This is a genomic window from Glycomyces sp. YM15 (assembly GCF_016918015.1).
GTDB lineage: Bacteria > Actinomycetota > Actinomycetes > Mycobacteriales > Micromonosporaceae > Glycomyces.
Genome location: NZ_JAERMK010000009.1, coordinates 56,952 through 114,622, shown reverse-complemented (window position 1 = coordinate 114,622; position 57,671 = coordinate 56,952). Strand labels below are relative to the sequence as shown.

Genomic DNA, 57,671 nt, shown 5'->3' with positions numbered 1-57,671 from the left:
CGGCGCCCCGATCGGGCGGTACCTGCCGGGCGTGGTCGACAACGCCGACTACGACGGGGACGCCATCTCGGTGCGCCAGATCCTCCGTCACACCAGTGGAATCGCGCGCGACGCCGTCGGCGCCACGGCCGAGCCGGACGGGAGCTACACCCTCCAGGAACTGGTCCGCGCGGGCCTGGCCCAGCCGCCCCAGTTCGCGCCCGGCACGGGCTGGGGTTACTCGAACGTCAACTACTTCCTGGCGGGCCTGCTGATCGAGGAGCTGACCGGGCAGACGGTCGGCGAGGCGATCACCGGCAGGATCATCGAACCGCTCGGGCTGACCGGGACCTCGTACCCCGTCCCCGACGACGGGACGCTCCCGAGCCCGTACCTCCCCGGCTACTCCGGCGGCCGCCTCGGCCCGTTCTTCCTCTGGATCGACGTGACCTCCAACCAGGACATGTCGGTCTACGGCCCGGCCGGTGCGATGACCTCGACCCTGCGCGACATCGTCGCGTTCGACCGGGCGCTCCTGGCCGGCGAGGTCGTGTCGCCGGCGTCGCTCGCCGAGATGCGGACGACCGTGCCGTCCACCGCGTACGGCGCGGACTACGGCCTCGGCTTCATGCGCTGGGAGCTCTCGTGCGGCGGCGAGGCGTGGGGCCACGCCGGGAACATCCCGACCGGCACCTCCTCGATCACGATGGTCACCGAGGACGGCCGCTTCGCCTCCATGGTGACCAACGCGTGGGCCTCGAGCGAGCCGACCCTGAGCCGCGTCGACCTGCTCGACGCCGCGCTCTGCGAGGAGGCCGCGTCATGATCCGCAGGGCGATGATCCTGGCCGTCGCGCTCGTGGGCGTGGCGGCGGCAGGGGGCGTCGCGGTCCCCGCGGCGAACGCGGCCCAGATGCCGCCGGAGTTCGCGGATGCCCACGGGCTGACCGTGATCGACCAGCCGGCGTGGGCCGACGGGTCCGAACGCACCTTCACCTTCACGGTGGGCACCGAGGAGGTCCCGGCGTACCCGGTGATGCCGGGCCAGGTCTCGGGCGAGCACGTCGTCATGGTGACCCTCCCCGAGAGGTACGACGGCGGCACCGAGTATCCCGTCCACTACACGCTCCACGGCGGCGGCGACTACCCGAACGCCGTGTGGCTCAGGGACGTCGTCGAGGACGCCACTGCCGGGGAGCCGGTGATCACCGTGGCCCCCAACGGCGGCGGCCGCGGCTGGTACACGGACTGGGTCTACCCAGGCGCCCTCGGCGTCCAGAACTGGGAGACGTTCCACCTGGAGCAGCTCATCCCGTTCATCGACGCGAACCTGGCGACGATCGACGCCAGGGAGGGCCGGGCGATCTCGGGCCACTCGATGGGCGGCCTCGGCGCCTTCGGGTACGCCGAGCGGCGGCCCGACCTGTTCAGCTACGTCGGCAGCTTCTCCGGAGGGCTCGACCTGCTCAACCAGGAGATGCGGGCCGCGGTGCTGGGTTCGACGCAACTGGCGGCCTACGGGACCCCGACGGTCGCGCTCGACGCGGTCTTCGGGACCCCGATCTGGCCGTTCGACGGCACCTGGAACCGCCTGAGCCCGGCACAGCACGTCGATTCCTTGCGCGGCATGGGCGTCGCGCTGTACGTCGGGAACGGCGGCGACCTCACGGTGAACCCGGTCCAAGCGGTCGTGGAGCACCGCGCCCGCGTGATGGCCCTGGTGACCTCCGACTACCTCGACGCCGCGGGCATACCGTACGACTTCCTCGACTACGGCGACGGCTCCTCGTGGGCCCCCGGATGCACCGGAAAGCATGCGCAACTGCCCTGTCTCAGGGCCGACATGCATCACTTCGTTTCGCTGATCATGGACGATCTCGAACACCCGTAAGCCCGGTGCGGCGCGGCGTCCGACATCGCCGTGCCGCACCGTCCCTCCCGCCGGTGGGGCGGGGAAGATTGCGAGACCCTCATGACCGACTCCTCGACTGACACGAAAACCTCCGGCGACCTCGGTTCGCGATTGTTCGACAAGGTGGGCGCGGCCGTCGTCATCGAAGTCCTGGCCGGGCTCGTCATGGCCGTCCTCGGCCTGATATTCCAGTTCGGCGGCCACGATCGGCCCCCGGACACGCCTTCATCCGACGGGCCGACGCCGTCGTACTCCTACGAACCGGCCAACGGCGACGGCCCGGCCTGGACGCCCAGTCCGGACCCGCCTTCCGAGGACCCCACGACCGACCCGGTCGACGTCGCCGAAGAGGGCGACTGCTTCTGGAACGCGGGCACCACCGACGAGTTCGACCTGGAGTCCTCCGGCTGCGACCCCGGCGCGTTCGAGGTCGTCGAGGTCTACGGCGGCGACGACCCCGACGACTGCGACGGCGTCCACCGCTCGTCCTTCGGGTACGCGCCCGGATCGGGCTCGGTGCTGTGCCTGAGCTACCTGCACCCATGGGGCGAGGCCTACTGGGCGGAGGCCGGCGAGTGCGTGGGCCGCGGCGGCGACGCGTACGTGATCGCCGACTGCTCCGCGGGCAAGTACCAAGTGCTCGAACGCCTCTGGGGTGGCGAGGACTCGAACTCCTGCGCCGAGTGGGAGTACTACAACGGGTCGCTCGACTTCCCCGGGTACATCGACGACCAGGACATGCTGCTGTGCATGCGGATGGTGTACTCCGACGACATCGGCTACGCGGAGGTCGACACCTGCCTTTACGCGAGCGGCCCCGACGACGACCTGACCTTCGAGTTCGCCGACTGCTCCCAGTCGAACGCCTACGTGGTCGGCCGCACCGGGGAGTACGACGCCACCGGCTTCTGCGACGGCTATGGCTGGGCAACCTGGCGGAGCGCCGACTTCCCCGAGCACGCCTACACGGTGTGCTGGGCCTGGCTCTGAGACGACGGGTAGCAGAACGGCCCTTGACCGGGAAATCCCTGGTCAGGGGCCGTCGAACACATTGGCGCAGGTCGTAGCCCTGCATGAGGCGTTGGAACGCCGATTGAGCGTGCCGATTCGGCCAAGTTGCGTCCAGCTCCGCCCCCGCTGAGGAGTCACACCGGCCGCGTTCGATGCACCAGCGCTTGACCCCAACTCAAATCGAGGCGCTGGTCGCGGCCTACCGGGCCGGAGTGCGCCAGCCGGCGCTGGCCGAGCAATACGGCATCGGATCGACCAGCGTCAAGAAGCTGATTCGCGAGACTCGGTGGCTGCTTTCGCGCAGCGCGGACGGGAAATGGGAAGGTCGAGCGCGAGTGCCCCGTGGCGACTGTGGAACGCGTACCGGCGGCTCGGGCCGCCCCGCACGGGTCGGCCGGCGGGTCACCGTGGATCGGCTCGCGCTGATCGTCCAAGCCGGGCCGCCGCGGCTTCCGATCGCCCCTGCTTCGGCACCGCTCGCAGAATGTCCACGCCAAAACGAGTATCCACTGCCACACCGGGCACTACGTTGAACGAATGGTGTCGCGCAACGCAATGGAACGCTCAGGACCGACTGCCACGGCCGCGATCACCTGCACCGGCCTCACCAAGGACTACGGCAATGGCCATGGCGTGTTCGACCTCGACTTGACCATCGCGCAAGGCGAGGTGTTCGGATTCATTGGCCCCAACGGCGCCGGCAAGACCACCGCCATCCGGCTCCTGATGGACTTGATCCGCCCGAGCAGCGGAACGGCGACGCTGCTCGGCCTGGATTCCCGCCGCGACAGCCTCGCCGTCAAACGCCGGGTCGGCTACCTGCCAGGCGAACTGGTGCAGTTCCCGGGGGTGTCCGCCGGCTACCTGATCGGTCTGCTCGCCGGTATCCGAGGCGGTGTCGACCCGGCCCGCATCACCTCCCTCGCCGAACAGCTCGACGTGGATCTCGGCCGCCGGTACGAAGGCCTCTCGCACGGGAACAAACAGAAAGTCGGACTGATCCAGGCGTTCATGCACCGCCCCGAGCTGATCATCCTGGACGAGCCGACGCTCGGACTGGACCCACTGATCCAACGCGAGTTCCGCCAGCTCATCGCCGAGTCGGTCGCCGACGGCGCCACGGTGTTCCTCTCTTCGCACGTGCTGTCCGAGGTGGAGCTGGTCTGCGACCGGATCGGACTGATCCGAGCGGGCCGGCTGGAACGTGTCGGCTCGCTCAACGAGCTGCGGCCGCTGCGCACCCACCGGATCGAGGCGGTGTTCGCCGGACGCCTGTCCGAAAGCGACCTCGCAAACGTTCCCGGCGTCACCGGCCCGACTATCGACGACCACCGCCTGACCTGCTCCGTGAGCGGCACGGTCGCCCCGTTGCTGCGCCTCCTCCAGGACGCCGACGTAGTCGAGCTGGACAGTCACGAGCTTTCTCTGGAAGAGGTGTTCCTTGGCGAGTTCGCCGCTCCGACCGGCCCGACCGCTGATCACTGACACGCTCCGCGCACACCGCTGGGGCGCGCTCGCCTGGATCGTCGGCGGCGCGGTCGCCATGCTCACCATCGGGCTCGGCTTCATCGAGGAGGTCGAGCGGTTCCCCGGCGGCGCAGTGGAGATGGCCGCCGGCATGCGACCCGGCGTCGAGGCGATGCGCCTGCTGCGCTGGCCCGCGGAGCGCATCGACACCCTGGGCGGCTACCTGGCCTACCACAATGTCACCCTGTTCAGCCTCGGATTGGCGGCGTACGGCGCGGTGCAGGGCGCTCACGCGATCCGTACGGCGGAGACCCGCGGCGTACAGGCGGAGATCCTGGCCGCCGGTCGGCCCCGCACGGCGGCCCTGGTCGATCGGGCGATCGGCTTCGCCGCCGTCCTCTCGGTGATCTGCCTGGGGCTCGGCGCGGGGATCGCCGCGGCCATGGCGCTCGGCGGGGAACCGGACACCAGCGGGTCGTTCACCACTGCGCTCGTGATGGGCCTGTGCGCGTACGCGGGTTACGGATTGGGCATGCTGCTAGGGCAACTGACGCCCGGGCTGCGGACGGGAACGGGACTCGCGGTCCTGTTGCTGACCACCCTTTACCTGTTGACCAACATCTGGTCGGAAATCGGTCCGGCAGGAGCCGTGCGGTTCCTGTCGCCGTTCCACTACGCGAACTACTCCCGTGCGCTCGTCCCGGGCCGAGGCCTCGACCTCGCTCCGAGCCTGATCCTGTTCGCCGTGAGCCTGGCGCTGTTGGCGGCCGCAGCCCTGGTCTACCGGCGTCGCGACTACGCATCGGGCCTGTTCGCGCACCGCGCCCGCCCGCACCGCCCGGTCCGGAACGTGCAGCGGCCGGCGCTGCGAGCCGTCTGGTCGGCCACGCTATTGCGCCACCGCACCGGGCTGCTCTCCTGGATGCTGGCCGCCGCGGCATACCTGGCGCTGCTCAGTCGGCTGGAGCCCGCCTTCGCAGACATGTTCGACGAGTTCTCCTACACCCAGGGCCTTCTCGGCCCCGACTCCGGTCACAGTCTCACCGACCGGTACCTGGCCTTCGCCGGCCAGCTCATCATGCCGATCGTCACCGCCTACATCATCACCCAGGCCGCGGGTTGGGTCGGCGAGCTGCGGCAGGGGCACGTCGAGCTGCTGCTTTCGTCACCGCTGTCCTGGCCCCGACTCGTCGCGCAGCGCCTCCTGGCCGCCCTGATCGGCGCTGCGCTCGTCGCCGGCGCCGGCATCGGCGGACTCGCTGTGGTGGCCGCCGCCAACGGCACCGGCCTCGACGGCGCCGGGCTGGCGCGCCTGGCTGCCGATACGCTCTTGCTGGCCGCCGCGCTCGCCGCAGTCGCCGCGCTCGCGGTGGCCTGGCTGCGCAGCACTGCCGCAGTCGGCGCCCTCGCAGTCTTCGTCGGCCTGTCCTATCTGGTGGTGTACCTGGTCCCGCTGTTCGCCTGGCCCGACTGGGTCAACCGGATCTCCCTCTTCGGTGCCTTCGGCAATCCCTATCTCGAGCTGCCGCCGGTCGCAGGAACGGTCGTCCTCTTGAGCGTCGCCGTGCTCGGCAGTCTCGGTGCCGCCACGGTTGCCCAGCGCACTCCGAAAGTCGCCGGATGACCCACGCACCGATATCGATCGTGCCCAGGCACCCGCGGACCATGCCCGCCAGCGGGAGCTGCAGCAATCAGTCCTTTCACCACCCCTGTCCCTGAGGCGCAGCTCCAGGATCGACGGGCCTGGATCCTACTGGTCGTCGGCCCGCGCGGTGAATGAAATATATTCAAGATCATGAATATGCTGTGCCCCCGGCAGGATTCGAACCTGCGACGCACGGTTTAGGAAACCGACGCTCTATCCCCTGAGCTACGGGGGCGGCAGTGCACGAGTTTAACGCATCGCATGGCCCCGATCTGGCGGGTGTTCTGCGATGTTCGACGGGCCGGGCCAGTACCTCGTCACGTGCAGTGTTTCCGTAGATTGGAGTGGTGACCCCTTTGCCCCCTGGGCGTCCCGACAAGCTCACCGTGTTCGCCCGTTTTCTCCAGTTCAAGTTGCGGCTGCCCGTCATCGTCGCCGTGTGCGCGTCGGTGCCCGCCGTCTTCCTCACGCTCTGGTCCGATGGCGAGATGGCCATGGCGGGCAAGGTGATCGGGTGGGCCGCCGGGATCGTGCTCTGGGTCGAGTCGATCATTCTGCTGCTGGCGGCCGAGCACAAGCGGGATTGGCTGTGGCGGCACAAGTGGATGCTCGTGGTCTGCCTGCTGACGCTCGTGAGCCTGGTGGTGGCGGCCGGAGGCGCGCAGGTGCTGCGTCTGGTGACCCTGGTCGGGTCGATTCGGGTGCTGCGCGCGAAACGGATCTTCAACGCCGCTCAGGTGCTCGGGCGGCGTTTCGGGATCGTCGGGGGCTGGCGGTCGTGGGCGGTCATGGCGGTCGGAGGGATCGCCGCCCTTTTCACCGCCCTTGTGCTCGTCGATCCCACCTCGCAGTACCTCGCGCTGCTCTCCTGGATCGAAGGGAACCTCCGCCTGGTGCCGATCCTCGTCGCGGGTGTCATCCTTGCTGTCGCGACCTGGTTGGTGGTGCGCGCCAGGGAGGTGGGCGGTGAGGCCGAGGCGACGGAGGGCGAGGCCGAATAGCCTGCGCATCGTCCTTCCTCTCGGCGGCCGCCCGTTCGAGTAGGCTCGGGCGGGTGGATACCGACCTGATCACCTTGACCGGCCTGCGGGTGCACGGTCGCCACGGCGTGTTCGACCATGAGCGGGAGGCCGGGCAGGACTTCATCATCGACGTCTCCCTGCGCACCTCGACCATTGAAGCGGCCGCCAGCGACGATCTCAAGCACACCGTCGACTACGGCGCGCTCGCCGACACGCTGGCCGACATCGTCGCCGGTGAACCCGTCAATCTCATCGAGACCCTGGCCGGGCGCCTCGCCGATGCGTGCCTGGCCCTGGACCGGGTCGAATCGGCGGTCGTCACCGTCCACAAGCCCCAGGCGCCCATCGCGCAGCATTTCACCGACGTATCCGTCACCATCGAAAGGCCAGAGCGATGACCCGCGTCGTCTTCAGCATGGGCTCCAACCTCGGCGATCGCGAAGCCGTGCTCACCGCCGCCATCGCCGCCGTGAACCCCGAAGCGGTCTCGGAGGTCTACGAGACCCTGCCGTGGGGCGGCGACGACGAGCAGCCGACCTTCTACAACATCGCGGTCATCGCCTCCGACCCGAATCGCTCCGCGGAGGACTGGCTGGCCCTCGGCCAGCGTCTCGAGACCGAAGCGGGTCGTGTCCGCGACCCTGAGCGGCCGTACGGTCCGCGGACCCTCGATGTCGATCTGATCGCGGTGACAGAAGACGACGGGACGCCGGTGCTCTCTGCGGAACCGCATCTGATGTTGCCGCATCCGCTCGCGCATGTGCGGGCGTTCGTGCTGGTCCCGTGGTTCGCGATCGACCGCGACGCGGAGGTGCCGGGTCGCGGTCGGGTGAGGGAGCTGCTACGCGACGAGTCCGTGGCGGCGGATGCGCGTGCACTCCGCAGGCTCCACCCGATATGGTCAGGTGCAGTATGAGAAGTGACGACGAACACGGTCCCCGACCGAGCCTGAAACCGACCTCCCCGTCCACCCTCGCGGTGGTCGGACTGGTCGGAGCCGCGCTGACACTGCTGCTCGTCGCCCGGTATTACCAGCACGCCCCCGAACTCTCCTGGTACAACGCCGCAGTCCTGCTCGCGTTGGCGGTGCTGCTGGCGTGGATGGCTTGGACCACTCGCAAGACCCTGCGCCCCAGCCGTAGTCGGACGCAGGGTGCGAGCGCGGGCGGCGTGCCGTCTCGCGTGTCCGGCGGGCTGGAGGGTCCGGAGCACGCGCTCCAGATCGCCCGGTTCGCGGTGCTGGCCAAGGCCGCCGCAATCGCCGGTGCCGCTTTCTTCGGCGCCTACCTGGGTTTCACCGTGTGGCTCGCGGTGCAGTCCGGGCGTCTGACCGCCGCCGCCGATGACCTGCCCCACGCGGTCCTCGGCACGATCGCGTGCGCCGCGCTCACGGCTGCCGCGCTCTGGCTCGAGCACTCCTGCCGCATCCCCCCGCAGGACGATGAGCAGCGCGAGCGGGACGCCGACGAGCCGACCCGTCCCTGACCGACCCCGATCGCTGAACCCATCCCCCATATCCCCAATATTTCGCGCGTTTAGAGGTGCGCCCCATGAAGTTTGACTCCCCAAGTCGAGACGATTCGACGACGCTCATCAAACCTGACGGAGGGAAGTCGGCGCCGTCGGGCGACGACGAGTCCCCGTCCGACCGCATGGCCGTCCATGTGGTCTGGGAGATCGGTCTCCTGCTCCTCGCGGGCGGTGTCCTGTTCGCCCTCACCCAGTCCGGTGGCGGGCCTTTCGCCGAAGGCTCGTGGACGGGTCTGTTCGCGGCGCTCGCTCCGGTGATCCTGCTGGCCAGTGCGATGGCCGTGTCCCTGCGTGTGGGTGCCGTCAACCTGGCGGTGGGTCCGATCGCCTTGATCGCCGCGTGGATGTTCGTGGACGCCTCCGGTTCCGGCTCGGCCATGGCGCTGGGCGTGGGGCTCGGTGTGGCCGCGTTCATCGGTATCGTGCTGGCGACGTTGACGGCCTGGCTGCGGGTGCCCGGTTGGGCCGCGAGCGGCGCGGTCGGCGGTGCGATCGGCCTGTGGGCCGGGCACACCGGTGACCCTTCGGCGTTCATGCTCGCCGAGCTGCCGGGCACCGGTGTGCTCGCGGCGCTCGGTGCGGCCGCCGGTGTGTCGCTGTTCCTGGGCCTGGTCGGTGGGTTCGGCGCGGTTCGCGGGCGGCTCGCGCCGATCCGGGAGACTCCGGTGGGCGAGCGGCACGGCAGGGGCGGGCTCGTCTTCTTCGGTGTGCTGCTGTCGTCGACGCTCGCCGGTGCGGCCGGTGTGGTCGCGGCGTGGACCGCGGTTCCCGAGGGCGGCGCGGCCGCGCTTCCGGATCCGATCCTGCTCACGGTGGTCGCGCTCGGTGCGGCACTGCTGGGCGGGACGAGCCTCATGGGCCGCCGCGGCGGCGTGTGCGGGACGGTGTTCGCGTCGGCGCTGGTGCTGGGCCTGATGTGGCTGGCGGAGGGCCGTGGCTGGACCTTCGATCCGAGCTGGATCGCGTTGGGCGCCATTGTGGCCGGGTTCCTGGTCACGCGTCTGGTCGAGGTCATGAACACCGCTGACGAGACGGAGGCGGCTTCCACGCGCCGTGCCGGTTCGATCGAGGACCTCCGTGAGGACGATCCGCCGCCGGCCGATCGCGACCGCACGGACTCCTTCGAGGAGTACGACGAGGACTTCGCGGGTCTCGGGGCGGGTGGCGACCCGTGGTCGAGCACGGGCGGTATCCGCACCACCGGCGGCATCCCGAAGCAGAGCGCGACGGCTGATCCGTTCGGTGCGTCGGGCGTCTTCGACGATCTGCGCGATGCTCCCCGCGACGGCTACGGTTCGCCGCGCCCCGGCCGCTGACACCCCCCATAAAGGACGGACGCATGACCTACATACCCCCTGACCGAGACGAACCCGCCCTCGACGAGACCCGCCAGCTCGAGTTCACGCCCCCGCCGCCCGTCACCGGCGGCGGCCCGATCGATCCGTTCGCGGGCCAAGGGCCCGCGGCCGTCGAGCACACCGAGCCGACGGTGCCGCGCGACCGGCTCGCCTTCCAGTTCATCTGGGAGGGAATCCTCCTGCTGCTGACGTTGAACGCGCTGTTCCTGGTCTACCGCCGCGAAGCCGATCTGTTCGGCGACGAGTTCGGGTCCCTGGTGGACGCGCTCGAACGGCACGCCCTGTATCTGGCGCCGGTCCTATTGGCGACCTTGGCGATCGGCTTGTCGCTGCGCCTCGGTGCGGTGAACCTGGCGGTCCCGGCGATCGCGATCACCGTGGGCTGGATCGCCCGGCCGGTGGACGCGAACCTATGGGTCTACGCCGGGTTCGTCGCGGGGGCAGCCGTCGTGGCCGCGCTCGTGTTCGTGCTGCTCGTGGCGGCCTTCCGGGTGCCGCCGTGGTTCGCGGGCCTCGCGCTGGCGGCCGCTTTCTTCGCGTCGGCGCAGGCCGTCGAGCGTCTCGCGGCGTCGCGCGGGATCGACTCGGTCGCGCTGTGGGACCCGCCGAACGGGCTGTACGTGTTCGCCGGGGCGGTCGTCTTCGCGGTCGTGGGCGGGCTGATCGGCCTCGCTCCCGGTGTGCGCGACGGCTTCAGCGGAGTGAAGCAGATGTCCGATGGCGGCGAGCGAAGCGCGGGAGCCGTGTTCCTGCTCTTGGGCGGCACGGTCCTGTCGATGCTGCTCGCCGCGGGTGCGGGCTTCCTGATGTTCGCGTATTCGCTCACGCCGAGCACGGAGCCGACCTCGCTCGGCTTCGGCCCGTACGGTATCGGCTCGGCCTCTGTCGATCTGCAGCTCCTCGCGTTCGCCGCGACGCTGCTGGGCGGAACGAGCCTGTGGGGCCGCCGCGGTGGCGTGCTCGGCACGGTGCTCGCGGTGCTCGCCGTGTGGGCCGGGATGGTGCTGTGGAATCACGCGATGATCGCGGCCGGGGATGCTTCCTGGCAGGACGACTTCGCGCCGCTGATCGATGTCGGCATCCTGCTGGTGGCTCTCTTCGTGTCCTTCGCGCTCGATCGCCTCGGGCGTCCGAAGGAGACGGTTGAATCCGACAGTGGCGTCTACACGCAGGAGATGCACCCCTTCGAGCCGGCCGACAGCCCTGACGGCTCCGGTCGGTTCGATCCGACTCTGCCCGACGAGGTGTCACCGCAACGTTAGTTGGCGAGCAGGAAGCGGCCGGCTGCCCTTTCGGGTGGCCGGCTGTTTGCTGTGGCAGGCGGCGCCGTCTCGGTTGAGGTTCAAGCGGGCGGCGACAAAAGGGTCTCGTGGTGGTGGGGTGTGCGGTGCGGCTGCCCCGCAGCGCGGGGGGAGGGGTGGCGGAGGCCCATTTGGCCCCTGGTTTGCTTTGCACCCCAAGTGGAGCGAGTGTGGGGCGTGAGTGTCCCTCATGGAATGTTCACCCGGTTGGGTGATGACACCGGCACAGCATTCTGTCATCATTGAAGCACGAACAAGGAACCGAAAACAGGCAGGACATTCGAGAACAGCGGAAGGGAGGCGAAGGAACCATGAGCCACTGCACCAGCTCCACCACCACCACCCCGAGCCCCCTCACCGGCTCCCGTCCCGACCGCCGCTCCCAGGCTGCGGCGATCCGCTCGACTCTCAATGAGGCCGCGTCCCTCATCAACGCCCAGCACGCGGCGGTCCTCGCCTCGGTCATCGCGATGAAGGAGGCGAACCTGCACCGCTCCGAGTTCGGCTTCTCCGCCCTCCGCGACCTGCTCCTGTCCCAGTTCGACTTCACCTTCAACACCGCCAGCGCCATCGCGGCGATCGCGCGGTTGTCGGGGAAGTTCTCGCTGCTGGCGCAGGCGGCGGTGTCGGGGCAGGCCCGGATCGACCAGGTCGCTTACGCCGTCCGCCAGCTTGACCAGACTCCGGCCATGCGCGTGTTCGCCCGCACTCCCTTCCAGGCCCCGGTCGTCTCTCCCTTCGACCCGGCGGTGGCGTGTGCGACGCCGGAGGCGATGGTGGTCGAGTACTGCGCTCATGCTTCCTTCAAGGACCTGCGTCGTCACCTTGAGGGGCTGTGGGCCGCGATCGCCGGAGAGACCGAGCTGCTTGATGGGCTCGGCGAGCAGTCGATGCAGCGCCTGGAGTTGATCGAGTGCGGCAATGGCATGTGGGCGCTGGAAGGGCACCTCTCGAATGCGACCGGGCGGATGCTCGACAAGTACCTGCAGACCGCCTGCCCGCCACCCCGCCAGGATGAGGGCGACCCTGAGGACGGCGGTCTGCTGCCGCCGCAGGCGAACCGGCATGCCGAGGCTCTCCATCAGCTCCTGGCCGGGTACGGGTCCTCCCCGCAGGCCGCGACCCGGCACGGGCACACCGCCACCCTCGACCTCACCGTCGACATCGAGACGTTGCAGGGCAAGGACACCGGGCGCCTCCCCCTCCTGGAAGGCCAACCGATCTCCCTAGCCCGTGCCCGGCTGCTGGCCTGTGAAGGCGTCATCATCCCCTCGGTGTTCAACTACGCCAAGGGTGAAGCGGTCGAGCTCGGTCGGGCGCTGCGCCTCCCGAACGCGGCCCTGCGGCGCAAACTCGAGCTCGAGCAGCCAGGGGGTTGCGCTTGGCACGGTTGTGACCGGCCCATCGCCTGGACTGAGGCGCACCACATCACCCACTGGGCCGACGGCGGCCCCACGGTCGCGGAGAATCTGATCCTGCTGTGCCGCTTCCACCACGGCCGCATCCACACCCCCGGGTGGAGTGTGGAGAAGACCGGGCCCGGTCAGGCGCTCATCACCCACCACGACGGCCATGACGGCGGCCAAGGCGGTCAAGGCCAGGGCGGGTCCGTCGGTGCCTCGGGCGGGTGCGGGTGCGCCGACTGGCGTACCGATGCCGACATGGATGCGGAGCATGCAGGCTCGGACTGGGATGTGTTCCCGACCGGGCTCTACCGCACCGAATGGTCCGAGACGTTGAAGCCCGACCTCGACGGGATCGCCGAGATGATCGACCGCGACCGGGCGATCAAAGCCATGCGAGACTCGAAAGCGCGATGCCGAGCCAAGTTCAGCATCAGCCAACCCCCGGGGGCCGAGGAAGCAGTCCAGGCACCCGCACCACCGACAGCGACTGCGGCAGCTGCAGGGTCGGCGACCGACGACTACGGCGACCCGCCGTTCTTAGGCTGCCCCAGCAGGCGACTGCTGGGGGAAGCGCCGCACACACCACGCAGCGCAGCCCGAACCCCAAGCGAGGGTTCGGCCCCTCAGCATGCCCACACCAGGAAACCCACCCCACCCCAGCCACACACCCCACCATCGCCGCCGGACTGAACCCCGACCCGACCAGGCCGGGAAGCCGGAAACGAACCCGCCCCTCTCTCACCTCTTCATCGCTGCCAGCCTGAACCTCGGCCCGATCAGGCCGGGAAGCCCGAGAGCGACCAGGGCCCTGCCGCCACCTCGTTGTCGCCGCCCGATTGAATCTCGGCCGGATCGAGCCGGGAAGCCAGGAATCGACCCACGCTCCTTCCCGCCTCTTCGTCGCCGATCGCCTGAATCAGGTCCCGATCGGGTCGGGAGTCCCAGGTGACTGCAGTCGTTCGTTCGCAGTCGCAGGACGGCGGCTTCGTACCGCTCAGAGGGGGTTCCTAGGGTGGCGGCATGAACATGGACGAGTATCAACAGGCGGCGCTGCGGACGGCCGCGCCGCGGGACAAGCTCAACGAGTTGTTCCACCTCCTGCTCGGGCTGGTGGGCGAGACCGGCGAGATCGCCGAGAAAGCGAAGAAGATCGTCCGCGACAAGGGCAGCGACTTCTCACAGTGGGACACCGAGGACGTCAAGAAGGAACTCGGCGACACGCTCTGGTACCTCGCCGTCATCGCCGACCACTTCGATCTGTCACTCGATGACGTCGCCGAGCACAACATCGCGAAGCTCGCCGACCGCCAGAGGAGGGGCGTGCTCGGCGGGAGCGGCGACGACCGCTAGCGCAAGCGTTTCGACGGGTTACCAGCGCCACCAGAGGAAGCGGCGTTCGTAGCGGACCGTGATCGGGGCGATGTGGGTGCTGCCGGTGAGGTGCAAGCGCAGGCCGTCGCCGCTGTCGCGGCTCTTGTTGACCACGCGGCCGCCATGCAGGTGCCCTCTTCGGTGGCGGCGTGGAGCCTGCCGATGACGGTTTCGCGTTCGGCGTTGGAGATGCGGATGTTCGGGTCGGGGGTTGCCATCGCTCGCCGCTTTGTTCTCACCGGTGGGCGCGTCGGGCCTGTCGGTTAGACGACGATGACGCGGATGCCCGCTTCTTCGAAGCCGCGCAGCTGCTCTTGCGGGGCGTTGCCGTCGGTGACGAGGGTGTGGACGCGGTCGGTCGGGCAGATGCGGGCGAAGGCGTGGCCGCCGATCTTGGAGCCGTCGGCGATGACCACGACTTTGCGGGCACGGGCGGCCATGAGCGCGTTGATGGCCGCTTCGCCTTCGTGGTGGCTGGTCGCGCCGAGCTTCATGTCGATGGCGTCGACGCCGAGGAAGGCGATGTCGAGGGTGATCTCGCGGAGGATCGGCGCGGCGAGCGGGCCGATGAGTTCGTAGGACTGCGGGCGGACGACGCCGCCGACGACGACCACTTTCAGGTGCGGGCGGACGATCAGTTCGTTGGCGATGTTGAGCGCGTTCGTGACGATGGTCAGACCGGTGGAGCCGGGGGTCGCGACGAGGTCGGTCCGGGTCGCGAGTGCGCGTGCCACTTCGGTGATGGTCGTGCCGCCGTTGAGGGCGATGACCTGGCCGGGGCTGACCAGGCCCGCGGCGGCGGTGCCGATGCGGTGTTTCTCTTCGACGTGGCGGGCGGTCTTGTAGCGGAGGGGGAGGTCGTACGAGATGCCGCCGGCGACGGCGCCGCCGCGGGTGCGGGTGATCATCTGCTGCTGGGAGAGCTGGTCGAAGTCGCGGCGGATGGTGGCCTGCGAGACGCCGAGCCGCTCGGCCGCTTCCTCCACTGTGATGCGTCCGGTCTCTGCGAGGATCTCCAGCAGGGTGTTCCACCGGGCATAGCGGTCCACGTCGCTCCTCGGGTCGGGATCGCGGCGGGCGGGCCGCGGTCTGCGCGATAGTGTTCGTTGTACGTCTTCTGGCGCTCGAGTGATGCTCAAGTCATGCTCGCGCGCTCACGATCATTGTGCCGCACCGGGGTGGGCCCATACACGCCGGATCGATTGGAAGGAGCGCCGTGGACGGCGTTTTGCTGCCGGCCGTGGGCCGAATCGTCACTCCCGACGGGATCGTCAACGGGACCCTGATCGTCGACGGCGACCGGTTCGAGGGGATTCTCGAGCGTGAGGGCGAGCCGACGGGCTGGGTCCTGCCCGGCTTCGTGGACGTGCACTGCCACGGCGGCGGGGGTTTCTCGCTGGCGAACGGCGACCCGGAGTCGGCGCGGGGGGCCGCGGCGTTCCACGCCGCGCGCGGGACGACGACGCTGGTCGCTTCGCTGGTGTCGTCCACGCACGGTTTCCTGCTGGATGCGACGCGGGCGCTCAAGCCGCTGGTCGCGGACGGGACGCTCGCGGGGGTCCACTACGAGGGGCCGTACATCTCCGCGGCGAAGTGCGGGGCGCACCGTGTGGAGGTGCTGCGGGACCCGGACTTGTCGGAGCTGACGGAGCTGATCGAGGCCGGCAACGGGGCGGTGAAGATGGTGACGATCGCGCCCGAGCTGAACGGCGCGCTGGAGGCCATCGAGTTCCTGGACCAGCGCGGGGTCGTGCCCGCGATCGGGCACACGAACGCGAGCTATGAGCAGACCGCGGCGGGGATCGACGCGGGCGCGCAGGCGGCCACGCACCTGTTCAATGCGATGCGCGCTTTCAACCACCGTGAGCCGGGGCCGATCCCGGCGCTCCTGGACGATGAGCGGATCTTCTCCGAGATCGTCGCCGACCCGGTCCACCTGCACCCGGGCACGATGCGGTTCGCGTTCGACACGTCGCTGCCGGCGTGGACGCTGCTGGTCTCCGACGCGATGGACGCGGCCGGGCTCGACGACGGCCGCTACATGCTGGGCCGTCACGAGGTCGAGGTGACCGACGGCGTCGCCACGGTCGCGGGGACCGACGTCATCGCGGGTTCGACGATCACGCTGCTGGACGCGTTCCGCAACGCCGTGCGCCTGGCCGGGCAGTCGGTGGCGTCCGCGTCGCAGATGGCCTCGGCGACGCCCGCGGAGCTGTTGGGCCTGAGCGAGGTCGGGGCGATCGAGACGGGGAAGTACGCCGACGCGGTGGTCCTCGACGACGACCTCAACCTGGTGTCGGTGATGCGGCGCGGGGCGTGGCTGCAGGTCTGAGCCATCGACGAGCGGGGGGCGGGGGCCCCCCCCCCCCCCCCCCCGCTCGCTTTCCTGCCGTCAGAGCATCGGTGCGGCGTCGTACTGCATGCCGCCGCTCGCGCCGATGAGGGCGTAGATCAGGCAGAACGTGAGGAACGAGGCGATGCCGAGTATCAGGCCGGCGATCGCGAACGGCTTGTTGGTGGCGATCCCCTTGTTCGCGCGGGCCCAGCCGACCGAGCCGAAGACGATCGCGAGGACGCCCAGCGGCCACGTGAAGGTGTTGATCAACGGGATGAACGAGAGGACGACCGCGATGATGCCGCAGACCAGGGCCGCGGTGCCGAGGCCGTTGCGCGGTTCCTGGCCGCGCAGCGGACCGTCGCCGTTGAAGGCCGGCGGCGGCGGTGGGGGCGGCGGGACCATCCCGCCCGCGTAGGGGCTGTACCCGCCGCCGGCGGGCGGCGGTGCGTCCGGGCTCGAGCCCGGATGCGGAAACGCGGAGGGCATCCCGCTCTGCGGCCGGTCGGATGGCGCTACGGGGGTCTCACCAGGCGTCGATCCAGGCGGTCGCTCGGGCGTTTCCCCCTCTCGTCGGTCGGGTCGTGCTTCACGGGGTTCCCTGTCGGGTCTGGATTCGTACGGTGGCGGGCCGGGTTCGTTGCCGGAGAACGGGGTCCCGCCGTCCTCGGTCTCGTCCTTCCGCTCCGGTTCGGGCGGTTCGGGTTCGGGTGGCCCCGGGGTCGGCGGGTATGTCGTCATGGCGGCCTCCTCGTCTGGTGCGGGCGTTCGGCCCCGATGTCCCGCAAGGTAGACCAGATACCGCTGGCCCGTGGGGATTCAGGGGAACCGGTGGTCCCGTCTCCCGGAGCCGGAGCGGACATTCGAGAAGTCCGTTCGGATTTTTTGCGGTTAGGGGTTTACTACCCGTCAGTAGACGAGTAGAAATGAGTTACGGATCCGGAAGGACTTCCCGGGGACACGGTCTCCGCAGACCGGAAGGATTCGTGCACCGCCGCCGAGCACCCACGTGCGACCTGAGCCGTCGGGAGGCACAGCGGGACCAGCACCTAGGGGCCAGTCACCGCTATAAAAGACTTCACGCTTGGTAACTCGGTCGGAAGTGCAGTTAGTTGCGAGCGGCCCAGTCGCGGCAGTAGCCGACTGGGCCGTGTCGTTGTCTTCAGACCGGTTCGGACGGCCGCGAGGGCACTGTGGCCGAACTGACTGGGAATGCGGGAACGAGGCTGCAAGAATGGCCTCGATGACCACGATCGAACCCGGCTGGTACCCGGACCCCGCCGACCCGGCCACCCAACGCTACTGGGACGGCGGCGCCTGGATCGGCAAGCCCGTCCCCGCCGACGCCGAGCCCCCCGCCGAACCCGAGCCGCTCGATCCCGAACCGGAACCGCTCCCCGCCCCGCGACGGGACGCCTCCACACCGGACCCCGCCTTCCAGGCGCTCCCGCCCGACCGCCGGTACGGCGACGGCCCGCCGCCCCGCGTCATCCAGCGCACCCCCGGCGCGATCCAACCGCCCGACACCGTCCCCATCCGCTCCCTCGGCGTGACCGTGGGGTGGATAACCCGCCACGACATCCACCGCATCCTCGGCGGCCGCGTCCTCGCCCACCCCGGCCAGCGCTTCGTCGCCCGGATCGTCGACCTGCTGTGCATGCTGGCGCTCAACGCGGTCGTCAACGGCTACTTCATCTACCAGATGCTGCAGACGTTCTGGCCGTACTTCCTCGAAGTCGTGGCCGCCCCGGACGCCGGCGACGTCGCCGTGCCCTCGCGCCTCTCCGACCAGCTGTGGGTGGTGCTGCTCATCGCGCTCGGGCTGTGGTTCGCCTACGAGGTCCCGGCGACGCTCAACACCGGGCAGACGATCGGCAAGCGGCTCATGGGGATCAAGGTGGTCTCGCTCGCTCCGGTGAAACTCGGCTGGGGGCGGCTGCTGCTGCGCTGGTCGTACTTCGCGCTGCCGCTCGTCTGCTTCCCCTTCGGCGCGGTGATCTGGATCCTCGACGGGATATGGTGCATCCGAGACCAACCCTTCCGCCAATGCCTCCACGACAAATCCCCTGGCACCGCCGTCGTCGATGTGAGCGGCGAGAAGGCCGACCTTGAGAAGGAGCCTCCACGATGAGCGATCCTCTGCGTGAAGACCTCGAGTCCATCCCCCGCTACGTTCCCGGCAAGGCGATCCCGAATGCCGTGAAACTCTCCAGCAACGAGGTGCCGTACGGCCCGCTTCCCGGTGTGGTGGAAGCGATCTCGGCTGCCGCCGAGAGCGTGCACCGCTACCCCGACCTCGGCGTCGTCGAGCTGCGGGGCGTCCTGTCCGAGCGGCTCGGGCTGCCCGTCGAGCGGATCGTGACCGGCACCGGCTCGGTCGCCCTCATCGGGCACCTCATGCAGGCGGTCGCGAAGCCCGGCAGCGAGGTCGTCTACTCGTGGCGGTCGTTCGAGGCCTACCCGATCGCCGCGACCGTGGCCGGACTCAAGAGCGTCCAGGTGCCGAACACGCCCGACCACCGCCACGACGTCGACGCGATGCTCGCCGCCGTCGGCCCCGACACCCGCGCGATCGTGATCTGCAGCCCCAACAACCCGACCGGGCCGGCCGTCACGAGTGACGAGCTCGACCGGGTCTTCGCCTCGGTCCCCGAGGACGTGCTCGTCGTGATCGACGAGGCCTACCGCGAGTTCGTGACCGACCCGGCCTGCCCGGACGCGATCGAACGCTATGCCGACAGGCCGAACGCGGTGATCTTCCGGACCTTCTCGAAGGCCTGGGGCCTGGCCGGACTCCGGGTGGGCTACATGGTGGCCCGGTCCGAGGTGGCCGACGCCGTGAGCCGGTGCGTGATCCCGTTCGCGGTCAACGCGGCCGCGCAGCGGGCGGCGCTCGCGGCGCTGGAGGCCGAGGGGGAGATGCGCCGCCGGGTCGCGCTGGTGACCTCCGAGCGCAAGCGCACCGTGATGGCCGCAAGGGAACTGGTGCCGGACGTGCCGGACTCGCAGGCGAACTTCTTCTGGCTGCCGCTGGGCGACAAGGCCGTCGAGTTCGCGGCGCACTGCGAGGGACGCGGGATCCTGGTGCGGCCCTTCGGAGGCGACGGCGTGCGCGTCACCATCGGACTGCCGGAGGAGAACGACGCCCTGCTCGAGGCGCTGCGGGCGTTCATCGACGCCGACGCGTAGGACAGCGACCGAACGCGGCACCGGGACCGGTGCCGCGTTCGGTCATGGTCGAGGGGGAGTCCGGGCGCCCCACCGGCGCCCGGCTCCGATCACTTCGCCGAGCCGCGCTCGTTCTCGCTGCAGAAGGCCTCGTACATCTCGGCGAGGGTCTGCTTCTGCTTCGAGGTGAGCTCGCGGTCGGTGGCGATGGCCAGCGGGGTGGCGGAGCCGTTCTCGGACGTGAGGTTCGCCCGCAGGTACATGATCGGGGTGGTCACCCGGAGCGCCAGCGCCAGCTGCCGCAGGACCGCGCCACTGGGGCGGCGCACGCCGCGTTCGCCCTGGAGGTAGGGGTTGGAGACCCCGGCGGAGTCGGAGAGCTCGCGGAACGAGACGTGGGCGCGTTTGCGCACGTCCCGGACGAATGAGCTGAAGTCGCGATCTGTCACCCGCGTCACCCTACGCGCCTTCGACCGGGATCGCCACCCGCCCCTGCCTGGCCTTGTCAGCATTCGGTACTACCAGCTGACAGCGACCTCACCCGATCAGACGATATGAATCGGACTCGGGGAAGGGTTGCGTCTCAACCGCTCGCCGTCGCCGGAACCCAGCCGATACCATCGGGAGACGACGCGGCTATTCAAGGGAGCGTCACGGACCGGATGGCGTCTGACGAGGAGGAGAACCGGTGAGCGTTCTGCAACGCTTGGAGAAACAACTGGAGGGCCTGTTCGAAGGCACCTTCAACAAGATGTTCAAGGGCGTTGTGCACCCGGTCGAGATCGCCAGCGCCATGCAGCGCGAGGCGGAGACCCACAAGGCGGTCCTCGCCGGCGGGCGCGTGCTGGTGCCGAACCGCTACGTCATCGACCTCTCCCCGCCCGACCACGACCGCCTCGCCCCCTATGCGGCGGCGCTGGCGCAGGAGCTGGCCCAGTCCCAGGCCGAGTTCATCGGCGAGAACGGCTGGACGGTGTACGGCGACGTCATCGTCGAGATCGAGCGCGGTGAAGGGCTCGACACCGGCATGTTCCGTGTGACCGCTGAGGTCGCGGCCCTCAACGAGGGTATGGACCAGCCGGTCTCCGGCGGCGGCTACGGCCCCGCCCAGCAGCAGGCCCCCACGGGGCCGGTGCTGGTGACCGCCGACGGCCGCCAGTTCACCGTCGCCCACGGCGCCACGATCATCGGCCGCGGCGAGCAGGCCCAGATCCGGCTTCCCGATGTCGGTATCTCGCGTCGCCATGTGCGCGTTGACTTCGACGGCCGCCAGGTCTCGGTCACCGACCTCGGCTCGACCAACGGCACGCTGGTCAACGGCCAGCGGATCGCCACGGTCTCCATGCAGCCCGGTGACGTGATCCAGATCGGCACCACCTCCCTGACGCTGCAAGCGGGTTAACGCCCGTGAGTACGTGACGCCCCGGTCCGGCAGACCGGGGCTTCGTGCTGCCGGGGGAAGTAAGGTTCCCCGGGCTGCGTGACGGCGCGGCACGCGCCAGGTCCGCATTCGGTCCGAAGGGTTCTCCTCCGGCCCGGGCCAGGGCGATCAGTGACAGCGAGTGGGCGGGCCTCGGGCTGTCGCGCGGACCTGGCGCCTCCGGCGCCGCGTCACGCGGCCCGGGAAACCTTGTGCCTCTGACCGTCTCAGCGGCTCGGGTCGGCGCGTCCCCGGCGGGCGGGCCCGGCGGCTCGCCTTTTCGCCCGTGCCGCGGTGGGCTACCGTGTCTGGGACCGATCGTTCATTGGCTGGGAGCGCCGAATGCCTGAGATAGTCCAGACCGTCGCCCGGTTCGGGTTCCTCGTGCTGCTGTGGCTGTTCGTGTTCGCCGCCGCCCGGACGATCACCCGCGACCTGCTCGCCCAGCGCCGCCCCGCGACCGCCGGCCCCGCCGCCGGCGCGGGCCCCGTCTCGGCCCCGCCCGCTCCGGGCGGACGCGGCGCCCGCCCGCAGGCCCCGCAGGCGGCGGCGCAGTGGCTGGTCGTCACCACCGGCGAACTCCAGGGCCGCCGGTTCGTGCTCTCCGGCCAGCCCATCTCGATCGGCCGCGCCGCCGACTCCACGATCGTCATCCGCGACGACTTCGCCTCCAACCGGCACGCCCGCGTGCGCCCGCAGGACGGCCAGTGGGTGGTCGAGGACCTGGGCTCCACGAACGGCACCTACCTGGGTCGCGCTAGAGTCACTGCACCCACGCCGGTCCCGCTCGGGGTGCCCATCCGGATCGGGCGTTCCTCCTTCGAGCTGCGTCCCTAGCAGCCCGCGGAACGAGAGACGGCGATGTCGACATCGAACAGCGGGCGTGCCCGCGCTACGGCGGTTGATTCATGAGTTTGCACCTGCGATACGCGGCCATCTCCGACCGCGGGGTGGTGAGGCAAGGCAACCAGGACTCGGTGTTCGCCGGTCCCCATTTCATCGCCGTGGCCGACGGCATGGGCGGCATGGCCGCCGGTGACCTCGCCTCGGCCATCGTCATCAACACCGTCGCCCGGCTGGACGTGCCCCCGCCCGCCGACTCGGTCGTGGACGAACTCGCCGACGCCGTCGCCGATGCCAACCGCGCCATCCGCCGCCAGGTCGCCGACGACCCGCAGAAGGAGGGCATGGGCACCACGCTCACCGCCCTGTGGTTCGACGGCGAGTGGTTCAACCTCGTGCACATCGGCGACTCGCGCGCCTACCGGCTGCGCGAGGGCGGCTTCGAGCAGATCACCGTCGACGACACGTACGTGCAGATGCTCGTCGACGAAGGCCGCATCACCGCCGAGGAGGCCGAGCGGCACCCGCAGCGCTCCCTGCTGCTGCGCGCGCTCGGCGCGGCCGAGGTCGAGCCCGCGTTCCAGACCATCAAGGGCGTCCCGGGCGACCGCCTGGTCCTGTGCTCGGACGGCCTCTCGGGGCCCGTCTCCGACGCCGACATCGCCCGCACCCTGCAAAACGCCGCGTCCCCGCAGGAGGCCGCCGAGACCCTGGTCCAGCAGGCGCTCGACGCCGGCGCGCCCGACAACGTGACGGTGCTCGTCGCCGACGTCGTCGCCGAGGACCCGGGCGAGCAGCGCCAGCTCATCGGCGGCGCGGCCGCCGACGCGCGACTGGCCGAGTCCGACACGGCCGTCCTGCGAGCGGTCAAGGAGGCCGAGGCGTCGGCCGACGCGGACGGCGAGTCCGAGACGACCGACCCGCAGCCGAAGGCCCGCAAGCAGGGCCGGGTGTGGCGCACGATCCTGGCCTGCCTCATCGTGCTCACGCTCATCGCGGGCGGCGGCGTGTGGTGGGCGCGCACGCAGTACTTCATCGGCGTCTCAGAGGCGGGCACCATCAGCCTCTTCCGAGGCCTCCCTTTTGAGGTGGCGGGATACCGGCTGGCGTGGCTCGACACGGACACCGGTCGGCCCGCCGAGGACGCCGTGGACTCGGTCGAGTCCGATCTCGAGAACGGGATCACCGTCGACGGCGGCGCCGCCGAGGACGAGTTGAGCGCCCTGGTCGACCCCGATGCCGGAAACGAGAGCCTCGACCCGCTGTGCGCCACCGCGGAAGGCGAGTCGGAGGCCGCTCCGGCGGCTGCAAAGGACTGTCGCGACGACTGAGCGTGGCCGATATAGGCTCGCTACGCATTCCGTATTGAGACGCAAGGGGAACTGATGGCCCAGCCGATGTCGGCGACCGCCCGGCCGGCGGGACCGTCCGAACCGCCGCTCACACCGCTGACGGGCATGCCCAAGCGCGTCTTCCGCGAGATCGTCATGATGATCATGGGCGGGGTCGCGGTCTTCCTGTTCCAGTTGACGATCGACGTCGCGCTCACCGACGAGACCACCTCGGTGACCTACCTGCTGCCGCTGCTGATCTTCATCGTCTCGATGTGCGCGTGGACCGCCGTCAAGTTCCTCGCCCCGTACGCCGACCCGCTGCTCGTGCCCATCGCCGCGTTCCTCACCGGCATCGGCATCGTCTACATCCGGCGCATCGACCGCACCGCGGCGAGGGAGGACCCGCTCCCGGCCGACGCGGGCATCTTCGCCGGGCAGGGCGGGCGCCAGCTCATGTACTACATGGCCGCCGTCGTCCTGCTGACCGTGCTCCTCGTGGTGGTCCGCAACCACCGGGTACTGCGCGGCTACGCGTACATCCTGCTGTTCGCGGGCATCTTCCTCGCGGCGATCCCGGGCTTCCTGCCGTACTCGATCTCGGGTTCGGGCGGTTCGAAGAACTGGATCCGCCTGGGAAGCTTCTCGGTCCAGCCCTCCGAGTTCGCCAAGCTGATGCTGCTGATCTTCTTCGCGGTGTACCTGGTGCGCAAGCGGGACATGCTCTCGGTGGCCGGCAAGAAGATCCTGGGCCTGCAGCTGCCGCGCATGAAGGACCTCGGCCCGATCGTCATCGTCTGGGCCGCCAGCCTCATCATCCTCGTCATGGAGCGCGACCTCGGCACCTCGCTGCTGCTGTTCTCCATCTTCCTCTCGATGCTGTACATGTCCACGCGCCGCGCCTCGTGGATCGTCATCGGTCTGACGATGTTCATCGGCGGCTGCGTCGCGATCTACCCGTTCTTCTCGCACCTCCAAGTGCGCGTGGCGATCTGGCTCGACCCCTGGGCGTACGTCGACGACCCGGTGACCTCCTCGTACCAGCTCGTGCAGGGCCTGGTCGCGCTCAACTCCGGCGGCATTCTGGGGAACGGGCCCGGCTCGGGCAACCCGAACCGCATCCCCGCCTCCGAATCGGACTTCATCCTCGCCGCGATCGGCGAGGAGGTCGGCCTCATCGGCCTCATCGCGATCCTGCTGCTGTACGCGGTCCTCGTCGAACGCGGCTTCAAGATCGGCATCATGTCGCGCGACCAGTTCGGCTCGCTCATGGCCGGGGGCCTGGCGTTCCTGGTCGCGTTCCAGTTGTTCGTGGTGTTCGGCGGCGTCACCGGGCTCATCCCGATGACCGGCCAGACGACGGCGTTCCTCGCCGCGGGCGGCTCCTCGCTCGTCGGCTCGTGGCTGCTGATCGGCCTGCTCGTGCGCGTCTCGGACGACGCCCGCAAACCCTGGCAGGCCTCGTTCGGCCTGCAGAAGACCGAGGCCCCGCCGGAGTTCCTCGCCGAGCAGGCCGCCAAGCGCGCCGCCGAGCAGGCGGCGCTCGCCGGGGTTATGGACTCCGGGCCGATCCCGGGCGGCGACCAGCCGACCGAGCTCATCATCCCGGGCCACCTCCAAGGCGGCGGCCCGACGCAGGGGACCATGGAGGAGGACGTGCTCAGCCCGCCTCCGGGCGGCCCGGTCTCCGGCCCGCCGATGTCCCCTCCCATGTCGCCGCCCCCGTCGCCCCCGCAGGGCGGCGGCCAGTACGGAGGCCCGACCGGCCAGCCCGGAGGCCCGACCGGCCAGCCCGGAGGCCCGACCGGCCGGCCGGGACACCCCGGCAACCCGAACGCCCGAGGCCCCCAGCAGCCGCCGCAGACACCCCCGCCGCCGCCCGGCTCCGCGTACGGCAGCCCGCCACCGCCGCCTCCCGGCGACCCGACCCGCCCGGCCCCGCAGACGCCGCCGCCCCCGCCGAGCTCTGCCTTCGATTACCGGCCCCAGCCCCCGACAGGCTACGACGACAACAGGAAAGAGGGCAGCGAATGAACCCGGCCATCCGCCGTACCGGCGTCCTGGCGCTGATCCTGCTGGGCGCCCTCATCGTCCAGTCCACGTGGGTGGGCTTCTTCCACCACGACGACTACCAGGGCCAGCTCGACGGCCGCAGCATCGTCGCCGAGTACTCGGTGCCGCGCGGCCTGATCTTGGCCGGCGACGTCGTGATCGCGCAGTCGGTCCCCACCGACGGCGGCGACTACGAGTACATGCGTGACTACCCCGAAGGCGACTACTTCGGCAACATCACCGGCTTCAAATCCCTCCGCTATGGCTCGTCCAATCTGGAATACGCTGAGAACTCGCTGCTCAACGGCACCAGCTCGCTCCTGGCCCTGGACGACTTCATGGCCACGATCCTCAAGGAGCGCAAGATCGGCGGCAACGTGGTCACCACCATCGACGCCGACCTGCAGAAGGCCGCGTACGACGCGATCGCGGACACCGGCGTCAAAGGCGGCGCGGTCGTGATCGACCCGAAGACCGGCAAGATCCTCGCCCAGGCCTCCTACCCGGGCTGGAACCCGACCGAGGTCGCCTCCAACAACGGCGACACCTCCGAGGACGCCAAGGTCGCGCTCGACGAGTCCGGCGACATGCTCGACCTCACCCGCCAGGAGTTCTTCCCGCCGGGCTCGACGTTCAAGACCATCGTCTCCGCCGCGTACATCGAGAACGGCGGCAAGGCCAGCGACATGGTCCCGGCCGGCAACGGCTACACCGCCCCCGACACGAACCACGAGATCACGAACTCCTCGGGCCAGTGCCCCAACCAGGAGTACACGCTCGAAGAGGCCTTCGCGCTCTCGTGCAACACCACGTTCGCGCGGCTGTGCGTCGAGGAGCTGAGCGTCGAGCAGATCACCGAGATCACCGAGGCGTTCGGTTTCGGCGAGGCTTACGAGACCCCGCTGTCGACGGTGCCGTCGAAGACCGGCGACCTCTCCGAGAAAGCCTTCCGCGCCCAAGCCTGCATCGGCCAGCAGGAGGTCCGTGAGACCGTCCTGCAGAACGCGCTCGTCGCCGCGACCATCGTCAACGGCGGCGACCGGATGGCCCCGCAGATCGTCGCCGAGCTCACCGACTCCGAGGGCAACACCGTCCAGAAGTTCGCCGAGGACAACCTCGGCCGGTCGATCGACCTGGACACCGCCCAGGAGCTGCAGATCCTCATGGAGGCCGTGGTCGAGGACGGGACCGGCCGGACCGCCCAGATCGACGGCTACACCGTCGGCGGCAAGACCGGCACCGCCGAGCACTCCGAGGACGGCGAGAACCCCGACCCGGACCACGGCTGGTTCCACGGCTGGGCCATGGACAAGGACGGCGAGCCCGCCGTCGCCGTCTGCGTGTTCCTCGACTCCTACGGCGACGGGGCCTCGGCGAAGGCCGCCGAGATCTCCGGGGACCTCATGCAGCAGGTCCTGGAAGGCGCCGAGGACTGACGGCCGCCCGGGAATGATTGCGGCAAAGACACAGTTCCCTCACGATCCTTGGACGCAGCAACCCAACAGCGCTCCCGAACGTGGATCCTCGGAGAGGTCGGAGCCGAGGTGCCGCGCTCCAGTGCCGCCGCCTGACGAACCAGGAGCTGGGCGGCCTGACAGTAGACTGAAGCGCCGAGCGCCGATCCCCCGGAGCTGATACCTCCCGAAGAAATGAGGAGACGCCGTGTTGAGCCCCGAAATGCTCCTCGGGCAACGCTATCGCCTGCGCGAACGCATTGCCGTAGGCGGCATGGGCGAGGTCTGGCGGGCCGAGGACACCGTGCTCGAACGCACCGTGGCCGTGAAGGCGATGCTCCCCGCGCTCCTGAACGAGCCCGGTTTCGCCAAGCGCTTCGCCGCCGAGGCCAAGACCGTGGCCGCCCTCACCCACCCGCACATCGTCAACGTGCACGACTTCGGCAACGCCGACCTGCCCAGCGGCGAGACCACCGCCTACCTGGTGATGGAGTTCATCGAGGGCAAGTCCCTCGCCGACCTCATCGCCGAACGCGGCCGCGTCGACGCCCGCGAACTCATGCCGATCATCGCCGCCACCGCCGAGGCGCTCCAGCAGGCCCACGAGCGGGGCATCATCCACCGCGACATCAAACCCGGCAACATCCTGGTGCGCGCCCGCGACGGCCAGGCCGTGCTCACCGACTTCGGCATCGCCCGCTCGGGCGCCTCCGGCGACCTCACCGCCACCGGCTCGGTCATGGGCACCGCCTCATACATCGCCCCTGAACAGGCCGAAGGCACGGGCGTACTGCCCGCCTCGGACATGTACTCGCTCGGCGTGGTGGCCTTCCACGGCCTCACCGGGCACCGCCCGTTCCAGGCCGAGAACCCGATCGAGCTCGCACTCCACCATGTGCGCACCCCGCCCCCGCCGCTGCCGCCCGACATCCCGCCGGGCGTGCGCGCCTTCGTCGAGCGCTCCCTGCTCAAGGACCCGCATCAGCGCTTCTCCAGCGCCACCGAGATGGCGGCGCTCGCGCGCGTCGCGGTCGACGCCAACCCGATGTCGACCTCGGTCATGCCGCCGGTCGGGCAGCTGCCGCGCCGCGCCGGCGTCGTGACCATGGGAGGGCCCCCTGCGGGCGTCGCCGACCCGATGCCCGCCGCCCCGCAGCAGCCGCAAGGCCAGATGCAGGCGAACCAGATGCACGCGGGAGGCCAGGTCCCGCCGGGCTCCTCGCCTCCGGGCATCGATCTGGGAGCCGCGACGCCCCCGCCGGCGTCCAAGCCCGTGGCGAAGCGGCCGCTGGTGATGGCGGTCGCCGGTGTGGTGGCGCTTGTGGTGCTGAGCGGTATCGTGTTGCTGTTGCTCCAGTTGAACGGCGGCGGCACCCCCGGCGACGGGGGCGAGGACACGACTCCGACCGTGTCCGAGTCGGTGGAGGGCGAGGACGAGGACACGTCGCCCGACGCGGAGGACATCAGTCCCGCCGACGACGGTCGGCCGACCGGTAGAGGACCGACCGGTGACGGACCGGGCGTGGGTGACTGCATCGGTGCCAACTGTGACTGATAGCGGGCTTTCGGGCCTGCCGCAGCGATTAGAATCAAGCCGCGATGAACGGAACACGAGGACGTAAAACGCGATGACGACAGAGCCCCGCCTCCTAGGCGGCAGATACGAGATCGGCGAGGTCGTCGGCTACGGGGGGATGGCTGAAGTCCACCGTGGCCGGGACCTGCGACTCGGCCGCGACGTGGCGGTGAAGCTGCTGCGGGCCGACCTCTCTCGCGACGAGTCCTTCCTCATCCGGTTCCAGCGCGAGGCCCAGAACTCGGCGTCGCTCAACCATCCGAACATCGTCGCGGTCTTCGACACCGGCGAGGACGCCGGCATCCCGTACATGGTGATGGAGTTCGTCAACGGCCGGACCCTCAAAGAAGTCCTGATGGCCGAGGGCCGCTTCGACCCGGCGACGGCCTGCGAGGTCGTGGCCGACATGTGCTCGGCCCTCGACTTCAGCCACAAGCACCACATCATCCACCGGGACGTCAAGCCCGGCAACGTGATGCTCTCGGACACCAACCAGGTCAAGGTCATGGACTTCGGCATCGCCCGGGCCCTGGCCAGCGGCCAGGCGACCATGACCCAGACCAGTGCCGTCATCGGCACCGCGCAGTACCTCTCGCCCGAGCAGGCGCGCGGCGAGACCGTCGACGCCCGCTCGGACGTGTACGCGGTCGGCTGCGTCCTCTACGAACTGCTCGTGGGGCACCCGCCGTTCACCGGCGACAACCCCGTGTCCGTCGCCTACCAGCACGTGCGGGAAGAGGCGCGGCCGCCTTCGGAACTGAACCCGGCCATTCCCGCCTCTGTGGACGCCGTGATCATGAAGGCGCTCGCGAAGAACCCCGAGAACCGGTACCACTCGGCCGGGGAGATGCGCGAGGACCTCATCCGCGCCGCGCGCGGGCAGGCCGTGATGGCCCCCGCGGTGATGAGCGCGGGCGACCGGACCCAGATGCTCGCCGGCCCCGACTCGACCGCTCCGATCACGCCGATCGCGACCTCGTCGAGCAAGCGCCGCCCGTGGCTGATCGCCCTGGGGGTGATCCTCGCGCTCGTCGCGGTCACGGCGGCGTCGTGGGGGATCATGAAGTTGCTCGAGACGTCGGCGATGGTGGCGGTGCCGAACGTCGTCGGGCAGGAACGTGCGGTGGCGGAGAAGACGCTCACCGATGACGGCTTCGAGGTGAAGTTCACCGAAGTGGCCGCGACCGATCCGAACGACACGAACATCGACCACGTCACCGACCAGGACCCGAAACCGAACACTGAGGTCGACGAGGGCGAGACGATCACACTCACCGTGATGGTCGCGCCCGAGAACGTCAAGGTCGAGAACGTCGTGGACGAGCAGTTCGAAGAGGCGAAGGCGACCCTCGAAGCCCAGGGCCTGAAGGTCGTCAAGAAGGAAGAGTCGAACACCGCGCCGTCCGGCCAGGTGCTGTCCCAGGATCCCAAGGCCGGGACCGAAGTCCCGCCGACTACCGAGGTCACGCTGGTGGTGTCGGCGGGCGGCCAGACCAAGGTGCCCGACGTGTTCGGCATGACCGTCGAGCGGGCGACCACCACGCTGAACGAGGCCGGTTTCGAGGTGGCGGTCGAGTACGGCGTCCAGGCGGGCACTTCGACGGGCGTCGTCTTCAAGCAGGATCCGGGCCAGGGCTCGACCGAGTCCGACGGCACCACGGTGACCATCACCGCCCAGGGCGTGGTGATCACCTGGGACGCCGCGACCACGCCGGAGCAGCTCCAGACGACCCTGCAGGGTCTCGGGCTCACCGCCACGATCGAGGGTGACCCGACCGCCGAGACCATCGAGGCGGTCACCAATGAGGACGGGCCGATCACCAGCGGCATGGCCGTTAAGCCCGGTTCCGAGGTCACCATCACCGCCGCCGCTGGAGACGGCGGCGGAGGCGGCGACGACGAGACCTCGGAGTCCCCGTCGGAGACCTGCAGCAACCCGCTGGACACGCCGCCCTGCGACCAGGGCAACGGCTAGCAGAGCAAGCGAAGAGGGCTCGGATGCGCAAGCGTCCGGGCCCTCTTTTCATTCCGGAGCGTTGGGAGCCAACCGTGGTTCGGGTCGATGACCGTCAGCGTGTCATGCGCGGTTGACCCGGGTCGGGTAACGTGGGCCGCGACGGCGGTTCGCGGAGCGGTTGTACGACTTCGCGATCACCTGTGCCCCAACCGGAACCAGCGCGAATGGATGCTCCCATGGCTTCGATTGATGATGTGATCGCCTCGGTCAGTGCGAATGCGAACGCGGTGACGGAGGTTCAGGGACAGATCGAGGGCAGCAAGGCGATGACCGAGGAGACCCTGGGTCAGTTGCAGGCCTTGGGCGTCGAGGGTGCGATGGCGGCGCTGTCGGGTTGTAAGGAAGCGCTGGAAGAGTGCAGCGCGATGGCTGCTGCGTTGCAGAACAAGCTGAACGAGGCGATGGCTGCGGCGGCGGCTGCGAAGCAGCAGTAAGTATCGGTCGTGGCGCGTCTGCAGGACTTGGCCGCCAAGATCGAGTCCGATCGGGCTGCGGTCGAGGCGGTCGCCGGACCGATCAATTCGTCGAAGGGGCAGGCCGAGCACACGGCCAGGGCTCTTGGCGGGCTTGGTGTCGAGGTCGCGTCCGAGCGGATGCGCGGCGTGGTCGAGAAGATCGAGGAGGCCGAGTCGATGCGCGCTGCGTTGCAGGGCGCGTTGGTGAAGGCGCACTTCATTGTGCTGTCGGCCATCCACGGCACCCTTGGACCGGGAGCACGAAGCTCGGCACCTGACAGCTCCGCTAACGCCGGAGCGGCCGGGGGCGGTAGCGGCCCGCTTCCGAACGATCCGCTCACTCCCGCAGCGCCGAGCTCAGATGGCGAGAACACACCTGAAGGCTCTGACTGCGTCTCCTCTCCTGAGCTGCAGTACCGGAACGGCGACCAGATCGAGCCGTGGGAGGCTGTGCCGCAGCCGCCCGCGATCCTCCAATTCGAGGATGAAGACGACGAATTCGACCGGTTGATGCGCAAATCCGATGACTTGTCCGACGGCACAAAGAACGTCGCCGACTCGCTCGATAACATTGTTAAGGGCCTCGAACGAGGGCCGGCACCGAGCGAACTTCGCACGATCACCATCCAAGACGACGGAGCTGTAAGCACCGCGATCCCTTTCAACCCACCGCCGTTCAGCAAGGCCAGCCTTACCGCCTCGCTGGCGGTAGCCGGGGTCGGAGCGGCCTACGCAACTAAGAAGCTAGTGAACCGATTCAGGAGGAACGATGGATGAGCTGCTGGCGAAGTACGTCGAGTACCTTCGCGCCCTGCTGAAGCAGGACTTCGAAAGCTCCGCGCGGCATTTCAACGACCTTCCTGACGGCGAATGGCCGGGGTCGGGTCGGCTCAATACGGCCCTTTTCGGCCTGTCGGTGCGACAACGCTTCGGCAAGGAACCCGACCCCCGCGCAATCAAGGCCTTTGTCGATGCCTTCATGGTCGGAGTCAACAACTCCGCCGAAAAGGTCAAGCCGATCCATGTTGAGATGCTGATCCGGTCGGTCCTTGGCGAGTCGGACCTGTTCGATGAGGTCCCGCATGCCACTGCGAACACGGTGATGCCTTCGGCGTCGTATCTGATGGTCAAGCAGCTTGGGTTCACTCCGGATCAAGTCGACCAACTCATCGACAAGGCCATCGAAAGGGCTAATCGGTAGTCGGTCATCGCCACAGCATCTCTAGGGGGCCAAGGGCAAAGCCCTTGGCCCCCTTAAGCTCTCAAAAACTTCTAGACACTCTTGCATCGTAAGTTGACACGTAAGTTTTTGATGAGTCATCATCGAAGGACCGGCACTCGCAATCTCTTGCGGGCCAAGTTCTTACGTCTCGAACGGAGCTTGTTACGAAGCATCCAGATCGCATTGACCAATTCTGATAGGTCAGAATGTAATCGCCGCCCGGCGGGCCTGAGTCCGCTAAAACCTGGTTCCGCCGGGCGGCTCCAACAACAGAAGGAGTCCTTCCGTGTCGTCTACGACGATACGCTATTCCGGCGTACCTGAAAACAGCCATTCCCGCCGCTTCACCTCCGAAGCCGCCGCCTACTCCACCGCACCCGCCAACCCCGAGTCCGGCCCGATCCCCGGCAGCGACGAGGAACTCGCGGCGATCCTGCGTGCTCGGCTCCGCAACATCGCCGTCCGCGATTCCGTGCCGCACACCGAGCCACATGCCGCGCCGCAAACCGAACCATGTCCTGTGCCGCGTTCCGAACCGGGTCCCGAACCGCGTCCCGCGCTGCACACCGAGCCGCGCACCGAACCGCTCCCCACGCCGCGATTCACCCCGGGGAAAGCCGGGCCGGTCTCGTCCGACCCTCGCCACAACCCGGCCTACCCGCACCCGAAGAACCCCGGGCTCTTCGGGGAGGTAGACGGCTACTACGACTGGGCGGGCCGTCGCCTCTTCCTGTCCGACGGCTCTCCCGATCCGATGACACCCGGGGCCTACCGGTACCAGACCCGTCCAGACCTGTGCGTCCTCGACGCCGCCGATGACGACCCCTGGTCGCCGCGCTACGAGCCGGACCACCTGCGGCACAAGCCAGGCGATGACTGGTTGATCGACAAGACCCGCCCCTACGATGTCCTCGACCCGGGCCCGTTCGGCTCCCCGGGATGGTTCCCCGACCGCCGGACCGGCCGTCACCGCCGTGACGAGCTCCCCGACCCGATCCCCTGGTGGGAGATCGAAGAGGACCCCGAGAAAGCCGAGTGGGCCGAGCGCGCCGAAGCGCTCTACGACCGCCGCACCCGCATCACCCGCGAACGCGAAGCCCAGGAAGCCCGGGAAGCCAATCACCGGGAGGTCAATCACCGCGATGCCACCGACCGCCGACCCTCCACACCAGGCGAAGGCGCCGACCGCGACAACACGGACCCTCCCGAACCACCGTCCCGGCCGCCGGTTTCCGAAGAGCGTCCCAGTCCGCAACCGGGGCCCCGGCCTCAGCCCTGGGCGCGGCCCGAGACCGAACCCCAAGCGCGCGAACCGATCCGCGAACCGATCCGCGAACCCGTGGCACGTCAAGTGCGCCCGCAGCACCATCCTCACCTGCCGCGTCAGGCGGATCGCCGCGCGACCGATGTCCCTACCGGCATCCCCGAGGATTCACCGCACCGGTTCGGCAAGCTGCGCGAAGACGCCTGGGACCGGTTCATCGAGAAGTCCGCTGACCTCGCCGCCGCCCACCGCTCGCCGACCGTGATCGAACGCGAATGCGGCCCGACCATCGGCAGGATCGCACGCGGCATCCGCCTGACCATCGGGCTCCTCCGCCACCGGCCCAAGCCACGCGCGGAGAAGCCGGCGCCACCCGACCGCCACACCGCGCTCGCGGCCCGGACCGCCCGGTTCGCCGGGGCCGTGCGCGGAGCGCAGCGGGCCCGCACCGAGGCATCGGTGCCCCGACGCACAGCGCCCGTGTTCGCGCCTGGAATGTCGGTGCCCGGGACCGGAACCCGCGCGTCCGGAGGTGCGGCATGGGCGTAGGCCGCCTCGCTCCGTACCGCATCCGCGCCCGGTATGACCAGGCGCTCAGGGAGATCCCGCTGCCGGTGAGGTCGTTCGGCGGGATCGACCCCGACGGCCTCACCACCGTCGCCGAGACCGAGGTCTTCGGCCGCCAGGTCCGCTTCGGGGTGCTGTACGCGATCCCGCGCTTGTGGATCACGCTCCCCGAACACGTGCCGCCCGTCCTGGGCTTCATCACCGGTTTCGACACCACCGCATCGGGCTCCGCATGCCCGGAACTGCACATCACCGGACTCGACCACCTCGACTGGGCCCGCCAGCCCGGACGGGCTGCCGCGCTCAAACGCGAAGCCGTCGCGGCCTGGCATGTGGCCCAACGCGAATGCGAAGGATGACCATGGACTACACCGAGAGCACGGCGCTGTTCCGCGCCCATGCCGCCGCCCGCCTCACCGGCGACACCACCGAAGCCGCCCGCCTCGCCGCGCAGATCAGCGACGAGCAGCGCATGAGCCACCTGCTGTTCACGCTGACCCTCTTCACCCAGTTCGTGGTCGAAGAACTCGGCTACGAACCCGACCCGACTGACCTCGCCGCGCTCACCAAGCGCCTGCACGACAAGCATTTCCGTCCGGATCGCCCGTTCGAGGCGCTGCGCGCCGAGGCCATGATCCGGGCCGTCACCGCCGAATCAGTCCTGCTCACCGAGATCCCGCACACCGAGCAGGCCGCCTACATGTGGGCCGTCATCGACGACCTCGCCGACCCGAAACTGACCGAAGCCGACCTGGACGAACTCTTCGACCTCGTCGAAGAAGCCCGCGAAGACCTGCTCGGCAGAGCCCTCGATTCGCCAGAGCTCAACTCGCCGAAGCGCGAGCCGGCAGCACCGGTGCAAACCGCACCCGTCCAAACCGAGCCCGTCCAAACCGAGCCCGCCCAGGGCGATCCAGACCCGGCCACTCCCGCCGAGGAAGGAACCGACGCATGACACCCGAAGCGCTCCACCGCACGCACCTCACGGCGCTCGTCACCGGCGAAGTCGACACGGCCGCGAGACTCCGGCATCAGTTCCAGGCGAAAGACCACGGCATCGCCGCCGAACACCTTCGTGCCGCCGTCGCCGTCGTCCTCGAATACCGCTTCGGACCCGGCGCCGGACTCGGAGCGGGCCTGATCGACTACAACCGCCTGGGCGAGTTCATGACCGAACTGCGCCAGGCCGGCCGCGGGACCGTCCCGCCGCCCGACCACCTCGCCGTCGAAGCCGTCACGCGGGCGCTCTACGGCGAACCGCACCTGGCCGAACCGCTGTCCGAGCAGCGACGCAGCCAAGCGCACTACTCAGCGCTCGCCCACGAACTCGCCCGCCACCCATGGCTCAAAGCGAACCCGGAACACCTCGTCCACTACGCGCGAAAACGCATGACCACCTGGATCCTCGGCCGACCTGAGGACTGAACTCGAAGGGCCCGGACCCCGCTCAACGCGGAGTCCGGGCCTGAACTTCTCGGGTCTGATGAGGCGCGAGCAGGCGGCATCACCGCGAGTCCGTTCTCGCCGGGCCCGGCATCGAAAGGTGCGAACACCCCAGAGTCGTCACCATGAGTCGGCGCAGGCTCCCATCACCCATGTGGCGGGTATGAAGGACGACTTGAAAGCCCCTGGGTCTCATGCGGGGCGGCTGCGTGTGCGGAGATCCGGAACCGGCTCAAGGCATTAAGGTCAGCATCGGATGTACTTCGATTGCTCGTCATAGGAGTCGAATCCGTCGCCGCGGATCTGCAGGATGAGCCTGTAGGTTCCGGTTCGGCACGGCGCGCTGAGAAGGACCGAGTAGTCTCGGTCGCCCCTGTAGGTCACCGTACGTCCGTCGTTCGTGGGGCCGTTGAGGTAGCTGTACTCCGTCCAGTAACGGCCTGAGCAACCGGACACTTTGATGTTCAAGATGCCGTTGACCTTCGATCCGACTTTGTTCGGTCCGCTGATACTGGTGGTGAGGGTGCAGCCGGCGGCTGATGCGGACGAGGCCGGTATGGTCGCGCTGACCGCGCCGATCCCGAAGACCATCAGCGCCACCGCCATCTTTGCGATCCATCGTCGATACTTCATGGTTTGCTCCTCTCGGCCGTTCAGCACGATGTCACGTTCAGGGCGTTGCTTCTCAGGTACTTAACCGAGCTGCCGTTCTTCGTGAGGTTCATCGTGGTGGTCCAGCCCCCCCTTTTGCAGGGCGTGCTGATGCTGGGCTCGCCACTGATCGGGGGGTAGGTCAGGAAGCTCCACGAGCGCTGTGACAGCCAGTATCCGTTGACATAGATCTCGAGGCTGATGATGACCTCATATGGGCTGCTGCCGCACCCTGAGATGCTGTAGTAGCCGCTGCCGCGGATGCGTGACGTGGACTTCGTGGGCTTGTTCGCGCGCACAGTCCTCTCGCAATCTGCTGCGACCATCGTGATTTCAGTGGCGTTCTCGTACTCGGTGATCTCGATATAGCCGTCGGGTTGCGGCATATACTCGACATCGAGCAGAGCGCCGAGCTCGGCAGCGTCTGCTGCGGCGAGATCGCCTGTGCCGGAATCGGCCGCAGCAGGCCCGGCGACTCCCAGTCCGGCCGCGAGCATCATTGCGAGCGCCACAGCCAGCGAAGCCCACAGTCTCGATCTGATGGTCATGAACTACCTTCTTCCTTGCGGGTTCTTTGGAGGCTCATCAGACAATGGCCGGTCCGATCGCTTCAACGATCTGGAAATGCGGCTGGATCGAGCGTGTAGTGAGCCTTCGAGACCATCCTTCCTGCACAAGAGACCTATTGACAGGCGAAACACAGGCGAAACACCGGCGGAACACCGGCAGGACTGGCAGGAATGCCGCTGCTCACGCTTGTCGCCGGATTCAGGGCCGTTGGTGAGTTTCTCAGGCACAGCGGGACACTCGCTCCTCTGACAGCCGTCGCCGGTAAGCCGTCGGTGTGCAGATCCATGGCGGCGCTGATGGTGTGGGCTCCGCTCCTGTTCGCCGCCAAGGTCTTTTGCGCTGCAATCGAACATGCAGCAGGGCCCCGACCGGCAATCCGGTCGGGGCCTTGCTTCTCTCGTTCGCCGCGCCTGGACCCGCCTCGGTCTGGCGCGGCTCCGGGCCGGGGTCGTAGACCCGGTCCGAGCTTGTATTCACTTGGTTTTCAATTGGGGACAAGGGCTCCCCGGGCGCGAGCAGGTCGCCCGGGGAGCAGGGCCGCGGCGGGGGGGCCGGGCCCTTGGACCGCACGGAAGGCAGGTCCCGTGCAGGCGGACTACGCCGGTTCGATGGCGCCGTCGAGGACGCGGACCATGATCGGGTTGTCGAAGTAGACGTCGTTGAGCGCGTACGAGCCCGGGTCGATCGCCTTCACGCGGACGCCCTCGATGCCGTAGCTGACGCGCTGGTTCAGGAACAGCGGCAGGCGCGGCAGGGTCTCGTTGAACACGATGCCGAGCGTCTTGTTCGCGGCGGCCTGCTCCTCCTCGGTGCCCTGCTGGGACTTGAGGAACACCTCGGCGACGTTCACCTTGCCCTGGCTGGGGGAGTCGACCTCGTCGGTCGGGATGCCCATGCCCGCGTTGTCGGCGGTGCCGGCGTTGTCGGTGAACCACGCCATCTGCCAGGAGCCGTAGGCGTAAGGCACGAACGGGTTCGCCCACTGGCGCACCGCGATGTCGAAGTCGCCGGTGCCCCAGATGCCCCACGGGTTGTCCTCCGGGACGCTCTTGTAGGTGACCTGGAGTCCGAACTCCTTGAGCTGGGCCGCGGCCTGCTCACCGGAGAGCACGAAGTCGGTCCAGCCTTCCACGCCGATGATCGCGTACTCGGCCAGGTCGCCCGCCGGGGTGTGCCAGCCGTCGGACTCTTTCTTCCAGCCGGCCTCTTCGAACAGCGCGGTCGCCTTCGCGTGGTCGGGCGTGTAGTACTCCAGCTCGACGTCGTCGAACAGGCCTTCCGCGTGCGGGTCGGGCAGACCCGAGTACGTGTTCGGGATGTAGTAGCCGCCGTTGCCCTTCGCGATCTCGCCGATCGACTCGCCGTCGAGGATGTACATGAACGCCTTGCGCACCCGCGCGTCGGCGAACTCCGGGAACCGGCCCTGGTTGAGCATCAGGCCGATGCCGTCGAAGCCCGGCGTCGACAGCTCCTTGAGCCCCTCGACCCTCGCGATCGTCTGGCGGTCCGCCGCGCCCAGCACCTGCGTGCAGTAGTCGATCTCCTGCGAGAGCAGCATCTGCACCGCGGCGGCGTTGTCGCCGTTCTGGACCTCGATCTTCGCGAACTTCACCTGGTCGGCGAACAGCCCGTCCGGGTGGACCTTGAACGAGATGACGGTCTCGCCGATCTGGTCGAACTGGTAGGCGCCGCTGGTGATCGGGTCCTCGTCCTTGAAGTCGACGGCCGCGATCTTCTCCGCCAGCGCCGACTGCTCCGGGCTGCCCTGCACCGCACCGGCCTCGACCAGGCCCTGCGCCTCGTCCATCCACTCGCCGTAGCGGGCGTGCGGCAGGATCTGCGCCTTCAACGCGCCGTGCTCGACGCCGGGGAACGCCGCCGAGTACGTGACGGTGACCGTGGTGTCGTCGTCGGCCGTCGCCGAGACCAGCTGGTCCCAGCCGACGGTGCCCTGCGCGGCGTTGAGCTTCTGCAGGTAGATGGTGCCCACGACGTCCTTCGCGGTGACGGCGTTGCCGTCGGTCCACTTGACACCGGAGCGCAGCTTGATCGTGAGGGTCTTGTCGACCAGTTCGACCGACTCGGCCAGCTGCGGGATCCACTCCAGGGTGTCCCAGTCGAGGATCGCCGGGCGGGGCAGGAACAGCTCCGCCACGGGCGCCGGGACCAGCAGGGCGGCGTTGTTGATCGCCGCGTTGTGGTGCTGGGTGGTGATGTCGAACGGGTAGACGTAGACGAAGGTGCCGCTGGCGCCTTCGCCTTCCGATCCTTCGGCCTGGCAGGCACCGAGGACGCCCGCGGTCGCAACGGCGCCGGCGCCGAGGCCGACCGCCTGCATGAGGTTGCGTCGGCTGAGCTCGAATCGCTGAGAGGTCATCGCCGTTTCCTTTCAATCAGTAGAGAGTGCAGTGATGTTCTTGTGGTGGAGCAGGGGTACCGAGGTCAGATGGCTGATTCGGGTTCGGGGCGCCGCGAGCCGGGTACGGCGTCGAAGGTGAGCGTCCGGTCATCCGGCGCCGCGGCCCGCCGGCGGTCGCGCGCGACCACGTGGCACGCCACGTTCCTTCGCTCGGCGAGCTGCAGGAGCGGCCGCTCGCCGTCGCACACGCCCGGCTCGAATGCCGGGCACCGCGGGTGGAAGGCGCACCCGGCGGGCAGGTCGTGCAGGCTCGGGATCTCCGCCGAGCGGAGCTGCTCCGCTGAGCGGTTCGCCTTCGCGAGGTCCGGGTCCGGCTCGCACACCGCGCCGATGAGCGCCTTGGTGTACGGGTGCTGGGGGTTCCCGATGACCTCCGGGGTCGGGCCGTGCTCGACGACCTTCCCCAGGTACATGACCGCGATCTCGCCGTCCCACGCGAAGTACTTCGCGACGGCCAGGTCGTGGGTGATGAACAGGAAGCCGACGTCGAGCTCGTCGCGCAGCCGCCCGAGGGTGTTGAGCAGGCTCACCCGGATCGAGACGTCCAGCATGGACGTCGACTCGTCGCAGATGAGCAGTTTCGGGTCCATCGCCAGCGACCGCGCGACGTTGACGCGCTGGCGTTGGCCGCCCGACAGCTGGTGCGGGTAGGCGTCCAGGTAGGACTCGGGCGGGGTGAGGTCCACGAGCCGCAGCAGTTCGGCGGCTTTGGCGCGGGCTTCGGTGCGGCCCTTGACCAGTCCGTGCCGCTTGAGTCCGGCGGTGAGCGTCGAGTAGACGGTGCGCGTCGGGTTCAGTGCGGCGTACGGGTCCTGGTGGATGTACTGCACCGAGCGCCGGTATTCGGTTCGTTCGGCCGCGTTCATCGCGGTCAGGGGCTTGCCGCGGAACTCGACGGCGCCGCTCGTGGGCCGGGTGATCCCGGCGGCCGCGCGGGCGGTCGTGGTCTTGCCGCAGCCGGACTCGCCGACCAGGCACAGGACCTTGCCGGCCTTGACTTCGAGGTCGACGCCGCCGACGGCGGCGACCGGGCCCTTGCGGGTGTCGAAGACCTGCTCCAGGCCCGACAGCTTCAGCAGCGGTGTCTCAGACATCGGCGGTCTCGCTTTCGACGATGCTCGCAGGCCGCGCAGCGCTCGTGTCAGTGCACTTGCGCTCGAAGCGGACCTGGTCGTGGTGGAGGCACGCGGCCGTGTGGCTCATGCCGAGCGGGCGTTCGGTGAGCAGGTCGAGGTCGATCCGCTCGTTCTTGCACGCGTCGGTGGCGAACGCGCACCGCGGGTGGAACGCGCAGCCGCTCGGCATGGCCTTGAGGCTCGGCGGGTAGCCGGGGATCGACTCCAGCTGCGGGCGGAGGCCCTTGACGGGCATGACGGCGTTGATGAGTCCGGCCGTGTACGGGTGCTTGGGCTCGTAGAAGATGTCGCGGGCCGAGCCGGTCTCGATGATGCGGCCGGCGTACATGGTGGCGACCCGGTCGGCGAGCTCGGCGGCGAGGCCGAGGTCGTGGGTGATGAACACCATCGTGAAGCCGAACTTCTTGCGGAGCTCGTGGAGCTGCTGCACGATCGAGCGCTGGGTGAGCAGGTCGAGGGCCGTGGTGGGCTCGTCGAGGACGAGCACCTGCGGGTCGAGGGCGATGGCGAGCGCGATGAGGGCGCGCTGCTTCATGCCGCCCGACAGTTCGTGCGGGTAGGACTGGAGCACCCGGTCGGGGTCGAGCCGCACGGTCTCCAGGAGCTCCCCGGCGCGGGCCTCGACGGCGGCCTTCGTCCACTTCCGCTTGCCGTCCGAGTGGTCGCGGAGCGTGTCGGCGAAGTGGTCGACGATCTTGATGACCGGGTTGAAGGCGTTCATCGCGCCTTGGAAGACCATCGCGGCCTCGGCCCAGCGGAAGCGGCGCAACTGCTCGGGCTTCATCTTCAGGAGGTCCGCCGTGGAGCCGTCCTTCAACCGGTACGTCAGGGAGCCGGAGGTGATCTCGCCCAGGCCCGGCAGCAGGCGCAGCAGGCCCAGGCCGAGCGTGGTCTTGCCGCAGCCGGACTCGCCGACGAGCGCGAGGGACTGCCTTTCGTAGAGGTCCAGGTCGATGCCGCTGACGGCGGTCACCGACTCCTTGCGGCCGGTCTTGTACGCGATCGAGAGGTCGCGGACGCTGAGAATCGGGTCGGTCATGGTCTCACCTATCCCTCAGACGCGGGTTGAGCGCCTGGTCGAGGCCGCGTCCCATGGTGACGAGGCCGATCGTGAAGAGCACGATCATGAGCAGCGGCGCGAGCACGTACGGCATCGCGACCGGGAGGAGGAAGAAGTTGTTCTGCCACGACAGGTGGATCATCAAGCCCCAGTTGGGGGTGCCCGAGGGCATGAGGCCCAGGACGTAGAGGCCGACGATGGCGTAGATGGCCTGGTTGACGGCGATCACGAAGTTCACGAAGATGAACCCGGCCATGTTCGGCAGGATCTCCCGAAAGACGATCCGCATCGTGCCGAGGTGCTGGAGCTTCGCGGCTTCGACGAACTCGCGTTCCTTGAGGGACATGACCTGCGCCCGGATGGACCGGAACAGGAACGCCCACATGGTGGAGCCCACCACGATCGCCACGCCCCACGGCGGGATGTCCTCGAAGAACGCGACGACCGCGATCATGAGCAGGAACTGCGGGATCGTGACGGTGACGTCCGTGAGCTGCAGCAGGAGCGCGTCGATCCTGCCGCGGAAGTACCCGGCGATCGAACCGAGGACGACGGCCACGATGACCGCCATCGTGGCGGCCATGCCGCCGACCCAGATCGGTTCCGCCCCGGAGTTCACCAGGATCGTGAAGGTGTCCTTGCCTTCGTACTGGGTGCCGAGCCAGTGCTCGCCCGAGGGCGCGGTCCAGATCATCGAGGTGTCGGTCGGGTTGTCCTGGTCGACCACGAGCGGGCCGATGAAGGAGAACCCGACGATGGCGAGCACGAGTACGGTGCCGGCGAAACCGGCGGGGGAGCGGGTGAGCCCGGTCCAGATCTGGCCCAGCGTGCTCTCCCGGAACGTGCGGCGGGGCTTCGCGGCCGGCGCTTCGACGGCGGTCATGCTCACGCCTCCTGGTTCTCGGACTTGATGCGCGGGTCGATCTTCACCAGCAGGAGGTCCACGATGAGGCTCGTGATGACCACCGAGGTGGCGAGGATGATGACGGCGGCCTGCACCACCGGGTAGTCGCGGTTGCCGATGGCCTGCATCAGCATCTGGCCGACCCCGGGGTAGTTGAGGATCTGCTCGATGACGATCGAGCCGCCCACGAGCATCCCCAGCTGGAGGGCGATCTGCGGGACCACCGGCAGCAGGGCGTTGCGGCCCACGTAGTTGCGGCTGATGCGGCCGGGCTTGAGGCCGCGGGCGCGGGCCACCGTGACGTAGTCCTCGGTGAGCACCTCGGTGGTCGCGGCTTTCATGTTGAGCATGAACGCGCCGGTGGAGGTGAACGCGAAGGCGATGATCGGCAGGATCGCGTGGAAGAGCGCGTCGCCGAAGAACACCGGGTCGAAGCCGGGTTCGACGCCCGCCGTGACGCGGCCCCGCATGTCGAGGAACGGCAGGATCCCCAGCACTGTGTAGCCGAGGACGACCACCGCGGCGATGAGGATGTAGTTCGGCACGCCGGTGAGGAAGGAGCCGACCGAGGTCATGGTGTGGTCGAGGACCGAGCCGCGCCGGTAGGCCGTGGCCATGCCGACCGAGAGGCCGATGACGGCGGCCAGGACGATGCCGGTGCCGACGGCGAAGAGCGTCCAGGGCAGGTATTCCATGACGTGCTCGAAGACCGAGGTGCTGGGGCTGGTGAGCGAGTTGCCCAGGTCCAGCGTGACCAGGCCCTTGAGGAAGCCGAGGTACTGCGACCAGGCGCTCGCGTCCGGGTCGTAGCTCACGATGTTCGCGGCGGTGGCCATGGCCTGGTCGTGCGACATGCCCGAGCTGTTGAGGCGGCCGGCCATGATCTCGATCGGGTCGCCCGGCATGAGCTGCATGAGCATGAAGGTGATGGTGGCGACGAGCCAGACCACGAACACGGACTGCAGGACGCGGCGGAAGACGTAGGAGGTCCACACGCGCCGGACCACGCGGGCGGCGGTGCGGGGCGGCGTACGTTCCTCAACGCGGCGTTGGGGAGGGGGTGCGGCAGGTGCGGTCACCTCGGGGCACTCCTTCGTGCGCTAATCGGGACTCCGGCTCGAGAAGAGCCGGTGAGCCTCGGACGACGGGGGGCGAAACAAATTGGAAAGATTGTTTCTAGTTAGAGAAGCTACCCGTCGTGACCCTGCGCACGCCAGCCTTGAGACGGAATCGTTATCGGCGCGCCCGTGCTGTGACCATTGACTCCCGGGGCCGGGCGCGGCTCTCCACGGTAAAGCCAGTACGCTCGTACTGTTAGGGGCGATGGCTCCGGCGCCCACTAGCGGCGCAGTCAACCCAGGCGCAGGTAGGCGCGAGGAGAGGTAGCGAGACTATGGCGAAGATCAAGGTTGCGAACCCGGTCGTCGAGCTCGACGGCGACGAGATGACCCGCATCATCTGGAGCAAGATCAAGGACGAGCTGATCCACCCCTACCTGGACGTGGACCTCAAGTACTACGACCTCTCCATCGAGCACCGCGACGCCACCGACGACCAGGTCACGGTCGACGCCGCCAACGCGATCAGCCAGTACAACGTCGGCGTCAAGTGCGCCACCATCACCCCCGACGAGGCCCGCGTCGAAGAGTTCGGGCTCAAGAAGATGTGGCGCTCCCCGAACGGCACCATCCGCAACATCCTCGGCGGCACCATCTTCCGCGAGCCGATCATCATGAGCAACGTACCGCGCCTGGTCCCGGGCTGGACCGAGCCGATCATCGTCGGCCGCCACGCCTTCGGCGACCAGTACCGCGCCACCGACTTCAAGGTCGACCGCCCCGGCACCCTCACCGTCACCTTCACCCCGGACGACGGCACCGAGCCCATGGAGTTCGAGGTCGCCCGCTACCCGGAGGGCGGCGGCGTCGCCCTGAGCATGTACAACTTCAAGAAGTCCATCGAGGACTTCGCCCACGCCTCGTTCCGCTACGGCCTGGCCCGGAACTACCCGGTGTACATGTCCACCAAGAACACCATCCTGAAGGCCTACGACGGCATGTTCAAGGACACCTTCCAGGAGATCTTCGACAACGACTACAAGGCCGACTTCGAGGCCAAGGGCCTCACCTACGAGCACCGCCTCATCGACGACATGGTCGCCGCGGCGCTCAAGTGGCAGGGCGGCTACGTCTGGGCCTGCAAGAACTACGACGGCGACGTCCAGTCCGACATCGTCGCGCAGGGCTTCGGCTCGCTCGGCCTCATGACCTCCGTGCTCATGACCCCCGACGGCAAGACCGTCGAGGCCGAGGCCGCCCACGGCACCGTGACCCGCCACTACCGCCAGCACCAGGCCGGCAAGAAGACCTCGACCAACCCGATCGCCTCGATCTTCGCGTGGACCCGGGGCCTGGCCCACCGCGGCAAGCTCGACGGCACCCCCGAGGTCACCGGCTTCGCGAACGAGCTCGAGAAGGTCGTCATCGACACCGTCGAGGGCGGCAAGATGACCAAGGACCTGGCGCTCCTCATCGGCCCCGAGGCCGAATGGCAGACCACCGACGAGTTCCTCGACACGCTGTCGGAGAACCTCGCCAAGGCGATCGCCGCCAAGTAATGGCCCGCGAACTTCGCCGAGAGTGCGAAATCGCGCGTAACCGGGCCCGCGGCGGCTCGTTGTAGGAGGAAGCGGCAACCGCTCCGCGACCGAGCGCATCGAACCGCTCGCGAGCTTCGCGATTGTCGCCCCTTCCCAGAAGGAGGCCCCGGCCGACGTGTGCAGGCGCACACTCGGCCGGGGCCTCCCCCCTTTCGGGACTTGTAAACTAGGCGGGTTCACAGCCGACGATCGGAAGGCCGCAAACTCGTGAGAGGCGTCATCCTCGCCGCCGGACAGGGGCAGCGCCTGCGCCCCGACACCGACGCGCTCCCCAAGACCCTCCTGCCGGTCACCGAGACGGAGACGATCCTCGACACGATCGTGCGGGGCCTGGCCGAGGTCGGCGTCACCGACCTCGCGATCACCGTCGGCCACGCCGCCGAGAAGATCCGCGAGCACGCCCCGGTCCTCGAGGACCGCTACGGCGTCAGCGTCGCCATCGTCGACAACGACAAGCCGCACTGGAACAACGCGTACTCGCTGTGGACCGCCCGCGACCACTACAAAGCAGGTGCGCTCCTGGTCAACGGCGACACCGTGCACCCCACGAGCATCGAGCGGAACCTCCTCGCCGCCGCCGAGACCGACCCGCGGCTGCTCCTCGCGCTCGACGACCACAAGCAGCTCACCGACGAGGCGATGAAAGTCCGCGTCGGCCAAGGCGGCGTCGAGCTCATCCACAAGCAGCAGCCGATCGCGACCGCCGCCGGCGAGTACATCGGCGTCAGCCTCATCCCCGCCGGACTCGCCGCGGACCTCACCAAGGCCCTCGAGGCGACCTTCACCCGCGACTCGACGCTCTACTACGAGGACGCCTACCAGCTCCTCGCCGAAGCCGGGCAGATCGGCACCGTCTCCACCGGGCCCGTGGCCTGGACCGAGGTCGACGACCACGCCGACTGGGCCGCCGCCCAAGAGATCGCGAAGGGTCTTTAGTTTGCCGACCTTCGCGCGCACCGTCTTGGCGCCGATCACCGTCGAAGTCTCGGCCGGGGCACTCAAACGGCTCCCCGAACTGCTCGCCGACTCCCGGATCTCCTCGGGCGGGCGCGTCGCCGTCGCCCTCGGACCCGGCCTCGGCGAGAGCATCGCCGCCGAACTCGACCACCTGCCCGACGCCACCGTCCACACCGTCGCCCCCGGCAGCCTCACCAGCGCCAAAGAGCTCACCAAACGCCTGCGCGACGACCACCGCGTCGACGCCCTCGTGGGCATCGGCGGGGGCAAACTCCTCGACACCGCGAAATGGGCCGCGTCCGACCTCGGACTGCCCATGGTCTCGGTCGCCACGAGCCTCGCCCACGACGGCCTCGCGTCCCCGACCGCCTCGCTCGAGCGGGACGGCGTCTCGGTCTCGTACGGGGTCCACCCGCCGCTCGCGGTCCTCGCCGACCTCGACTTCATCCGCCATGCCCCGGCGCACCAGCTGCAGTCGGGCATCGGCGACGCCCTGACGAACCTCTCGGCCGTCGCCGACTGGCAGCTCTCGCACGAGGTGAACGGCGAACCCGTGGACGGCCTCGCCGCCGCCATCGCCCGCACCGGGGCCGAGGCCGTGCTGCGCCACCCCGGCACCATCGCCGACGATTCGTTCCTGGCCACCCTCGCGGACGCGCTCATCCAAGGCGGCCTCGCCTCCAGCATGGCCGGATCGTCCCGGCCGTGCTCGGGCGGCTGCCACGAGATCGCCCACGCGCTCGAGGCGCTCCACCCCGGCCTGGCCTCCCACGGGGCCCAAGGCGGGGTCGGGGCGCTGGTCTGCACGTGGTTGCGCGGTGACAAAGCCCTGTTCCAGGAGCTTTCAGCCGCCATGAAACGGCACGGTCTGCCGCGTACCGCGAGTGAACTCGGGTTGAACATCGCGGAGCTCGCCACAGCGGTGGCCTACGCGCCGAGGACCCGGCCAGGCCGTTATACGATTCTCGAACATCGTGAACTGGACTCGGTGGCGCTGGAGCGACACCTGACGGAGATGATGCATGAGCTCGATTAGCCCGCACCCCGAAGGCGTCTCCGGCCCGGCCGGAAACAACGACGGGAGCCCGGACAACTCCGATGCGGCCGCCCCCCAGGGCGGCTTCGGTCCCGGGCCTTCGGCCACCCCCGCGGGATACCCGCCGGGGGCCTTGAGCTCCGGTTCGGCGGCTTTCGCGAGTCCGCCGCCCTCCGCGGCGCCCGGCATCACCCCGGGCCACCCGGGGGGGCCGAACGCCGGTCAGGCTCCGCCTCCCCAGGCGCCGCAGCCGCAGCAGGGCTACGGCCCGGCTTCGTACACCGCGCCCGCCGGGCAGCCGCAGGCGTACGGCGCCCCGGCGCCCCACCCGAGTCCGGCTCCGAACCCCGGTTACGGTGCGCCCCAAGGGCAGCAGCCGTACGGCACGCCGCCCCCGCCGCACGGTCCCGGCCAGCCGCAGCCCTACGGGTCGCCGCAGCCGCACGGCCCCGGCCCGGTGAACGCCGGTCCCGGCCAGCCGAACCCGTACGGCCAGCCGCCCGCGCCGGGCCACTACCAGCCGCAGCAGCCCCCGCCGCCTCCGGCGACGGCGCCGGCCCCGCACGGCCAGACGCCCCCGGCTCCCGCTGCGGCCCCCCAAGGCCAGCAGCCCGCGCAGCAGCACCCGGCCGGCCAGGTCCCGCAGGCGCCCTACGCGACCCGCGTCGAACCCAACCGCGACATGCCGGTGGCCGGTGCCTCCCACATCCGCCGCAACCTCGACGACACCGCCGAGCTCCCGGCGTTCCTCGACTCGGCCCGCAGCGACGAGAGCCCGGGCTTGCGGACTGCCGAAGTCAAGCCGCTCAAGCGGAAGTTCCCGCTCACGACCGGCTTCACCGCGCTCATGCGCCACCGGTACGCGCTGTCGGTCCTGGTCCGCCGCGACCTCGCGGTCAAGTACCAGTCGACGTTCATGGGCTACGTCTGGTCGCTCATCGAACCGCTCGGCCTCACGGTCATCTACTGGTTCGTGTTCGACCTCGTCTTCGGCGGCGGCAAGGCCATGCCCGACGGCGTGGGGTATCTGCTGTTCATCGTCTCGGGCATCTTCGCCTACCAGTGGTTCGCCTCCGCGGTCAACGAGGGCGCGAAGTCCCTCGGCGGCCAGTCGGCGCTGATCACGGTCATGAAGGTCCCACGAGAGGTCTTCCCGGTCTCGAAGGTCTTCGCGCGCTTCGCGGAGTACGCGGTCGGCTTCCCGATCCTCCTCGCGGTCGCGATCTGGCAGGGCGGCACCTTCGGATTCAACCTGCTGTGGCTGTTCCCGGCGATCCTGGTGCAGACGATGCTCTTGGCCGGCATGGTGTTCATCCTCGCCGGACTCAACGTCCTCTACAAGGACGTTTCACGGTTCCTGCCGCTCATCATGCGCGTGCTCTTCTACGCCTCGGCGATCATCTACCCGGTCACCAAGGTCTCCGAAGCGCCCACCATGGAAGAGAACCCCTGGCTGTTCGACATCTTCTCGACGAACCCGCTCATCGGCATCTTCTCGATGCACCGCGCGGTCTTCATTCCGGAATTCGCCCCGAACACGTACCAGCTCTGCGTCGCCATCGGCTTCTCGGCGTTCCTGATGTTCTTCGGCCGCTGGATCTTCTACCGGGTCGAACCCCGAGTCCTCAAGGCGCTCTAACGAACTCACGGCGGCCCCGACCTCGCACCGAGGTCGGGGCCTTTCTGCACCTCAGCACCGTTCCTTTGGGGCCCAAGCAGGGCCGCGGGCTTCGCCCGACTTCGGTACGATGGGTCCGCGGCTCCGTAACGGGTGTGCACGGACAGCCGAGCGGGCACACGCTGCGGCGCTCGGCGGGAACCGAGCGCTTAGGATGGGGCGACCCGACGCGCCCGGCTAGACGGAGAACCCTGCACCATGACCTCGCCCCAGGCCCCCAGGCCCCCGCACAGCGCCGCCCCGGGCCCGGGAGTCAACGAGGAGACCCTCCACCTGCCGACGGTCGCCACCCCGGGCACGTCGGCGAACGGACCCGCGCTCGGCATGCCCACCGCCGGGGCGCAGCGCACTGCCCCGAGCCCCTACCCGCAGCGACCCGCCTTCCAAACCCCCGCCCCGCCGCGCCCGGCCGACACCGGCGGCCACCCGCGCCCCGCCGCCCCGCCGCAGCCGGCCCCACCGACCCGCTGGGAAGGCGTCGGATTCCGCCCGGACATCCAGGGCCTGCGCGCGATCGCCGTGATCCTGGTGCTCCTCGGGCACGCCGGCTTCTCGTACTTCCAAGGCGGATACGTCGGCGTGGACGTGTTCTTCGTCCTCTCCGGATTCCTCATCACCTCCCTGCTCGTCAAGGAGGTCTTCGACACCGGCCGGATCTCGATCGCCGGGTTCTACGCCCGCCGCGCCCGCCGCATCCTCCCCGCCGCGAGCGTCGTCACGATCGCCACCGCGATCGCGGCTTGGCTGTGGTTCCCGGTGACCCGCTTCGAAGCGGTCATGCAGGACGCGTTCACGGTCATCGTCTACTTCGTGAACTACCGGCTCATCGCCCAAGAGTCCGAGTACCTCAACGCCGACCAGATGCCCACGCCGTTCCAGCAGTTCTGGTCCCTCGCCGTCGAAGAGCAGTTCTACATCGTCTGGCCCCTGCTCCTGCTGGGCCTGCTCCTCCTGGTCAAGCGCCATCCCGGCAAACTCGTGGACATCGGCATCGCGGCCTCCGCCGTGATCTTCGCGCTCAGCCTCGTCCTCTCGGCGCTCGTCACCGAGCAGGCCCAGCCGACCGCGTACTACGCGGCCCACACCCGCGCCTGGGAACTCGCGGCGGGAGCATTCCTCGCGCTCACCCTCCCGACGCTCAAGAAGACGCCGAAGGCACTCGGCTGGGTCCTCGGCATCGGCGGCCTCGCCGCGATCATCGCCGCGGGCGTCGTCTTCGACGATGCGACCCCGTTCCCCGGATACACCGCGCTGCTCCCGGTCCTCGGCACCGCGCTCGTCATCATCGCGGGCTCGGGAGCGGGAGGCAACCCGGTCTCCTCGCTCCTCGGCACCGCCCCGTTCCAGTTCTTCGGGAAGATCTCCTACAGCCTCTACCTGTGGCACTGGCCGATCCTCATCCTCATCCCGCTCGCCTTGGACGCTGAGCCGTCCGTGGGCCTCTACACGGTCCTCATTGTGGCCGCCGTCGCCGTCGCGCAACTGTCCTACCGGTACATCGAGGAGCCGATCCGCAACTCCCGGCCCCTGAAGACGAGCAACATGTGGGGCCTCGTTACCGGTGTCGTCTGCTCGCTGCTGGCGATCGGCATGGTCATCACGCTGACCGTCAGTTTCTCCAGGAGCAACCCGGTCGACGAACCGCCCGTCGACCTCGACGCCGTCGAAGAGGTCGAGGACGTCTCCGAGATCGAGCAGCGCCTCCAGGCCGGCCTGGAGGTCACCTCGGTGCCGGCCGCTCTCGAACCCTCGCTGACCGGTGTCGGGAACGACGAGCCCGCCATCTACGGCGACAAGTGCCACCTCGGCTACGAGGGCATCGAGCCGCCGTCCGAGTGCGCTTACGGCGACACCGAGAGCGGCACCGTCGTCGTCCTCATGGGCGACTCCCATGCCGCGCAGTGGTTCCCCGCGCTCGAGCCGATCGCCGAGGAGCGCGGCTGGAAGCTCCTCTCCCGCACCAAGAGCGCCTGCAGCGCAGCCGACATCACCCCGTACAACGAGACGTTCGAACGCGACTATTCCGAATGCGACCAATGGCGCGAGAGCGTCCTCAGCGAGATCGAGGCGATCAAGCCCGCCATGGTGATCCTCAGCAGCGAGGACTCGCCCACCATCGCCGACGGCGAACCCTCGGGCCCCGACGGCTGGGCCGAGGTGTGGGCCGACACCCTGGGACGCGTCACCGCGGCCGCCGGCCAGACCGTGACGCTCACCGACACGCCTCGCAGCCCCACCGGCGATTCCATTCCCGAATGCGTCGCCACACACCAGCAAGCGGTCCAGGAATGCGTCATGGACCGGGCCGAGGCCATCGACGACTCCGGCAACCGCGAGGCCGCCATGGGCGCGGCGCAGGAGGCCGGCGCCACCGTGATCGACACCGTGGGCTGGTTCTGCATCTCCGGAGCATGCCCGGTCATCACCGGGAACACGCTGGTCTACCGGGACTCGCACCACATCAGCACCCCGTACGCCCGCTCGCTCAGTGCCCTGCTGGGCGAAGCGCTGCCGCCGCCGTGAGGCGAAGACCCACGGAACGTACGCCCGTGAGCTGCGAATCGACCCTGAGACCGAGCACGCCCCGGCTTCCTCGCGGGACCGGGCCGTCGCCCGGTCTTGGTACAGTGTGTATCGATCCCCTCCCCGCTCGGGGAGCCCCGGTTCCGGATAACCCAAGCACCCTGAGAGGAAGCCCCATGCGCAGGTTGACCGCCTTGGCGACCATGGCCCTGCTGTTCGCCGTCGCAGCCTGCACCGGTGACGGAGGCGGTGAGGATCCCGAGACGCCCATCGGCGACGCGACCACCGGTGCCGCTGCGCCGACCGCGCCGGTCGAGCTCGCCATCGAACCACCGCCGGGCTTCACCGCCACGAGCGGCGAGGACCGCGAGATCCTGTTCACCGAGGAGCACGTCTCGTACGTGTTCTACGTGGCCGGCGCCGAAGGCGGCCAGGACAAGATCACCGTGACCTCGTACCTGCTGAGCGAGGGGGCCGACACCTCCACGTACGACATCCAGGCCGGCATGGTCACCGACTACTTCAGCAAGCTCGGCAGCACGGTCTCGCTCAACAACTTCCACGCGACGCTCGTGCACCGCCACCATGGCATCTACCGCTACGGGGAGAAGGTCATCGGCGACGTCGAGGTGAAGTGGCGCGACTTCTTCCTCTTCGCCGACCGGGGCCTCATCAACATCTCATGCCAGTGGGACGCCCACTACTCGCAGGTCGAGGCGGCCTGCGCCGACCTGACGGCCTCGTTCCCCTACCCTGAGGAATGGACCGCGGCCGGCGCGGCCGCCTGATCGAACCCGTCACTGAGGCCCGTCGAGGTCGATGCCGAGCGATCGGAATCGACTGCGATGGGCCTCATGGCTGAACAAGCGCTCCACCGTGTCGCGCCCGATCCGGCGCTGCTTCAGGTACCGGTCGTGGTCGCCGCGCAGATCGTCGAGGACCCCGGCGACCTCCGCGGGCTCCGCGTACAGGGCGCCGTCGCCGAAGACCGGCCGGAACCGGGGCGGGAGCACGGTCGGCACGCCGGCCGCCATGGCCTCCACCGGGGCGCGGCCGAACGCCTCCAGCAGCGCCGAGTTCACGAAGTAGACATAGAAGTCCAGGTGCTGCAGGAACTCGCCGACGTCGACCGAGTCGAACGCGGTCGACGACCAGTTGCGCGGCAGGCGCCCGAGGATGCGGCGCGGGATCTCGACGCCGCCGAGCACGCGGACCGCCACGTCCTCCCGGTCGGGATAGGCGCTGCGCAGGTCGGCGGCGAGCTCGGGCCACTTCGAGACGTGGTCGCGCGAGTGCCTGCCGACGCGCGCGACGCCCGGGACCGGTGACTCGTCCCGCCGCGGGACGGCCGCGGTGTCGAACGACGGATACCAGTGCCCCGACGACAGGTCGACCTCGCGGAGTTCGCTCCCGTGGCAGTCGGTGAGCGCCTGGCGCACCAGCGGGCCGACCGTGCGCCAGTGGTGGTCGCCGATCCAGTCGCGCAGGTTGCGGTGCACGGTCTGCACGTCCCAGACGGGGCGGTGGCCCGTGCCGAGGCTGTAGTAGGTCATCGGCGCCTGGTTGACGACGAGCATCTTGCGGGCGGCGTCGATCTCCGGCAGGTCGTCCCGCAGCCGCGAGGCGAACGGCGGGAACCGCATGAGCAGCAGGTCGCACGAGAGCTTCCGGTCGCCCTCGATCAGCCGCACCTGCTCCCCGTCCACCAGGTTCAGGATCTTGGCGTTGATCGGGCGTGCACTGTGGTTCTGATACAGCGGGTGGTGGATGAGGCCGACCCGCTTACCCGCGGCCCGCAGCATCTCGATCTCGTTGCGGTTGCTCTGCGTCGTGCCGCCGCCGAGGTTGAAGTTCGAGACGAACACGACGTCGAAATGCTGGTCGGCGAGATCCGCGGCGGGGGCGGGCCGCTCGCGCCAGTCGGCGAGGGCGCGCTCGGCCAGCGACCGCGACACCGCCGGGAGCGACTTGTCACCGGCGATCGCCTCGAGCCGTTCGGCCGTGTCGGTGGTGAAGCCCGCTTTGAGCCGGTCGCCGAGCAGCTTCAGCTCGGCGTTCAGGCGCCGGGCCTTCTTCTCACGGCGCTGGCGCGCGCGGCGGTTGCGCGGCGACACGAGTTCCCGGAGGCTCGCCGAACCGGTGTCGGCCATGCGGCGCTGCACGGTGCGGGCCACGACGACGGCTTCCGCGATCAGCACCGACGCCATGTACGGCACGTACACCGCGGGCGGGGTCGTGTAGGCGAGCGCCGCGCCGAGGCCGACGGCGGCGCCGAGTCCGGCACCGGAGACGGCCGCGCGGCGGAGAGGGCTCAGATTGCGGACGGTGGGCATGGAGGTCACTTCGAGGAGATCCTGTCTATGAAGGACTGGATGCGGCGGAACCCGGGCGCGGTCATCGCGATCGCCGCGGCCGCCAGCAGCGCCGCGAGCGCCGCGAACGTGAGCAGCAGCGAGGTGTCGAGTCCGGCCCAGAACCAGCTCGAGGCCGCGAGGAGGCACACGAGCACCACGGCGATGGCCGCTGCTCGCACCAGGGCCCGGGCCTCGAGGCGGCGGCGTATGCGCCGGGGGATGCGGCCGAGCTGTTCGACGGCTCGCACCCGGCGGCGCGGCGCGGCGGCTGCGGTCGCGGCGGGCTTCGGCTTCGCGGGCTTCCCGGTCTCGACCGTGGCGGCGATGGAGGCCTCCCAGATCTCGATCCGGTCGAACCCGGTGAGACCGAACTCGGCCTCGCGTCCTTCCCAGAGCGACGGGTCGGAGACGACCAGTTCGTCGGTGGCGACCACGTCCATCGCGGCGACGAACTCGGCGCCGGAGCGGCGCACCTCGGGTTCGTTCAGGAAGTCGAGGATCTCGGGCCGGAAGTAGCGCAGGTCCTCGCGCAGCCGCAGCAGCGTCTCGATGTGCACCACGCCGACCTTCAGGCCCTCGGCGATCGCCTTGCGGGCCAGCGCGATCGCCCGCTGCTGGCTCGCCTCCCAGAAGCGGCAGTCGATCACGATGAGCAGGTCGAAGCGGGTGCCTTCGAGGGAGGCCCCGCGGATCAGCGCCGGGGCGTAGAACGGGCGGTCAGGTTCGTCGGCCGCCAGGTACGGTGCGCAGTCGCCGGCGGTGATGCGCCGGCGCCAGTGGTGGTGGGCCGAGCGGTAGGCGAAGCGGGCCGGATGCTGCCACCCGTAGCCGATGTCGCGCGAGGTCAGCGTGTCCGCGCCGAGCCGGATCAGGGTGAGGATCTCCCCGTTGAGCTTCTGCACCGCGCGGCGGCCGAACGCGGCCTTGAACCGGAAGTGGAACTCGCTGTCGGCGCCCTTGCGCACGGCGTCGAAGAACCCCATGCGCTCCCGGGCGGCTTTGGCGCGGAACAGCACCGACGTGGAGCGCGGCCCGTAGATCGGGCGGCCGGTGTTGATGAGGGTGAGGTCCTCCTTGACCCGGGCGCAGCTGGCGAACGTCATCACTATGCCGCTGTCGTGCAGGAGCGGTTCGGCCTGCCGTTCGAGCCAGCGCGGGTGCGCCCAGTCGTCCGAGTCGAAGCCGGTGATGAAGGTGCCCTTGCATTCGGCGAAGGCGCGGTTGCGGGCGCGGTAGGTGCCGGAGTTGGCGGGGAGCCGGAGGACGCGGATGCGCTTGTCCCGGTCGGCGACGCGTCCGAGGATGCCGTCGAACTCGGTGCCGGAGTCGTCGTCGACGACGATGAGTTCCCAGTTCTGCCAGGTCTGGGCGATGATCGAGTCGACGGCCGTGAAGATGGCGTCGTTCGGGCGGAAGCAGGTCATGACGATCGAGATCTTCTCGGGTCGCGTGACTGTGTCGGTGATGCCGGTGGTGAGCCGGTCGAAGTGGGTCCGGGTCGGGTCGGGGTCGAACGCCAGGTCCTCCATGCCGACCGCGGTGCCGAAGTGCCGCAGCCAGGCGGGTTCGTCGCCGCCGTGCTTGGGGTGCACGGCCTCGGCTTCGAGGCTGAGGCGCGCGACCTGGGTGAGGTCGTCGAAGCGGTCGAGCAGCGATGCCGCGCTCCCGCCGACCGCCGCCGCGCATTCGGCGTAGTGCAGCTGGTGCTCGCCGGTGATCGCCGCGCCGAGCGCGATATCGGCGAAGCGGTAGAGGGCGAGGCCGTCGGCGAAGTCCCGGTGCCTGGTGGCGGCGCCGGCGAGGGCGACCATGTAGTCCGGGGCGAATCCGTCGGCGTCGAGGGGCCAGCCCGAGCGGATCGACTCGAGCAGGTGGTCGTAGGTGTGGCCGGGGGCCGCGGTCTTCGTGAGCAGTTCGAACAGCAGCGGTGAGCGGGTTCGCACATATGACCGGTACGCGGCGGCCGGCGGCCGGCCGGCGATCTCGGCGAGTTGGCGTTTCAGGAGATCGGGGTGGTTCGCGTCAGCCGTCGGCTCCGTCGGTTGCGAGGGGAGCCCGGGGGAGGCGGGGGCACTGCGGCGGGTTTCGGATTCGACCATGCTTTTGGACCATGCGTTTCGACCATGCGGAGAGGCGGGTGGGACGGGTGCCGTTGAGGTGGGCTTTTCACTGTAACCTCTGGCGTCCGCCTCACCCATTGTGGCGCGAGAGGCGGCCGCGTGGGGCCCCGGGACTCGGCGACGTGATGCGGGGCCCGGGATCCCGGGCCGCCCCGACCGTTGGATTCGGGGCGGACTCGGACCTGTCTTCTCAGTCCTCCTGCGCGGGCTCGAGGAACGAGCCGAGCTTGCGGACGGTCATCTCGCCGTTGTGGTACCGCTGTGCGAACCGCACCGACTCCGCGCCGATCAGGCGGGCCGAGTCGCGGTCGTCCAAGAGCGACTCCATCGCTTCGGCGACCGAATCGGCGGTGCACGAGACGATCGGCGGTTTCGCGCCGATCGCTTCCGGGAGGTCGGGGCTCAGATAGGCGAGGACGGGCTTGCCCGCCGCCATGCCCTCGCACGCGAAGGTCCCGTAGGAGCCGATGCTGAACTGGTCGACGATGACGTCCGCTTCCATCACGGCGGCGTGCACTTCGCTCGGCGTCATCTTCTCGAGGAGGACGAACTCGATGTGGCCTGCTTCGTGCATCCGCTCGAAGTAGGGGAGGACCCGGTCCGTTCCCTTGGTCCAGCGCCGGGAGGGCGCGTGCACGACCCTCGGGACCTGCCGTTCCATGATCGCGAAGTCGTTCGCCCAGTGGTCGGTGTCGACGATGAGGGGCAGCCAGGTGGCCTCGGGCAGGTCGCTCAGGAGGTCGGGCGTGGTGACGTACTGCGGCAGTCCCGAATCGCGCGCGATGCGCGCGTTGTGGGCGGTGATCCGCCGCAAGTCCTGCAGCACGTCCTCGGGCGCGTCCCGGAACAGCGAGTCGGCGTGCGCGGCGAGGTGCCGTTCGGGGCTGCGGATCTCGCTGCCGTGGGCGAGCAGTGCGACCTGTTTTCCGGCCCGGAGCATGAGCGGCAGGTCGGCTTCGATGTCGTCGCCGTTGAGCGTGCCGAACACCGGTCGGAAGGCGTCCGCGATGACGTGCGTGCTCCAGGTCAGGACCTGCTCGACCTGGCCGAGCTGGGCCGGGACCTGCTGCTGCTCCCAGGGCTTGAGCTTGCGGTCCACCGGGTACTGGAGCTTGTTGTACGGGGAAGTGACCGAGCTCACCCAGGCGCTGATGTCCGGGCGGGACCTGCCGAGGGCGGCGGCGATGTTGGTCAACTGGCCCGCGTAGTTGGCCGGTCCCATCCAGAGCCGGGAGTCGTTGCCGTTCGTCGTGGGCCAGGGGGTCGGCGTGCCGTAGCGGCGGCGCTCGGCGAACTGCTCGGTGTTGAAGCGCTTGTAGAGGCTCGTCGTGACCGCCCGGATCAGCGACTCGGTGGAGTCGGGGGCGAATGCGAGGCCGATGTTCTTCGCTTTCGCGTACGCGGCGAGCGGCCCGTCGCCGGCCACCAGGAGCGGGGTCCCGGCCTGGAAGAACGCGGCCAGAACTGGAGGTACGTGCAGTCGGGACTCGGCCGCTTCCGCTTCGGCCGCGATCACCGCGTGGTAGGGCCGCGTGCCGTCGCGGAGCTGCTCGCGGTGGTCCGCGACGCGGACTCGGTCGCCGAGTCCTCGCTGCTCGAAGCGTTCGGCGATCCTCCGGTGGTCGGGGATCGAGGTGAGCAGGTCGACGGTGGCCTCGGGGTACGCCTCGAGCAGGCCGGCGAGCGCGTCGGTCAGCGGCGAGTGGGCGGGGAGCACCGCCACGGCGAGGCGGGCGCCGTGCTCGCGGAGCCGCTGCTTCGCCTTCCGCTTCTCGGCGGAGGCGCGCTGCTGCTTCGCGGCGCGCGGTGCGATGCGGCCGCGGAAGCCCTCGTACATCGCCGTATACGATTTGGCCTGCTCTTCCCAGGAGCGCTCGAGCAGCACCTCCGGGCGGGTGTAGGCCTGCCGGTAGGCCGCCGTGTCGCCGATGACCTTGCGCAGTGCGGTCGCCAGCGTGGCCGGGTCGTCGGGGTCGAAGACCTCGCCGTGGCCCAGCTCGGCGATCTCGCCCGCCATGGCGGGCAGGTCGGAGACGACCACCGGCAGTTTCGCGTGCATGTACTCGAAGTACTTGTTCGGCAGGGCCAGTTCGTGGTTGCGGATGCCCTTGCGCATCGGGTGGACGCCCGCGTCCGCGGTGCTCAGGAACTGGGGGAGCACGTCGTAGGGCACGTAGGTCATGAAGTGCAGCCGGTCGCTGATGCCCCGCGCGGCGCCGAGTTCCTTGAGTGACATGACGTACTTGCTGCTCAACGAGTTGATGACGAAGGCCATGTGGAACTCGGGGATCGCCGCCGTCGCCTCGATGATGACCTCGAGGTTGCGTTCGGGGGCGGCGTTGCCGCAGTAGACGCCCAGGGGGGTCGCGGGGCCGAGGCCGCAGGCCGCCCGCACATCGGGGTACTCCAGGTCCGCCGTGCTGCCCGCGACGCTCAGGGGGGCGTTGAGGACCACT

49 protein-coding genes and 1 tRNA gene (2 of these 50 cut by a window edge) are annotated in these 57,671 nt (G+C 69.2%); 36 read left to right on the top strand and 14 right to left on the bottom strand.

What is annotated here, in order from left to right; genetic code table 11:
• From JHY01_RS12015 to JHY01_RS11995, 5 genes are all read left to right on the top strand, one after another.
• A protein-coding gene (locus JHY01_RS12015) for a serine hydrolase (protein WP_205325884.1) crosses the window boundary here: on the top strand, positions 1-805 show its 3' portion. The gene continues 314 nt to the left of window position 1, outside the view; the window shows 805 of its 1,119 coding nt (coding positions 315-1,119); its start codon lies off the left edge, out of view; the stop codon is at positions 803-805.
• Positions 802-1,869, top strand: a complete 1,068-nt coding sequence (locus JHY01_RS12010) for an alpha/beta hydrolase family protein (protein ID WP_205325883.1) — start codon at positions 802-804, stop codon at positions 1,867-1,869. The genes JHY01_RS12015 and JHY01_RS12010 overlap by 4 nt, the downstream gene beginning before the upstream one ends.
• Positions 1,870-1,950: 81 nt before the next feature.
• Positions 1,951-2,880 carry a hypothetical protein gene (locus JHY01_RS12005; protein WP_205325882.1) on the top strand — a complete coding sequence of 310 codons (930 nt, stop codon included), beginning with the start codon at positions 1,951-1,953 and terminating at the stop codon, positions 2,878-2,880.
• 558 nt (positions 2,881-3,438) lie between these two features.
• On the top strand, positions 3,439-4,386 hold the full coding sequence (locus tag JHY01_RS12000) for an ABC transporter ATP-binding protein (RefSeq protein WP_205325881.1): 948 nt from the start codon (positions 3,439-3,441) through the stop codon (positions 4,384-4,386).
• Entirely contained in the window at positions 4,343-5,992 is a 1,650-nt protein-coding gene (locus tag JHY01_RS11995) for an ABC transporter permease (RefSeq protein WP_205325880.1), read from the top strand. The genes JHY01_RS12000 and JHY01_RS11995 overlap by 44 nt, the downstream gene beginning before the upstream one ends.
• 183 nt (positions 5,993-6,175) lie before the next feature.
• On the opposite strand, the gene JHY01_RS11990 is transcribed toward JHY01_RS11995, so the two are convergent.
• A tRNA-Arg gene (locus JHY01_RS11990) sits at positions 6,176-6,248 on the bottom strand.
• A 112-nt stretch (positions 6,249-6,360) separates the two neighbouring features.
• Between JHY01_RS11990 and JHY01_RS11985 the strand changes: the two genes are divergently transcribed.
• From JHY01_RS11985 to JHY01_RS11950, 8 genes are all read left to right on the top strand, one after another.
• A complete protein-coding gene (locus JHY01_RS11985) occupies positions 6,361-7,014 on the top strand; it encodes a hypothetical protein (RefSeq protein ID WP_205325879.1) in 654 nt (217 codons plus the stop codon).
• 53 nt (positions 7,015-7,067) lie between these two features.
• Positions 7,068-7,433 (top strand): dihydroneopterin aldolase, encoded by a 366-nt coding sequence (folB, locus tag JHY01_RS11980; RefSeq protein ID WP_205325878.1) that lies wholly within the window; start codon positions 7,068-7,070, stop codon positions 7,431-7,433.
• Entirely contained in the window at positions 7,430-7,951 is a 522-nt protein-coding gene (gene folK, locus JHY01_RS11975) for a 2-amino-4-hydroxy-6-hydroxymethyldihydropteridine diphosphokinase (RefSeq protein WP_205325877.1), read from the top strand. The genes folB and folK overlap by 4 nt, the downstream gene beginning before the upstream one ends.
• The gene (locus tag JHY01_RS11970; protein WP_205325876.1) at positions 7,948-8,520 is read left to right on the top strand and encodes a DUF3180 family protein; all 573 of its coding nucleotides are present in this window, start codon (positions 7,948-7,950) and stop codon (positions 8,518-8,520) included. The genes folK and JHY01_RS11970 overlap by 4 nt, the downstream gene beginning before the upstream one ends.
• Before the next feature lie 65 nt (positions 8,521-8,585).
• Entirely contained in the window at positions 8,586-9,881 is a 1,296-nt protein-coding gene (locus JHY01_RS11965) for a hypothetical protein (RefSeq protein WP_205325875.1), read from the top strand.
• A gap of 23 nt (positions 9,882-9,904) precedes the next feature.
• Positions 9,905-11,185 carry a hypothetical protein gene (locus JHY01_RS11960; protein WP_205325874.1) on the top strand — a complete coding sequence of 427 codons (1,281 nt, stop codon included), beginning with the start codon at positions 9,905-9,907 and terminating at the stop codon, positions 11,183-11,185.
• Between the two features lie 350 nt (positions 11,186-11,535).
• Positions 11,536-13,320: an HNH endonuclease signature motif containing protein gene (locus JHY01_RS11955; protein WP_205325873.1), complete on the top strand. Its 1,785-nt coding sequence runs from the start codon at positions 11,536-11,538 to the stop codon at positions 13,318-13,320.
• Positions 13,321-13,650: 330 nt separating this feature from the next.
• A complete protein-coding gene (locus JHY01_RS11950; RefSeq protein WP_205325872.1) occupies positions 13,651-13,980 on the top strand; it encodes a nucleoside triphosphate pyrophosphohydrolase family protein in 330 nt (109 codons plus the stop codon).
• Positions 13,981-14,264: 284 nt separating this feature from the next.
• Here JHY01_RS11950 and JHY01_RS11945 read toward each other — a convergent pair whose 3' ends face one another.
• Positions 14,265-15,050: a DeoR/GlpR family DNA-binding transcription regulator gene (locus tag JHY01_RS11945; protein ID WP_205325871.1), complete on the bottom strand. Its 786-nt coding sequence runs from the start codon at positions 15,048-15,050 to the stop codon at positions 14,265-14,267.
• Between the two features lie 167 nt (positions 15,051-15,217).
• On the opposite strand from JHY01_RS11945, the gene nagA reads away from it, so the two are divergent.
• The gene (gene nagA / locus JHY01_RS11940; RefSeq protein ID WP_307814400.1) at positions 15,218-16,333 is read left to right on the top strand and encodes an N-acetylglucosamine-6-phosphate deacetylase; all 1,116 of its coding nucleotides are present in this window, start codon (positions 15,218-15,220) and stop codon (positions 16,331-16,333) included.
• 60 nt (positions 16,334-16,393) lie between these two features.
• Here nagA and JHY01_RS11935 read toward each other — a convergent pair whose 3' ends face one another.
• Positions 16,394-16,825 carry a DUF4190 domain-containing protein gene (locus tag JHY01_RS11935; RefSeq protein WP_205325870.1) on the bottom strand — a complete coding sequence of 144 codons (432 nt, stop codon included), beginning with the start codon at positions 16,823-16,825 and terminating at the stop codon, positions 16,394-16,396.
• Positions 16,826-17,579: 754 nt separating this feature from the next.
• On the opposite strand from JHY01_RS11935, the gene JHY01_RS11930 reads away from it, so the two are divergent.
• Together JHY01_RS11930 and hisC are read left to right on the top strand one after the other, a co-directional pair.
• Positions 17,580-18,467: an RDD family protein gene (locus JHY01_RS11930; RefSeq protein ID WP_205325966.1), complete on the top strand. Its 888-nt coding sequence runs from the start codon at positions 17,580-17,582 to the stop codon at positions 18,465-18,467.
• Positions 18,464-19,525 (top strand): histidinol-phosphate transaminase, encoded by a 1,062-nt coding sequence (gene hisC, locus JHY01_RS11925; protein WP_205325869.1) that lies wholly within the window; start codon positions 18,464-18,466, stop codon positions 19,523-19,525. Before JHY01_RS11930 ends, hisC begins: the two co-directional genes overlap by 4 nt.
• Positions 19,526-19,614: 89 nt before the next feature.
• On the opposite strand, the gene JHY01_RS11920 is transcribed toward hisC, so the two are convergent.
• Positions 19,615-19,953, bottom strand: a complete 339-nt coding sequence (locus JHY01_RS11920) for a helix-turn-helix domain-containing protein (protein WP_205325868.1) — start codon at positions 19,951-19,953, stop codon at positions 19,615-19,617.
• A 239-nt stretch (positions 19,954-20,192) separates the two neighbouring features.
• On the opposite strand from JHY01_RS11920, the gene JHY01_RS11915 reads away from it, so the two are divergent.
• From JHY01_RS11915 to JHY01_RS11850, 14 genes are all read left to right on the top strand, one after another.
• Entirely contained in the window at positions 20,193-20,906 is a 714-nt protein-coding gene (locus JHY01_RS11915) for a DUF3662 and FHA domain-containing protein (protein ID WP_205325867.1), read from the top strand.
• Between the two features lie 360 nt (positions 20,907-21,266).
• The gene (locus JHY01_RS11910; protein WP_205325866.1) at positions 21,267-21,761 is read left to right on the top strand and encodes an FHA domain-containing protein; all 495 of its coding nucleotides are present in this window, start codon (positions 21,267-21,269) and stop codon (positions 21,759-21,761) included.
• 71 nt (positions 21,762-21,832) lie between these two features.
• Positions 21,833-23,098 carry a PP2C family serine/threonine-protein phosphatase gene (locus JHY01_RS11905; protein ID WP_205325865.1) on the top strand — a complete coding sequence of 422 codons (1,266 nt, stop codon included), beginning with the start codon at positions 21,833-21,835 and terminating at the stop codon, positions 23,096-23,098.
• A gap of 54 nt (positions 23,099-23,152) precedes the next feature.
• A complete protein-coding gene (locus JHY01_RS11900) occupies positions 23,153-25,132 on the top strand; it encodes an FtsW/RodA/SpoVE family cell cycle protein (protein ID WP_205325864.1) in 1,980 nt (659 codons plus the stop codon).
• Positions 25,129-26,586, top strand: a complete 1,458-nt coding sequence (locus tag JHY01_RS11895; RefSeq protein ID WP_205325863.1) for a penicillin-binding transpeptidase domain-containing protein — start codon at positions 25,129-25,131, stop codon at positions 26,584-26,586. Before JHY01_RS11900 ends, JHY01_RS11895 begins: the two co-directional genes overlap by 4 nt.
• Before the next feature lie 226 nt (positions 26,587-26,812).
• Complete coding sequence (locus tag JHY01_RS11890) at positions 26,813-28,159, top strand: serine/threonine-protein kinase (RefSeq protein ID WP_205325862.1); 1,347 nt, start codon at positions 26,813-26,815, stop codon at positions 28,157-28,159.
• A gap of 73 nt (positions 28,160-28,232) precedes the next feature.
• Positions 28,233-30,155, top strand: a complete 1,923-nt coding sequence (pknB, locus tag JHY01_RS11885) for a Stk1 family PASTA domain-containing Ser/Thr kinase (protein WP_205325861.1) — start codon at positions 28,233-28,235, stop codon at positions 30,153-30,155.
• 218 nt (positions 30,156-30,373) lie between these two features.
• Positions 30,374-30,631, top strand: coding sequence for a hypothetical protein (locus JHY01_RS11880; RefSeq protein ID WP_205325860.1), 258 nt, complete (start codon positions 30,374-30,376; stop codon positions 30,629-30,631).
• 27 nt (positions 30,632-30,658) lie between these two features.
• Positions 30,659-31,429 (top strand): hypothetical protein, encoded by a 771-nt coding sequence (locus JHY01_RS11875; RefSeq protein ID WP_205325859.1) that lies wholly within the window; start codon positions 30,659-30,661, stop codon positions 31,427-31,429.
• Positions 31,422-31,853 carry a hypothetical protein gene (locus JHY01_RS11870; protein WP_205325858.1) on the top strand — a complete coding sequence of 144 codons (432 nt, stop codon included), beginning with the start codon at positions 31,422-31,424 and terminating at the stop codon, positions 31,851-31,853. The genes JHY01_RS11875 and JHY01_RS11870 overlap by 8 nt, the downstream gene beginning before the upstream one ends.
• A 307-nt stretch (positions 31,854-32,160) precedes the next feature.
• Positions 32,161-33,687: a hypothetical protein gene (locus tag JHY01_RS11865; protein ID WP_205325857.1), complete on the top strand. Its 1,527-nt coding sequence runs from the start codon at positions 32,161-32,163 to the stop codon at positions 33,685-33,687.
• Positions 33,678-34,064, top strand: coding sequence for a hypothetical protein (locus JHY01_RS11860; RefSeq protein ID WP_205325856.1), 387 nt, complete (start codon positions 33,678-33,680; stop codon positions 34,062-34,064). Before JHY01_RS11865 ends, JHY01_RS11860 begins: the two co-directional genes overlap by 10 nt.
• 2 nt (positions 34,065-34,066) lie before the next feature.
• Positions 34,067-34,660 carry a hypothetical protein gene (locus JHY01_RS11855; protein ID WP_205325855.1) on the top strand — a complete coding sequence of 198 codons (594 nt, stop codon included), beginning with the start codon at positions 34,067-34,069 and terminating at the stop codon, positions 34,658-34,660.
• Complete coding sequence (locus JHY01_RS11850; protein ID WP_205325854.1) at positions 34,657-35,130, top strand: hypothetical protein; 474 nt, start codon at positions 34,657-34,659, stop codon at positions 35,128-35,130. Before JHY01_RS11855 ends, JHY01_RS11850 begins: the two co-directional genes overlap by 4 nt.
• A 264-nt stretch (positions 35,131-35,394) precedes the next feature.
• Here JHY01_RS11850 and JHY01_RS11845 read toward each other — a convergent pair whose 3' ends face one another.
• From JHY01_RS11845 to JHY01_RS11815, 7 genes are all read right to left on the bottom strand, one after another.
• Positions 35,395-35,781 (bottom strand): hypothetical protein, encoded by a 387-nt coding sequence (locus JHY01_RS11845; RefSeq protein WP_205325853.1) that lies wholly within the window; start codon positions 35,779-35,781, stop codon positions 35,395-35,397.
• A gap of 20 nt (positions 35,782-35,801) precedes the next feature.
• Positions 35,802-36,347 (bottom strand): hypothetical protein, encoded by a 546-nt coding sequence (locus tag JHY01_RS11840; protein WP_205325852.1) that lies wholly within the window; start codon positions 36,345-36,347, stop codon positions 35,802-35,804.
• A gap of 617 nt (positions 36,348-36,964) precedes the next feature.
• Positions 36,965-38,746: an ABC transporter substrate-binding protein gene (locus JHY01_RS11835; protein WP_205325851.1), complete on the bottom strand. Its 1,782-nt coding sequence runs from the start codon at positions 38,744-38,746 to the stop codon at positions 36,965-36,967.
• A 65-nt stretch (positions 38,747-38,811) separates the two neighbouring features.
• Positions 38,812-39,882 (bottom strand): ABC transporter ATP-binding protein, encoded by a 1,071-nt coding sequence (locus tag JHY01_RS11830; RefSeq protein ID WP_205325850.1) that lies wholly within the window; start codon positions 39,880-39,882, stop codon positions 38,812-38,814.
• Positions 39,875-40,963, bottom strand: a complete 1,089-nt coding sequence (locus tag JHY01_RS11825) for an ABC transporter ATP-binding protein (protein WP_205325849.1) — start codon at positions 40,961-40,963, stop codon at positions 39,875-39,877. The genes JHY01_RS11830 and JHY01_RS11825 overlap by 8 nt, the downstream gene beginning before the upstream one ends.
• Before the next feature lie 4 nt (positions 40,964-40,967).
• Entirely contained in the window at positions 40,968-41,867 is a 900-nt protein-coding gene (locus JHY01_RS11820; protein WP_205325848.1) for an ABC transporter permease, read from the bottom strand.
• A 2-nt stretch (positions 41,868-41,869) separates the two neighbouring features.
• Positions 41,870-42,967 (bottom strand): ABC transporter permease, encoded by a 1,098-nt coding sequence (locus JHY01_RS11815; RefSeq protein WP_205325847.1) that lies wholly within the window; start codon positions 42,965-42,967, stop codon positions 41,870-41,872.
• 314 nt (positions 42,968-43,281) lie between these two features.
• Between JHY01_RS11815 and JHY01_RS11810 the strand changes: the two genes are divergently transcribed.
• The 6 genes from JHY01_RS11810 (at position 43,282) to JHY01_RS11785 (ending at position 51,529) form a co-directional block, all read left to right on the top strand.
• On the top strand, positions 43,282-44,505 hold the full coding sequence (locus JHY01_RS11810) for an NADP-dependent isocitrate dehydrogenase (RefSeq protein ID WP_205325846.1): 1,224 nt from the start codon (positions 43,282-43,284) through the stop codon (positions 44,503-44,505).
• 249 nt (positions 44,506-44,754) lie between these two features.
• Positions 44,755-45,483: an NTP transferase domain-containing protein gene (locus JHY01_RS11805; RefSeq protein ID WP_205325845.1), complete on the top strand. Its 729-nt coding sequence runs from the start codon at positions 44,755-44,757 to the stop codon at positions 45,481-45,483.
• 1 nt (position 45,484) lies between these two features.
• Positions 45,485-46,540: an iron-containing alcohol dehydrogenase family protein gene (locus JHY01_RS11800; RefSeq protein ID WP_205325844.1), complete on the top strand. Its 1,056-nt coding sequence runs from the start codon at positions 45,485-45,487 to the stop codon at positions 46,538-46,540.
• Positions 46,527-48,179: an ABC transporter permease gene (locus JHY01_RS26630; protein WP_240192676.1), complete on the top strand. Its 1,653-nt coding sequence runs from the start codon at positions 46,527-46,529 to the stop codon at positions 48,177-48,179. Before JHY01_RS11800 ends, JHY01_RS26630 begins: the two co-directional genes overlap by 14 nt.
• A gap of 237 nt (positions 48,180-48,416) precedes the next feature.
• Complete coding sequence (locus JHY01_RS11790; RefSeq protein ID WP_205325843.1) at positions 48,417-50,741, top strand: acyltransferase family protein; 2,325 nt, start codon at positions 48,417-48,419, stop codon at positions 50,739-50,741.
• Between the two features lie 176 nt (positions 50,742-50,917).
• On the top strand, positions 50,918-51,529 hold the full coding sequence (locus JHY01_RS11785; protein WP_205325842.1) for a hypothetical protein: 612 nt from the start codon (positions 50,918-50,920) through the stop codon (positions 51,527-51,529).
• A 9-nt stretch (positions 51,530-51,538) separates the two neighbouring features.
• Here the strand turns inward: JHY01_RS11785 and JHY01_RS11780 are convergent, their stop codons facing one another.
• From JHY01_RS11780 to JHY01_RS11770, 3 genes are all read right to left on the bottom strand, one after another.
• Complete coding sequence (locus JHY01_RS11780) at positions 51,539-53,083, bottom strand: hypothetical protein (RefSeq protein ID WP_205325841.1); 1,545 nt, start codon at positions 53,081-53,083, stop codon at positions 51,539-51,541.
• The gene (locus JHY01_RS11775; RefSeq protein WP_205325840.1) at positions 53,080-55,194 is read right to left on the bottom strand and encodes a glycosyltransferase family 2 protein; all 2,115 of its coding nucleotides are present in this window, start codon (positions 55,192-55,194) and stop codon (positions 53,080-53,082) included. The genes JHY01_RS11780 and JHY01_RS11775 overlap by 4 nt, the downstream gene beginning before the upstream one ends.
• A 211-nt stretch (positions 55,195-55,405) precedes the next feature.
• Positions 55,406-57,671 carry the 3' portion of a glycosyltransferase gene (locus JHY01_RS11770; RefSeq protein ID WP_205325839.1) on the bottom strand. The gene runs 878 nt beyond the window's last position, so the window shows 2,266 of its 3,144 coding nt (coding positions 879-3,144); its start codon lies off the right edge, out of view; the stop codon is at positions 55,406-55,408.

Coding starts and splice junctions, on each gene's coding strand:
- JHY01_RS12010 (WP_205325883.1), top strand. CDS start 802: ATGATCCGCAGGGCGATGATCCTGGCCGTCGCGCTCGTGGGCGTGGCG.
- JHY01_RS12005 (WP_205325882.1), top strand. CDS start 1,951: ATGACCGACTCCTCGACTGACACGAAAACCTCCGGCGACCTCGGTTCG.
- JHY01_RS12000 (WP_205325881.1), top strand. CDS start 3,439: ATGGTGTCGCGCAACGCAATGGAACGCTCAGGACCGACTGCCACGGCC.
- folK (WP_205325877.1), top strand. CDS start 7,430: ATGACCCGCGTCGTCTTCAGCATGGGCTCCAACCTCGGCGATCGCGAA.
- JHY01_RS11970 (WP_205325876.1), top strand. CDS start 7,948: ATGAGAAGTGACGACGAACACGGTCCCCGACCGAGCCTGAAACCGACC.
- JHY01_RS11965 (WP_205325875.1), top strand. CDS start 8,586: ATGAAGTTTGACTCCCCAAGTCGAGACGATTCGACGACGCTCATCAAA.
- JHY01_RS11960 (WP_205325874.1), top strand. CDS start 9,905: ATGACCTACATACCCCCTGACCGAGACGAACCCGCCCTCGACGAGACC.
- JHY01_RS11955 (WP_205325873.1), top strand. CDS start 11,536: ATGAGCCACTGCACCAGCTCCACCACCACCACCCCGAGCCCCCTCACC.
- JHY01_RS11950 (WP_205325872.1), top strand. CDS start 13,651: ATGAACATGGACGAGTATCAACAGGCGGCGCTGCGGACGGCCGCGCCG.
- JHY01_RS11935 (WP_205325870.1), bottom strand. CDS start 16,825: ATGCCCTCCGCGTTTCCGCATCCGGGCTCGAGCCCGGACGCACCGCCG.
- JHY01_RS11930 (WP_205325966.1), top strand. CDS start 17,580: ATGACCACGATCGAACCCGGCTGGTACCCGGACCCCGCCGACCCGGCC.
- hisC (WP_205325869.1), top strand. CDS start 18,464: ATGAGCGATCCTCTGCGTGAAGACCTCGAGTCCATCCCCCGCTACGTT.
- JHY01_RS11910 (WP_205325866.1), top strand. CDS start 21,267: ATGCCTGAGATAGTCCAGACCGTCGCCCGGTTCGGGTTCCTCGTGCTG.
- JHY01_RS11905 (WP_205325865.1), top strand. CDS start 21,833: ATGAGTTTGCACCTGCGATACGCGGCCATCTCCGACCGCGGGGTGGTG.
- JHY01_RS11900 (WP_205325864.1), top strand. CDS start 23,153: ATGGCCCAGCCGATGTCGGCGACCGCCCGGCCGGCGGGACCGTCCGAA.
- JHY01_RS11895 (WP_205325863.1), top strand. CDS start 25,129: ATGAACCCGGCCATCCGCCGTACCGGCGTCCTGGCGCTGATCCTGCTG.
- pknB (WP_205325861.1), top strand. CDS start 28,233: ATGACGACAGAGCCCCGCCTCCTAGGCGGCAGATACGAGATCGGCGAG.
- JHY01_RS11880 (WP_205325860.1), top strand. CDS start 30,374: ATGGCTTCGATTGATGATGTGATCGCCTCGGTCAGTGCGAATGCGAAC.
- JHY01_RS11870 (WP_205325858.1), top strand. CDS start 31,422: ATGGATGAGCTGCTGGCGAAGTACGTCGAGTACCTTCGCGCCCTGCTG.
- JHY01_RS11860 (WP_205325856.1), top strand. CDS start 33,678: ATGGGCGTAGGCCGCCTCGCTCCGTACCGCATCCGCGCCCGGTATGAC.
- JHY01_RS11855 (WP_205325855.1), top strand. CDS start 34,067: ATGGACTACACCGAGAGCACGGCGCTGTTCCGCGCCCATGCCGCCGCC.
- JHY01_RS11850 (WP_205325854.1), top strand. CDS start 34,657: ATGACACCCGAAGCGCTCCACCGCACGCACCTCACGGCGCTCGTCACC.
- JHY01_RS11845 (WP_205325853.1), bottom strand. CDS start 35,781: ATGAAGTATCGACGATGGATCGCAAAGATGGCGGTGGCGCTGATGGTC.
- JHY01_RS11840 (WP_205325852.1), bottom strand. CDS start 36,347: ATGACCATCAGATCGAGACTGTGGGCTTCGCTGGCTGTGGCGCTCGCA.
- JHY01_RS11835 (WP_205325851.1), bottom strand. CDS start 38,746: ATGACCTCTCAGCGATTCGAGCTCAGCCGACGCAACCTCATGCAGGCG.
- JHY01_RS11830 (WP_205325850.1), bottom strand. CDS start 39,882: ATGTCTGAGACACCGCTGCTGAAGCTGTCGGGCCTGGAGCAGGTCTTC.
- JHY01_RS11825 (WP_205325849.1), bottom strand. CDS start 40,963: ATGACCGACCCGATTCTCAGCGTCCGCGACCTCTCGATCGCGTACAAG.
- JHY01_RS11820 (WP_205325848.1), bottom strand. CDS start 41,867: ATGACCGCCGTCGAAGCGCCGGCCGCGAAGCCCCGCCGCACGTTCCGG.
- JHY01_RS11810 (WP_205325846.1), top strand. CDS start 43,282: ATGGCGAAGATCAAGGTTGCGAACCCGGTCGTCGAGCTCGACGGCGAC.
- JHY01_RS26630 (WP_240192676.1), top strand. CDS start 46,527: ATGAGCTCGATTAGCCCGCACCCCGAAGGCGTCTCCGGCCCGGCCGGA.
- JHY01_RS11790 (WP_205325843.1), top strand. CDS start 48,417: ATGACCTCGCCCCAGGCCCCCAGGCCCCCGCACAGCGCCGCCCCGGGC.
- JHY01_RS11785 (WP_205325842.1), top strand. CDS start 50,918: ATGCGCAGGTTGACCGCCTTGGCGACCATGGCCCTGCTGTTCGCCGTC.
- JHY01_RS11775 (WP_205325840.1), bottom strand. CDS start 55,194: ATGGTCGAATCCGAAACCCGCCGCAGTGCCCCCGCCTCCCCCGGGCTC.